30 protein-coding genes are annotated in these 50,850 nt (G+C 34.1%); 19 read left to right on the forward strand and 11 right to left on the reverse strand.

What is annotated here, in order from left to right:
• The 3 genes from B8T70_RS14405 to B8T70_RS14415 form a co-directional block, all read left to right on the forward strand.
• On the forward strand, positions 1-749 hold a 749-nt coding region (locus B8T70_RS14405), incomplete at its 5' end, for a gliding motility-associated C-terminal domain-containing protein (protein WP_133059415.1).
• A 60-nt stretch (positions 750-809) separates the two neighbouring features.
• Entirely contained in the window at positions 810-1,709 is a 900-nt protein-coding gene (locus B8T70_RS14410; protein WP_052250147.1) for a PorP/SprF family type IX secretion system membrane protein, read from the forward strand.
• Positions 1,710-2,369: 660 nt separating this feature from the next.
• Entirely contained in the window at positions 2,370-3,188 is an 819-nt protein-coding gene (locus tag B8T70_RS14415) for a hypothetical protein (protein WP_086895284.1), read from the forward strand.
• A gap of 179 nt (positions 3,189-3,367) precedes the next feature.
• On the opposite strand, the gene B8T70_RS14420 is transcribed toward B8T70_RS14415, so the two are convergent.
• Together B8T70_RS14420 and B8T70_RS24125 are read right to left on the reverse strand one after the other, a co-directional pair.
• The gene (locus tag B8T70_RS14420; RefSeq protein ID WP_039119799.1) at positions 3,368-3,877 is read right to left on the reverse strand and encodes a hypothetical protein; all 510 of its coding nucleotides are present in this window, start codon (positions 3,875-3,877) and stop codon (positions 3,368-3,370) included.
• A 160-nt stretch (positions 3,878-4,037) separates the two neighbouring features.
• Positions 4,038-8,318, reverse strand: a complete 4,281-nt coding sequence (locus B8T70_RS24125) for a glucoamylase family protein (protein WP_207621539.1) — start codon at positions 8,316-8,318, stop codon at positions 4,038-4,040.
• A 524-nt stretch (positions 8,319-8,842) separates the two neighbouring features.
• On the opposite strand from B8T70_RS24125, the gene B8T70_RS14430 reads away from it, so the two are divergent.
• The 6 genes from B8T70_RS14430 to B8T70_RS14455 all read left to right on the forward strand — a co-directional run bounded on the left by B8T70_RS14430 (position 8,843) and on the right by B8T70_RS14455 (position 11,645).
• Positions 8,843-9,412 (forward strand): hypothetical protein, encoded by a 570-nt coding sequence (locus B8T70_RS14430; RefSeq protein WP_165763219.1) that lies wholly within the window; start codon positions 8,843-8,845, stop codon positions 9,410-9,412.
• 200 nt (positions 9,413-9,612) lie between these two features.
• Complete coding sequence (locus B8T70_RS14435) at positions 9,613-9,999, forward strand: hypothetical protein (RefSeq protein ID WP_086895286.1); 387 nt, start codon at positions 9,613-9,615, stop codon at positions 9,997-9,999.
• A gap of 22 nt (positions 10,000-10,021) precedes the next feature.
• Entirely contained in the window at positions 10,022-10,324 is a 303-nt protein-coding gene (locus tag B8T70_RS14440; RefSeq protein WP_086895287.1) for a hypothetical protein, read from the forward strand.
• Positions 10,325-10,477: 153 nt separating this feature from the next.
• Complete coding sequence (locus tag B8T70_RS14445) at positions 10,478-10,891, forward strand: DUF4279 domain-containing protein (RefSeq protein WP_086895288.1); 414 nt, start codon at positions 10,478-10,480, stop codon at positions 10,889-10,891.
• 97 nt (positions 10,892-10,988) lie between these two features.
• Positions 10,989-11,189 carry a hypothetical protein gene (locus B8T70_RS14450; protein ID WP_039119806.1) on the forward strand — a complete coding sequence of 67 codons (201 nt, stop codon included), beginning with the start codon at positions 10,989-10,991 and terminating at the stop codon, positions 11,187-11,189.
• 51 nt (positions 11,190-11,240) lie between these two features.
• A complete protein-coding gene (locus tag B8T70_RS14455; protein WP_039119808.1) occupies positions 11,241-11,645 on the forward strand; it encodes a hypothetical protein in 405 nt (134 codons plus the stop codon).
• A gap of 7 nt (positions 11,646-11,652) precedes the next feature.
• Here B8T70_RS14455 and B8T70_RS14460 read toward each other — a convergent pair whose 3' ends face one another.
• The 9 genes from B8T70_RS14460 to B8T70_RS14500 form a co-directional block, all read right to left on the reverse strand.
• On the reverse strand, positions 11,653-12,516 hold the full coding sequence (locus B8T70_RS14460; RefSeq protein ID WP_086895289.1) for a penicillin-binding transpeptidase domain-containing protein: 864 nt from the start codon (positions 12,514-12,516) through the stop codon (positions 11,653-11,655).
• A 204-nt stretch (positions 12,517-12,720) separates the two neighbouring features.
• Positions 12,721-13,992, reverse strand: a complete 1,272-nt coding sequence (locus tag B8T70_RS14465) for an acyltransferase family protein (RefSeq protein WP_086895290.1) — start codon at positions 13,990-13,992, stop codon at positions 12,721-12,723.
• A 65-nt stretch (positions 13,993-14,057) separates the two neighbouring features.
• The gene (locus B8T70_RS14470; protein WP_086895303.1) at positions 14,058-15,266 is read right to left on the reverse strand and encodes an anhydro-N-acetylmuramic acid kinase; all 1,209 of its coding nucleotides are present in this window, start codon (positions 15,264-15,266) and stop codon (positions 14,058-14,060) included.
• A gap of 169 nt (positions 15,267-15,435) precedes the next feature.
• Positions 15,436-18,435: a glycoside hydrolase family 3 N-terminal domain-containing protein gene (locus tag B8T70_RS14475; protein ID WP_086895291.1), complete on the reverse strand. Its 3,000-nt coding sequence runs from the start codon at positions 18,433-18,435 to the stop codon at positions 15,436-15,438.
• A gap of 84 nt (positions 18,436-18,519) precedes the next feature.
• A complete protein-coding gene (locus B8T70_RS14480) occupies positions 18,520-20,028 on the reverse strand; it encodes a sodium:solute symporter (RefSeq protein ID WP_039111542.1) in 1,509 nt (502 codons plus the stop codon).
• A gap of 258 nt (positions 20,029-20,286) precedes the next feature.
• Complete coding sequence (gene murQ, locus B8T70_RS14485) at positions 20,287-21,114, reverse strand: N-acetylmuramic acid 6-phosphate etherase (RefSeq protein ID WP_086895292.1); 828 nt, start codon at positions 21,112-21,114, stop codon at positions 20,287-20,289.
• Positions 21,115-21,230: 116 nt separating this feature from the next.
• Complete coding sequence (locus tag B8T70_RS14490; RefSeq protein WP_165763220.1) at positions 21,231-22,430, reverse strand: exo-beta-N-acetylmuramidase NamZ domain-containing protein; 1,200 nt, start codon at positions 22,428-22,430, stop codon at positions 21,231-21,233.
• A gap of 271 nt (positions 22,431-22,701) precedes the next feature.
• Complete coding sequence (locus B8T70_RS14495) at positions 22,702-24,435, reverse strand: RagB/SusD family nutrient uptake outer membrane protein (protein WP_086895293.1); 1,734 nt, start codon at positions 24,433-24,435, stop codon at positions 22,702-22,704.
• A 24-nt stretch (positions 24,436-24,459) separates the two neighbouring features.
• Positions 24,460-27,753 carry a TonB-dependent receptor gene (locus tag B8T70_RS14500; RefSeq protein WP_039119815.1) on the reverse strand — a complete coding sequence of 1,098 codons (3,294 nt, stop codon included), beginning with the start codon at positions 27,751-27,753 and terminating at the stop codon, positions 24,460-24,462.
• A gap of 245 nt (positions 27,754-27,998) precedes the next feature.
• Between B8T70_RS14500 and B8T70_RS14505 the strand changes: the two genes are divergently transcribed.
• The 10 genes from B8T70_RS14505 to B8T70_RS14550 all read left to right on the forward strand — a co-directional run bounded on the left by B8T70_RS14505 (position 27,999) and on the right by B8T70_RS14550 (position 50,067).
• Entirely contained in the window at positions 27,999-28,748 is a 750-nt protein-coding gene (locus B8T70_RS14505; RefSeq protein WP_039119817.1) for a DeoR/GlpR family DNA-binding transcription regulator, read from the forward strand.
• Between the two features lie 135 nt (positions 28,749-28,883).
• Positions 28,884-30,809 carry a glucosamine-6-phosphate deaminase gene (gene nagB, locus B8T70_RS14510; protein ID WP_086895294.1) on the forward strand — a complete coding sequence of 642 codons (1,926 nt, stop codon included), beginning with the start codon at positions 28,884-28,886 and terminating at the stop codon, positions 30,807-30,809.
• A gap of 178 nt (positions 30,810-30,987) precedes the next feature.
• Positions 30,988-33,903 carry an FAD-binding and (Fe-S)-binding domain-containing protein gene (locus tag B8T70_RS14515; RefSeq protein WP_086895295.1) on the forward strand — a complete coding sequence of 972 codons (2,916 nt, stop codon included), beginning with the start codon at positions 30,988-30,990 and terminating at the stop codon, positions 33,901-33,903.
• A 340-nt stretch (positions 33,904-34,243) separates the two neighbouring features.
• Entirely contained in the window at positions 34,244-35,056 is an 813-nt protein-coding gene (locus B8T70_RS14520) for an alpha/beta hydrolase family protein (RefSeq protein WP_086895296.1), read from the forward strand.
• Positions 35,057-35,409: 353 nt separating this feature from the next.
• Complete coding sequence (locus tag B8T70_RS14525; RefSeq protein WP_086895297.1) at positions 35,410-37,248, forward strand: PQQ-binding-like beta-propeller repeat protein; 1,839 nt, start codon at positions 35,410-35,412, stop codon at positions 37,246-37,248.
• A gap of 195 nt (positions 37,249-37,443) precedes the next feature.
• Positions 37,444-38,916 (forward strand): glycoside hydrolase family 10 protein, encoded by a 1,473-nt coding sequence (locus tag B8T70_RS14530; protein ID WP_086895298.1) that lies wholly within the window; start codon positions 37,444-37,446, stop codon positions 38,914-38,916.
• A 21-nt stretch (positions 38,917-38,937) separates the two neighbouring features.
• Entirely contained in the window at positions 38,938-41,442 is a 2,505-nt protein-coding gene (locus B8T70_RS14535; protein ID WP_086895299.1) for a beta-N-acetylhexosaminidase, read from the forward strand.
• A 5-nt stretch (positions 41,443-41,447) separates the two neighbouring features.
• The gene (locus tag B8T70_RS14540) at positions 41,448-42,752 is read left to right on the forward strand and encodes a serine hydrolase (protein WP_086895300.1); all 1,305 of its coding nucleotides are present in this window, start codon (positions 41,448-41,450) and stop codon (positions 42,750-42,752) included.
• Positions 42,753-43,062: 310 nt separating this feature from the next.
• Positions 43,063-44,205: an exo-beta-N-acetylmuramidase NamZ domain-containing protein gene (locus tag B8T70_RS14545; RefSeq protein WP_086895301.1), complete on the forward strand. Its 1,143-nt coding sequence runs from the start codon at positions 43,063-43,065 to the stop codon at positions 44,203-44,205.
• A 714-nt stretch (positions 44,206-44,919) separates the two neighbouring features.
• A complete protein-coding gene (locus tag B8T70_RS14550) occupies positions 44,920-50,067 on the forward strand; it encodes a hypothetical protein (protein ID WP_086895302.1) in 5,148 nt (1,715 codons plus the stop codon).
• Positions 50,068-50,850 lie beyond the last annotated feature (783 nt).

Here is a 50,850-nt window from a genome sequence, read left to right on the forward strand (position 1 = left end):
CGGATGCAAAGGTTGAAATGATTGTTGACGGAAAAACGATTACAGATGTTACAGCCCCAATAGATTTAAAAGTTGGTGATAACGAAGTTACAGTAGTGGTTACTGCTCCTGACGGTACACAAGAAACTTACACTGTAATTGTTACAAGAGAAGATGCTAATGTTAAGCCTTCTGATAATGCTGGTTTATCTGATATTGTTGTAAGTGATGGGACATTAAGTCCTGCTTTTAATACAGATACAAAAGATTATAGTGTAGATGTACCAAATGAAACTGACTCAATTGTAATTACACCTAAATCAATCGATCCGGATGCAAAGGTTGAAATGATTGTTGACGGAAAAACGATTACAGATGTTACAGCCCCAATAGATTTAAAAGTTGGTGATAACGAAGTTACAGTAGTGGTTACAGCGCCAGATGGTACACAAGAAACATATACTGTTATTGTAAATAGAGCAGATGCTGTACCACAAGAAATTATACCAACAAACATTGTTACTCCAAACGGAGATGGTAAAAATGATTTTTGGATAGTTCCAGGTCTTGATAAATATCCAAACAATTCGGTTAAAGTTTTTGATAGAGCAGCAAGATTAGTGTATTCTAAAAATAATTATAACAATGAGTGGGATGGTACTTATAAAGGATCTCCACTTAATGAGGATACTTATTACTATTTAATTGATCTAGGAAATGGTTCACCTAAAATGAAAGGGTTCATTTCAATTATTAGAGATAACAATTAAGAATAAAATAAATAAGAATAGTAAAAATGGTTAGAAGATAGCCACACAGAAATGAATACAATGAAAATAAAATCAATGAGAGCAATCTATATACAGGTAATTATGTTCCTGATTATATTAGGGACAAACTCCGCAAATGCGCAGTTAACAGAATTCGAGTCTATGTATTTTCAAAACCAATATTTAAACAACCCTGCAATGGCAGGGTTAGATAAAGGGATGAAGTTTAATGTAGGTTACCAAAGACAATGGGATGAAGTTCCGGGAAATCCGATATTAATGAATGCTACTTTCGAATACAATTCCGGAAACAGAACTGGACTAGGGTTAAATGTTAATAGCGACAGAGCAGGTTTAATCAATAGAACAAGGATAATGGGAACTTATGCTTATCATTTACCAACAGGAGTTGACCAAAAGATACATTTCGGCTTGTCTGCGGGTGCAAAATTTTCTGCTATAGATTATAATAAAGTGGAAGGAAGTCTGGATGATGTTGCACTACAGAATTATAACGAGGGTGCCATTTTTGATGGAGATTTGGGTATTGCTTATACTAGCAGATTATTAACAGTTCAGGCATCATTGCCAAAACTTCATAATCTTTTCTATGAAAATGATAATGGTATTAAAAATTATGCAGATCGTTCTACTTTTTATTCGGCTATAAGTTACAAGATATTACTATCAAATGGAGATGAAAACTTAAATATTGAGCCATTGTTAGCTTATAGAGGTGTTAAAGGGCACAAAGATATTTTGGATATGGGGGGAAGGTTTAATTTTCCAGATTATAAAATAAACATTTCTGCGTTTTACCATACTAATAAAACTGTTTCTACAGCATTTGGAATTTCGCTTGATGATTTGGGTGTTTTCCTGGCTTACTCTAAATATTTTGGAGCATTGGGTGCTTATGCAAACAATACTTTTGAATGTGGACTTAGTTATAAAATGTAATAAAAGAGTTTGTTAGAATTCAAATAAGAAGCTCTGCTCTTCACACGATTTTTTTATAAAAAAGAGTTTTATTTTAGGAACGAATTTGAAAATGAATTGGTTATGACTGTTGAGTGATTTAGAGGTGCCTGATGTTTTTTGGATTTAAAAATGGAAAGCTAATGCTAGAGTAAGTTTTGATATTTTTAATCATGTTTCATAAACTTAGGGAATCAAATGCTTTTCTTTTCAGACCTCTGTCAAGTTTCACAAAATCTGGAAATCTCTAAGTAAAAGGCTCTAATTTTGTATCAAGATTCTTCATAAAAAAAGGTAAAATACATTATGTATTTTACCTTTTTTTTTATTTCTATAATTACGAAGTCAGTGTTAAAAGAAATATGTAATCATGTTCAAAAGTTGAATATGAAGTGAATATAGTTCCTCTTTAAAATTGTTTTATTCGTATATTCAACGTTCACGTATAAAATCAGAGTATCTTTACCCATGATTGCGATAAAGAATATGCAGATGATTGATCATCTCTCCTTTTCATAACTTCAAATTCTAGTTTCAAGTCATAATAACAAAGTTCCCAAATACACATTAACTTATTGCTAATTCCATTCCTTTTAGGTTTTTTATTAGTTTTTTGCATTCAACCTTAATTAGCTATAATATATGACATTGATCTCCAAAGAAAAATTTTCTGAAGCTGCTGGCCTTTCTAAAATTCCTATCCCGGGATTACCCTCTTATTTAATGAAAGTAATGAAAATTAACAATTTAAATACTGTTGTAAAAGAAGCAGGTAATCTTGAGGGTGCAGATTTTGCTAATTATGTTTTAATGAAAATTGGTGTAAAAGTCCAATATGATGCTACCGAATTACTAAATATTCCTCGTGAGGGAGCTTTTATTGTTGTTGCAAATCATCCTTATGGAGGTATCGAATCATTAGCTTTGTTAAGTACAATTGCAAAAATACGTCCTGATACAATGTATATGGGGAATTTTTTATTAAAGGAAATACCAAATCTTGAAAAATGCATTATCGCAGTAAATCCATTTGAAAATCTGCAAAATTCTGCGAGTATCACGGGATTAAAAATGACGCTAAAAGCTTTATCAGAAGGTATTCCTGTTGCAATATTTCCTGCTGGAGAAGTTTCATCTTATAATTTTAAGACGAGTGAAATCACAGATCCTGAGTGGCATCCTGTGGTTGGGAAAATTATCTGTAAAGCAGATGTTCCTATTCTACCTATATATTTTCATGGAAATAATGGTTTTTTCTTCAGTATGTTAAAATCAATTCACCCGATGTTGCAAACTTCAAAACTGATTTCGGAACTTTTTAATAAACAAGGACATGCTCTAAAGATGACTATCGGAGAAGTTATTTTTTTAACCAGGGTTAAAGGTAAAGTTTCCGATCCTCTAATGTTAAAAAATCTTAGAAGCAAGTTGTACGCTCTCAAAAATCAATTACATAATTAAGGAGATTAAAGCTTGTAATTAACTTTAAAAATTAAATGCTTTCTTTTCATACCTCTGGCAAGTTGCTTAAAGTTTGAAAACCTTTAAGTAAAAGGTTTAAATTTTGAACCGAGGAGTTTATAAAATAAAAAACCTATTTCGTAATGAAATAGGTTTTTTTATGTCTTTGAAACTTCATTTCATTTGTTAGTAGAAACAACTCTGGAATCAGTTAAGAAATTGTTCCAAACAGTTAAAGGAATTATATACGATGTTTGATAACTTGTATCAAAAATAAATGCTTTACCTTTTACTTTTAAAGTATCAACATTAAACCTTTTTAGTCTTTTTTGCTGCTTATATAAATCGATTCTATAATGAGTTTTAGGACAGCAGCAGTAGCCTTCATTTTTTGTTGAATCAAATAAAGAATCAAATTCTTTTATTTTCTTTTTATCAAGTATTCTGTCTAACCCAACAAGTTTTGTTGTGTCCTGCCGAGTATCGTCTTTAATTTTATAGAGAGAAATTTCTATTCTATCCATTTCATTTCGTAGCTTTTTGAAATAATTTTTGTGATAGTCTAAAACTAAATGCTTTTGGTCTTTAACGTCTTGTTCTATCTTTGGTTTTACAACTTCATTTTTTTTATTGCAACTACTACAAAGTATTACAATCCCAATAATAATCAGCTTTTTAAGTTTAATCATATTTACAATCAATGTGTTACAGATGTATTTTTTGTTTCAAGTAGTAGCTATCTTTAGATGTAATAAAATAGTTTCTGTATCTCTATCAAATAGAGATACAGTTATTAGCTCATTTCTGTCATTACTAATATATAACTATTTTTATTAGATCAATTACCTACTAAAGCAGATCTTGGTAAAAGGTAATGTTACGCACATTAACAGGATCCCAGCCTCCGTTGGAAATACGATGCAATTCGATATAATAAATTCCTTCGTCAAGATAAACATCACCTAATTGCTTGATATGATAGTTTGTAAAACTATTGTTAGTTGTTGTAAACGGATAAATAATACTTGAAATATCTTTTATCACCAATTGAAACTTACCGGAAAAACCTGCCAGTTCACATTGCCAGTGATAAATGCCTGCCTCATTCACTTTCACTCTCCAAGCCGGATAAGAAGCTGGATTTGTCCATCCGCCAATGTTATAATTAGGAGCATGTTCTATCATAATACCAGTTCCATGCAATATGGCATTTTGTGCAGGAAGAACAAGAGTTCTGTCTGCATTTTGATTGATAATAGGAGTTTTATCAATGAAGGGATGAATGGATATTTGACGCACATTTACAGGATCCCATCCTCCGTTTGATATACGGTGCAGCTCGATATTATAAATACCAACCGGTAAATTAATAGTTCCGATGGATAAGACTTGATAGTTCTCAAAACCTTTTGTTGTAATTGTAAATGGATAAGGCCCTTGATCTACTCCATTTACTTTTAGCACAAACTGTCCCGAATAGCCTGATACAACTGCGTCTAAAATGAAATTTCCAGATTGAATAACTTCAACATGCCAGGTGGCAAAGTTAGCATCATTAGCCCATGCCCCAATTTCATAAAGTGGTCCATTTTGAATGCTTAATCCAGGAGCAACAGCATCGATTGCATTTAAATTGAGTGTACCATCTTTGAATTGTTTAGCAAAGGTGAAAAGAATATCTACAATTCCTGACATTTCCAGAACAATGGTTGTACTGATATTATCCAGAGGAGCTGCAGGTACCGAAATCGTATACCCGGAAAACCCATCATTGGGGGTTATATCCAATGTTGTTTTATGAACATCTGCAAGGAAATACGCTTTTACAACACTTCCATCACGCAGATTAGGAACATTTAATTTTCCATTTTGAGGCCAATTATCAGCAAATACATGCAGGTATAGGTATTGTGTTCCGTCTACAATTTTGCGGGTAGCTCGTCCCCAAAGTAATTGTGTGGTATACGGACTGGATTGAGTTTTATCGATAGCCATTTTATTTATACTCATCCAATAGGCAAATCCATTAAGTCTATCGATTGCTTCTGGTGGGAATATTCCGTCCCCTTCAGGACCCACATTAAGAAGGAAATTTCCTCCTTTGCTTACAATATCAATCAGCTTTTGAATTAAATCTTTTTGGGTTTTCCAACGCGTATCGTGAGCAGCATATCCCCAATTGTCATTCATAGTCATACAAGTTTCCCAATCTGTTCCATCTCCATTTGGCGGTATATTAGGAATACTTTGTTCAGGAGTTTTAAAGTCTCCGGTCAAACCATCTGACATTCTGTTATTGAATATCAAACGGTCTGTCCCAGGAATGTTTTTAATTGCTTTCATCATTCGATAACGGAATTCAGGTGTGCTGGAATTTCCCATATCCCACCAAATCAGGTCAATATTATAGTCATTTATCATGGTTTGAATATGAGGCACCACAATAGTATCCGTATATTGTGCACTATCCTGATAAGAAGCTATATGATCGGGTGTTGTATTCTGCGGAGTCCATGCCATTCCTCCTGGATTCATCCAGTCCAGACATTGAGAATAATAAAATCCTATTTTCAATCCTGCTGCATGCGCTTCAATCACCAAGGCTTTTAAAACATCGGCTGCAATATTGGTATCATCTTCAATATTATATCCAACATGATGTGTGCGGATCAAAGCCAAACCTTCGTGGTGTTTAGCAGTAACAACAATGTATTTCATGCCGGCATCTTTTGCCATTCTTACCCATTCGGAAGCATTGAAATTTTGTGCCGTAAAATTTTGCGGCCAACGTGTTTTGTATTCGTTTCTCGGAATCTGGGCTGCAAACATAATCCATTCAGCATATGCACCACGGTTGTAAGGTTCGCCTGTAGTGGGATCTATTTTAATAGTTCCATCCGGATTGATCCATTCGGGACGATAAGTTGAATAGTAATCCTGCATCCAATAATCAGGACCAATGCCTGAACCTGATTTCTTTAAAGTTGGCCCTGTATAATGTCCTGCCAATCCCGAATAGCCGCCCCAATGCACAAACAGACCAAAACCTGCCTCACGCCACCAAGCCATTCGCTCATCTTTATGCTCTTTTGTCTCAAGAGTCGTTATATAAAGGGTGTTACTCATCTTAGTTAAAATACCTTGATTATCATCCCTGCCTCTTACCGCGAAATAGTAAATATCAAATGAATTCAAATTATGTACAGTTATTGCGTTGGCAGTAACATTTTGATAAAAAACACCTTCTATAAATACATCATATGAAGTTACTGCGGGAAGCACATCCCACGATAAAGAAATAGAATTAGTCTTTACATCAGTTGCTTTTAACTCTTTAGGATTGTTATTGTAGAAAGGATTAATATCAATTTCTGTATCGCTAAAAATTAACTCATCAATATAAACAGTATCTCCAATTGCAGCATTAGCTGTATAATCAGGCTGAATACCAAACACAGAAATATTTTTTACTTTGTTCGTTAATAAATCAAACACCGCTACGCCCCATTCGTTTTGTTTATCCAATGGGCTTTGAGATAAGAATTCATTGTTTCCTCCGTCTGAAATATTAACTCTGATCTGAGAATTCGGATTATTGCGATAATACTTCATGTACAAATACTTATACTCAGAAAGAGGAACATTTGGAGTACAGTAAAATCCTGCCCATTTAGCAGTATTTCCAATCCGTTTAAATTTCAGGACTTTATTACTTATGTTTGATCCAGTTTTGTCCGGATTATCTACCACCTTGATTTCCATATCGTTTGGCGGGTTGATCGTTATTTTATTTGTAAAGTTGATTTGTCCGTTTTCGAAATTATCAAGTATCAGTGGTTCTCTAATTATTGGACGAGGATAAAAATCCGGTTTAAAATTCAGTTTACCTAAAGCTGTTTGAATTTCAGGAGCCGACATAAAATAATCCCATAACAGACCTGTACGGTAATTTTCGATCATACAAATAATCGGACCTTGATCAATGGCCAAATAACTACTATCAACCCAATTGGCTGTTTCATTAAAAGAGTCTACAAATCCTGCTCTTTCATTCCAGATCTTCGTTCCCAACTTTTCGTAAAAATATCTCAGAGCAGCTAATGATTCCTTGGGCGTATAAGGCATTGCCGAGAGAGCTGCTGTTGGAGCAATCACCCCTTTGTCATTTCCCGGCGAATGGGCACCGTAACCCTTATCTCCATCAGAAGCAGTCAGTCCCCAGGCATTGTTTTCACCATATCCTTTATATACCAGCGGATTTTGTTCGCAATAAGCCCTGTTTATCAATGTGTGAGCCTGATTTTGCTGGAAATAATTTACATCATTAATGCTGTCTCTCAAATTTTTTGGATTAAATCCTAAAAATGAATAATGAGAAAAAAATAAAGGACCGCCTTTTTCTCCTCCGTTCCCAATAGGAAGGGTAATATCATAAAATTTTTGATTCTTAGTATGATAACTACCACCGGATGACCAACCGTCTTTCCATAAACTGGGATCTATGGCATGAGTTGGTGAAGCAACAGCCAAGAGATAAGTAATCATACACTCGTTCCAGCCAATGATTTGCAATGGGAGAATGTTTTGCAGCTCATTATTACAATGCCAGTACAACTTGTTTGATCCAAATCGAAAATAATCCCAATCTACATTGTTCCAAAGTACATTGATCTTAACAACCAGATTCTGTTCTGTCAAAATTGGCTGGTTGAAATACTGGCGTGCCGTAAGCAACCCCTCCATTAGAAAAGAGGTCTCGACCAGATCACCTCCATTATCATCTTTAGTAAACGGAATGGTTTCACCTGTACTTCCATTAATCCAATGGGCAAAAACCCCTTTATAATTTGTTGCCGAGTTAGTTAAGAAATTAACAATTTTATCAATACGCTGGCATCCTTGTTCTCTGGTAATAAATCCCCTCTCGATGCCAACTAAAATTGCCATTACTCCAAATCCCGAACCGCCAGAGGTAACGGTATTTCCGGCTGTTCCCGAAACAGGAATACGCTCGTATGCCATTCCTGAACTTGATGCATAATCCCAAAAGTATTTAAATGTGTATCGTTGCGTTATAGTAAGCAACTCTTCATCCGTAAGCGTAGGTGTTAATGGAGTAGATTCTCTCATAAGATTAATTAGATTATTAAGTAAATATTAGGGAAAGGGGGCGTGGTATTGATATTTTAAACAACTCATATATCCTATTGTAGATAATACTGCCAATAACAAACTTTGAGAGTCTGTCGGAAATGAGGATTTGGATGCTTTGTTGTTTTATGTAATTGAAAATCAATGTTATACGAATGTATTAATTATTATTGAATAACACAACACGAAAAAATATTATTTATTTAATTTATTCTCCAATGATAAATTTATCTTTAAATCGTTTTCTTTTTTTATTTCAAGAACTTGTTCTAATAAATCTATTATCGTTAATTAAAAGTATGTCTTATCTTATCATAAATAAAACTACAGACAAATTCGCTATTATCTGCTTTTCTATAAGTTCGTGTATGATTAAATTGTTGATTATGAGTTGTGTATATTCTTTGTGGAATAGATGAAGTATTAACTTGGGAAGATTAATTTAAAAAAATAAAATTTATGAAAGCTAATGAAAAAGTAAAATGATATATAGAAAATTATTAATGCTAATCTTTTCGGTGCTTATAATTAGCTGTAAAGACAATTGTAAAAACATTGAGAATATATGTTTCTCAACAGGTATAGAGAAAATGACGGAATCTAAGCAAATATGCGATGCTGATGTGTCGTCTGGTAAATGGGGATTGAATTTAAAACTAGAATATGATGATAGTAATTTTTCATTATTTGGATTTGATGAAAAAATAAAAATTCTTTCTGACAAAAAAAGAAATATTATACTATGTATTAAGACCAATGAAGCTTATAATTTTGGTGTGGGTTATAATCCCAATGAAAAAATTATGTATGGTATATATGAAATTATTTTTTTAGACAAAGATTTAGTACCTCTGTATTCTATGGGAGAATATGGTTCTTATAAATATGAAGATGATTTAAAAAATCAACAAATAAAATATTATATGATTAATAAAGATGAAACATTTTTTCTCAATCTTGATTACAATAATGTTTTAGATATGTATGATAAGTTAAAGAAAAGTCCAATTAAAAGTGATGGAGGAGGGATCAGTCCTTATTATAAAAAGCCTTATTCTTGGGAAATACCATGATGTAAAAGAAAAAAAATATGAAACAAAGGATTCTAAAAGGCACTTTATTGAGCTTTGTCGTTATAATATTTTTGGTAGGGGCATATTTATTTTATAATGTTAAGATTAAATCTTCTAATTGGTATAAAGAAAAAGTTTGGAACGAACGTATTAAAGAAACAAATTTAAAGCCTATTTAAGTTTTTAAAACTAAGGAATAAATGAAAAGAAGTTTTATTGTACTGCTATTGATTTTAATTAATTTACTTGTCATTTTTTATATAGACTATAAGATAAATTTACCCGATTTAGATTATTATCATGGGAAAGACGGAGGGATAATTGTACGATTTCATGTAACTATTGTTATGAGTGTTATCTATTTTTTTATAATGAGTAAAAAGAATAAAATTAGATATTCTATTTATGGATTTATTATCGGAATAGTATCAATGGTCATTTGTTATTTGGCTCTAGCGGAGTTTACAAAATTGAGTGATATCTTTTATCAAATAGTAGCAACCATAGTTTTTATGTCAGCATTTCATTTGATTGAAAAAAGAGGTAAAGTTTATAAGGATAGAAGTAAGGTGTTTGATATTGAATAATTTAAAGAAATAATTTAAGATAATGGAGAATAATACAATACTAGAAAATATTGATTTAATTCAATTTGTTTCAAAAAGACCAGCAATGTTTTCAATTCATAATGTAGAATCTTTCTTTATCTTTTTTAAAGGATATTCAATTGGCAAAAGTGATTCCGTAGTTCACGATTTTTTTGACTCTTTTAGAGATTTTATTCATGAAAAATATGCTGAGGATGGGTTAAAAGATATTGATCCTGAAAGAATTATTAGACTTTATAGTGCTAATGATGGTCACTCTTTAGAACTTTTAAGGATTTTGATAGAAGAATTTATGGAGAGATAATATATTATAAAACAATAAAAAATTAAAGAGAATAATTAATGAAAATCATAATTAATATTGCGTTGGTATTGTTTTACATTTAATATTATAAAATTCTTTTTAGATTATCACATTTCATAAAAATTACTTTAAAAATCTATAAAATTTAAATACATGGTTGCCAAAACACATATAAAATTAATTTTTTCAATCTATGGAGATGTATTTAATTCAAATGAATTTACTGAACTTGTTGGAATATCACCGACAGCTTGCTGGAACAAAGGAGATTTAATAAAAAACAATAAGAAAGAAAAGAAAAGATTAGAGTCAGCTTGGGAGTATTCTATCAACAATATTGACACTATATACTTTGAAGAAATATCAGACGAATATGTTAAGTTATTTATTGATAAAGTTGATAAAATACTAGTATTTAGAGAAAATAATAAATTGACAATAAAGTTTGATATTGTATTAGAAATAGTAAAAGATAATGGAGTTGTGATGTCTTTTAATAGAAATTTCTTAGCGATAGTAAATAAGCTAGACGCCGAAATAGAGGTAGATACTTATGTTTTGGATTAGGGTAACCTATGATATATGAGTGACGTGAGTATTCAAGGGAAAAATATAAAATGTTTTTTGCGAATAATTTAAAATTTAAAAATAAAGAGAATAATTAATGAAAATCATAATTAATATTGCGTTGGTATTGCTTTACATCTTACTTGTGTTTTTTGCCGTAATTTGGTTTCTTGCCCATGGTTCAGGTCACAAAATACCACTCGAAACAGATTTAAGTATAGCAGGATCTATAGTATTAGATATTCTAGTAATAGTAGTTTTGAGATTTGCTAAAAAACGGATAACAAAAGAGGAATAGGTTTAATGATTTTGTATTCAGTTAACCAATGAAATACACCAACTGGAATTCATGAAAACAATTAAAAATATGAAGAATTTATATGTAATTATTTTGTTAGGAATTATAACAGGTTGTTCTTCTAAAATTGATGAAAATCAAATAATAGGAAAGTACGAAATAGATAAATTTGTAATAAGAGATTCATTAGTTAAAGTTAAAGAATATAGATTGTTATTATTAAATCCAGACAAAACTTTTGAGCTAAAGAATTATGATAAAAAAGAAAATTCTAAAGGTACTTGGAAAGCTGAAAAAACTATGAATGATGACGGAATTATCATAGCGTTTAGTTTCTTAAATCGAAAAATAGAAGGAAAATTAAATGGTAGCGGTAACATAATTACTTTTAATTATCCAAATGATTTGTACTTAGGAAAGTATAGTCATTTACTATATGTAAAATTAAATAAGTAGGAATAGGTTAGGGGTTTATAATCCCCAAATCCCTAAACACAGACTTCGTGATATCTTTTCGGCAAGGACCGAAATTAGTACTATTTAGCTTTCTGTCTTGTATAAGGCGTGTTGCAAAAAAGTAAACCCCACTTTTATTTTCGATGTAGCCAACCCACCAACCCGTATTGATTTCATTTTCTCTAGTCCAGCCAGTTTTGGAGTGAATAGTATATTCTGGATTTTGTTCGGTTATCATGACCTTTTTTACTATTTCGATGTTTCGCTTAGAAAAAGGAAGGTTTCCTTCGTAGAATCTTTTGATAAATTCCACTTGATTGATTGGCGAAATTCCAAAAGCACCAAAATTCCAAAAGTCAGCATCTGTTTGTGAGAGGTCAAGATTACCGTAATGACAAAGGGATAAATATTTTTTGTAATTGGCTTTGCCAATTTTTTTAGCTAATTCTATAAACGCCCAACCAGCCGAAACTTCAAAAGCTTCTTTTACCGTTATATCATGATAAATAGTAGGGCGATAATCATATTTTATAGTATCGGTACTTCCTGGCCATTTCACTATCTCATTCTCACTAGCAATAGTTTCTGTTTCTAATGCAATAAGCAGATTAATGATTTTAAATGTCGATGCTGGTAACGTTTCCTTTTTTGTATTGATAGTGTCGGATAAAATCCATTTATGATTGTTATTGTCATAAATCGAAATCGAGCCATCGACATTACAATTATCAAAATATTTTTTAAAATCCTCACGTATTAAAACTTTATCGCTACTTGATGTAATTGAGGAATTGTCTTTTTTCTTGTTCGATGAACAGGAGAAAAGAAGTCCAATAAATAGCAATCCAAATAACAATCGTTTCAATTTCATTTTGGTGTTTTAAAATGTATTCTTGACTATATTTTTAGCCACAGATTAAAATGATTTTATAGATTTCTTTATGAAAAGGATTGCCACGAAGTGCACTAATTTTTTATGCTAATTGAACATAGTGAATGTTCTGATTCGTGAAAATTCGTGCAATTCGTGGCAATCCAAGAAAACAAAAAACTAAAAAAAACTTTACTATATGTTTTATACTTTAAAAATCAGTTTCTTTTTATAGAAAACCCAAAGTATAAGTGACCAAAAAATGGCGTATGATATTGCATAGGCTAATGATGCGTTCAATGGATTTTCAAAACAAGGTGTAATTCCAAATTTGTAAATCAAGGCTTGAAGATTGATTTCTTCTGCAGCTATATCTGGACTTTGAACTTTAATAGAACTCAAAACTCTAGGAATTATCCCCGAAAAGTAAAAAACAATCATTGGATTTACTCCCCAAATTAAAAATAGTTTAGTCCATTTTTTATAGTTTGCTACATCTATTATATAGTATAATATGGTTAAGCATATTGTAGCTATACCAGCGGTATATAAAACATAAGAACTTGACCAGAGTGATTTGTTTATTGGAAATATTATGTTCCAAAGCATACCGATAACTAAGAGTACAATTCCTGAGATTGCTAATTTTTTTAGAATTTCGGTTTTTGTAATCTGTAAGTTTAGTATTTGTCCTATGAACATTCCGAGAATTCCTGTGCCAATAGCTGGTAAAGTACTTAAAATTCCTTCAGGATCCCAAGTTTTAGAGAAGCTCCATAAATGCCCGTTTAAAAGTAAATTGTCTAACCAAGCAGCCAGATTGGTTCCTTTATCAAAATTGGCAGCGCCAAATCCTGGAACGGGAACAAAAGCCATCAAAATCCAATACCCCAATAAAATTGAAGCCGTAACGAGAAGTTGCGTTTTTAAATTTGTTTTTAGATATAAAAGTGAAGTGAAGAAATATACAATTCCGATACGTTGTAAAACACCAGGGATTCTTACGTCTTCAAAGGCTTCTATTTTGCTATATGCTAAGAATAATAATAACGCAAAGATTCCAAAAACGAGGTATGTTTTAATTTTTAAAGTAAAGTTTCCTAAAAGGGCATAGGCTACAGCAAATGTTATACTTAATCTAAGAAGTAACAAAGGGATTCCTTCTAGTCCAAACAATTGAATTCGGCTGAAATAGTTTAAAGATAATCCTAAGCAGAATATACGTAACGAACGAACCAAGATTTTATTAAAAACACCTGAATCAAGATGTTTTGTAGGCATTGCAAACGGGATTGCTGTTCCCATTATAAAAATGAAAAAAGGAAAAACTAAATCGGTAGGAGTACAGCCGTGCCATTCTGCATGTTCTAAAGGCGGATATATAGAAGCCCAGCTTCCTGGGTTATTAACAATAGTCATTAATAAAATCGTAAATCCTCTAAATACATCTAGTGAAATTAAACGTTCTTTTGTCATTGGTTTAGTTTATTTTTTGGTTTCATTAATTATATAAAAGCGTAAACTTTTAATAGTTCTTTATTTTAACTAGGAAAAGAAATTTTACCCATTGATACAGACGGAATTCCTTTGCGTGTTCCAAAATCTGAAGTTCCACCAGAAACAGTTTCGTTTGCTAAAATGGCAAATAATATGGCTTCTTTTGCATCTCCTGAAATTCCTAAAACATCGGTATTTAAAAAAGTACAAGGCAATAGTTCTTTTAGCCAACTTACTAATAATGGATTATGTGCGCCTCCGCCTGACATATAAATCGTAAAACTTTCAACAGGATATGTTGTGTTGTTTATAGCTGTATGTATAGCATTGGCTATAGTTTCGGCACTAAATCGGGTTAGGGTTGCCAATAAATCTTCAACAGAAATATCGTTTGTATTGCTTTGGGTTTGAGCTTTTCTAACATATTCTATATTAAAAAGTTCTGGACCTGTAGTCTTCGGGAAAGATCCAAGGAAGAACTCATCGGCTTTTAAAGCTTCTAAAAGTGAATTGTTTACTTTGCCTTGTTTTGCGATTTCGGCATCTTTATCATAGGCTTTATCAGGAAACGAAAGTCTGGTAAAAGCATCGATTAGTGTATTTCCTGTTCCTGTATCGGTAACAAAAACTTCTTCGGGATTACTGCTTGATGGCAAATAGGTAAAATTTGCAATTCCGCCCATATTAAGCATAATACGATTTTCTCCTTTTTTTCCAAAGAGGAAATAATCGCCATAAACGGCAAGTGGTGCTCCTTCTCCTCCTGCAGCAAGATGCTTTTGACGAAAGTCTGACAGTGTTATAATTCCAGTTTTTAGAGCAATATGGTCTCCGTCGCCAATTTGTAAAGTAGCGTTTGGGAATTTTTCTTGTTGGTGTAAAATCTTAGGTGCATGAAAAACAGTTTGACCATGCGAGGCTACCAAATCTACTTTATCGGTTGGAACTCCCCAACGTTCTAAACATTCCAAAATCATGTTGGCATGAAGAACCCCAATCCATTCATTTAATAAAACCAGTTTCTGAAAATCAATGGTTTGTTTAGCAAATACGGTTCTGATTTCTGATTTTATTTCTTCAGAATAATCAATGGTATCGAATTGTACTAATTGAACTTCGGTGTTTTCACCAGAACCAGAGATTTCGCATAGAGCCACATCAAGACCATCCAAAGAAGTACCAGACATTAATCCGATAATAGTTCGGGAAGGTTTTTGAGCAATTTTATACAGTGATTCCAGATTTGTGTTCATAGTTTTGGTTTTAAAAAGGTCATTTAACATACTTTTTAAACCATGTAAGAAATGTAAGTTCATGTTAGCGTCTTCTCAAAATACTACTTAAATGGACTTATATTTCTTATATGGTTAAATTTAATACAGGTTTTATTTAACCTTTGATTGATATAAATAGAACTGTTTTTTATTTTACAATAGCCTCCTGAATTATTCTCTGAATATCTTCTCGGATTTTTCCTCTAGCTAATTTATTCTCATCATTAATAACTTCGGGATAGGTTCTATTGGATAAAAATACATAAACAATTTCTGTTTCTGGGTCAACCCAAGCTATGTTTCCAGTAAATCCGGTATGTCCAAAACTAGATGGAGAAACGCAGGCACACGTAGGACTTATTCCGTTTATTCTTTTATCAAAACCTAAACCTCTTTGTACTCCTTTGTCGGCGTAATAACAAGTATTAAAGGCATCAAATGTTTGTTCTGAGAAATATTGTTTATTACCATAATTTCCTTTTTGTAAAAACAGCTGCATCATTTTAGCAACATCCATAGCGTTGGAGAAAATCCCAGCATGACCAGCAACTCCGCCTTCCATCGCTGCTGCCATATCGTGTACATATCCCTGAATAACTTGGTGTCTGAAATAATTATCAATTTCGGTAGGAGCAATGTTACTTCTATCAAATTTGTCTAAAGGATTGTAAAGCGTATTGTTCATTCCGAGTGTGTTGTAGAAATTTTGCTGACTCAGTACTTCTAATTTCTTATGCGTTTTTCTTTCTAAATATTCTTTCAGGATAATAAAGGTAAAATCGCTATATCTGTATTCTTTTTTTAAGGATAAAGGACTATCGGCAATGATTTTCATGATGGTGTCATGATAGTCATTTCTAATAAAAAGATTGTCTGCAACTTTTGTAGAAAAATCAGATTCGGCTACTCTGCGATAGTATTTAGCCGAAGGTTTCCCTTCGCTATCCAGCGTTGCTTTATAAAACGGAATCCAAGCCTGAAGCCCTGCATAATGAGTTAGTAAATCCTTGAAGCTGATATTTTTTTTATTTGTTTTCGCGAAAAGCGGTACCATATCTTTTAATTTGGTATCCAGGTTTACTTTTTCATTATCATACAATTGCATTACGTTAGGCAATGTCGAAATCATTTTTGAAATCGAAGCAACATCGTATAAATCTGAGTTTGTAACTTTTCGGGTATTATCATAGGTTTGACTACCGTATGATTTCTGGAAAATAACACTTCCTTTTCTAGCTACAAGTACTTGCATTCCCGGAGTCATTTTTCCATCAATTGCTTTTTGTGCGACAGCATCAATTTTAGATAAAATAAGCGGATTCATGCCTACATTTTCTGGCTTTGTAAAACCCAAACGATTTATTTTTTCGGTAGTTAAACCATCATTTACATTAAAAGATGAATTGATAGACACAGGTAGTTTTCCTTTGGCAGGGATGGCTCCAAATAATAATTCTGCCGAAACTATCTGGCTGATATCTGAGTTTTGATAAGAAACTACTAATCCTTCAATATCATCAAAATTAGTGATTGGCAATAGTGAATAGGGTTTTGTGAAAATATCCAAAATCACTTTGTTGTGTTTTGCAATTTCTTGTAACCAAATCAGTTCAGTATCTGTGAAATTTTGTTTTTCCCAAGTTTTATTTACTTTGTGAAAACCAATAATAACAAGGTCGTATTTTTTTAATTCTTTATTTAAGCTATCTATGTTCGTGTTGGCAACTTCGGTAACTTCTGTGTATTTTTTTAAAGTAGTAACAAAATCACTGTTAACATCTTCTCCTAGTTTTACATACGCTATCTTTTGTTCTAAATCTTTGATAGGAAGTATTTCCTTTTCATTTTTTAAAACGGTAATAGCGTTTTCGTATAATTTATAGTGCAAAGCATCATTTTGCGGCGGATTAAGCTCGTCGTATATGTTTGCCATATCGATAGGTTTGTATTTGTTTAATCCTGCTTTAAATTTATAATGCAATATTTTTTTTACCGAATGTGCCAAACGTTCCTCGGTAATAACACCTTCGTTATAGGCAACTTCAAGTTTCTGGAATGCTACAGGAACATTTTCTGAACAAAGCAAAATGTCATTTCCTGCAAGTAGTACGGCAATTTCCAGATCCCCAGGACCTTTAAAATTACTTGCGCCTTTCATCGCTAAACCGTCTGTAAAAATTAAACCTTCAAAGCCTAATTCTTTTTGAAGCAGATTAGTTACTACATTATAAGAAGCTGAAGATGGAAGATTTGGTGTTGGTTCCAGACTTGGAATATTAAGATGTGCAACCATAACCGATACTAAACCTTCATCAAAGATTCGTTTGTACGGATATAATTCGATTAATTCAAGTCTGTCTTTTGAGAAATTAACCAAAGGCAATGCATGATGAGAATCTGTTGAGGTGTCTCCATGTCCAGGGAAGTGTTTTCCGGTACTAAAAACACCTTGACTTTGTACCCCTTTCATTAAGGCAATGGCTTTGTCGCTTACATTAACTTTGTCTTCGCCAAATGAACGGTTTCCGATAATAGGATTTTTAGGATTGGTGTTGATGTCAAGAACTGGAGCGAAATTAAAATGGATTCCGATTCGTTTGTTTTCATTGGCCATGTTTCTTCCAACATTTTCAATTAAACTTAAATCCTGAATTGCTCCTAAAGTCATATTCCAAGGGTAACGATAAGTTGAGTCTAATCGCATACCCAATCCCCATTCGGCATCAATCCCTACGAACAAAGGAACTTTTGCTTTAGATTGGTACTGGTTGGTTAATTTAGCCTGACGAACAGGACCTCCTTGAAAAAATATAACTCCACCTACTTTATAGTCTTGAACTAATTTATTGATTTGATTGGTATGAACAGAATCTTTATTAGAATAGGCCGAAATCATAAATAGTTGACCTATTTTTTCCTGAACCGACATTTTATTGTAAATACTATCAACCCAAGCTGTTTCTCTGTCTGAATCTTTAAAGAATGTTTTCTTTTCGGATTTACTTGGAGCAATGTAAACTACTGTATCTGCTGGGGAGGTATCATTTTTTGAATCTGTAACTGTATTGTTTTTTCTGGAAACGCCACAATTGGTGATTAAAAATAAAAATGTGGCACAAAGGCTAATTTTTATAAAGTAATCTTTCATATCATTATTTTTTGGCAATTGAAAGCTAAGCTTATTTAAAAGCGTTCAATTGATTAGTTAATTAGTTTTGTTTTTAAGGTGGTTTTAAAAACTTATTTTTTCGCTACTGCGTGAGCTTGTCAGGAATAATCCTAAGTAAGTTATTAAACCATTTAGCACGATTAATTCATTATCAAATACATATCCTGCAAACAATACTTTTGAATTTTCATTTATTAAATACGTGAAGAAAGGAGATAATAAACAGATAAATGGAACGAGTTTATCATTTACATTTCTTGATTTTTGGAACAATCCAAATGCATATAATCCTAATAATGGACCATAAGTGTAGGATGCGACCTTAAATATCATCCCAACTACTGAACTATCATTGATGGAATTAAAGATGATTATTACGAAGAAAATCAATGCTGAGAAGCTGATATGAACCAAGTGTCTTGTACGTACTGAGTTTTTCTTATTGCTATTTTCGGCTTTGTCCATGCCTAAGAAATCGACACAAAAAGAAGTTGTTAATGCTGTTAATGCTGAATCTGTCGTAGCAAATGTTGCAGCAATAATTCCTAATAAGAATACTATTGCCGGAATTGTTGCTAAATGATTTAAGGCTATTTCTGGGAAAAGTAAATCGGTTCTTGGTTTACCTGTAATTAAATCTGTTGGGATTGCAATTCCGTTTTTGTTAGCATAAATGTATAGTAAAGCTCCAACACTTAAAAAGAAGATATTGATTATAACGAAGATTCCTGTAAAGGTAAACATGTTTTTTTGTGCTTCGCCAATGTTTTTACAGCTCAGGTTTTTTTGCATTAAATCTTGATCAAGTCCTGTCATTGCTATAGTAACAAACATTCCTCCTAATATTTGTTTTATAAAATGGAATTTGCTTCCCAGAAAATCATCAAAGAAAAATATTTTAGAGTAATTACTATTCTTAACTTCTTCAAAAGCACCAATAGCACTTAAATCCATACGATCACAAATAAAATAGATGGTAAGAAAAACTGAGGTAACTAAGAAAAACGTTTGTAAGGTATCTGTAATAATTATCGTTTTTAACCCTCCTCTGTAGGTATAAGAAAAAATAAGAATTAAGGACATTAATACGGTAAAGGCAAACGGAATACCATAAAAATCGAATACAAAACGCTGTAATACAATTACCACTAAGTATAGTCTGAATGCTGAACTAACGGTTCTACTAATCAGGAAAATAGAAGCTGCGGTCTTATAGCTGTAAAACCCCATTCGTTGTTCTATATATCCATAAATAGAGGTTAAGTTCATTCGGTAATAAAGCGGCAATAATAACTTTGTAATTATTATAAACCCGATTGCGTTACCCAATACAAACTGAAAATATTTGAATTGTTCACCACTCGCAGCACCAACTTCTCCAGGAACAGAGATAAAAGTTACTCCAGAAAGAGCCGTTCCTATCATCCCAAAAGCAACTAAATACCATTTTGAGTTTTTATTGGCTGTAAAAAAAGCATCATTTCCATCATCCTTTCGGCTCACTCTATGCGAGATATAGAATAGTGTTCCGAAATAAATGATAATAAGAAGAAGGATAGTACTTGGTGTCATTTTATCTTTTGTGGTTTAGTATTTTATAAATTTACTTGTTGGGCGTAATTAATTTTTAACACATAGAAACATAGATTTTGTAATCTTAAAAAAGGCGTTTGACTTGTTTAAAACACACAGGGTTTGCTATGTGAAAGAAATGTATTTCTCTTTGTATTTTTTTACACATAAAATCTATGTTTCTATGTGTTAAATGAAATTTTCATGAGTTATATCCAACGTGTATAAATCTATAAAAGATTTTGATTAGTTTGGTTATTAAATTTCCAGATCTTTATTTTCTGCCAATAAAACGGCTCTTACGCTTTTGTGTTTTTTTAATAATTCTGAAGCTAGTTTCTCATCAATATGAAGTTCTTCTACAATCATTTCTACACCTCTTTGTACTAGTTTTTTGTTAGACAATTGCATGTCTATCATTTTGTTACCGTAAATTCTTCCTAGTTTAATCATAACAGATGTTGAAATCATGTTTAAGACTAGTTTTTGAGATGTTCCCGCTTTCATTCTTGTACTACCTGTAAGGAATTCTGGCCCTACAATTAGCTCTATAGGATGGTCGGCTTCTTTAGAAATAAGACTTGCGCTATTACAAGAAATACTCCCTGTAATGATATTATTTTCTCTTGCTTTTTTTAATCCACCAATCACATAAGGAGTGTTTCCTGAAGCTGCGATTCCTAAAACGACATCTAAACTCGAAATATCATAGGCAGATAAATCTCTCCAAGCCTGATCAATATCGTCTTCGGCATTTTCTACCGCTTTTCTAATGGCCGAATCACCTCCAGCTATAATACCAATAATCCAATTGTCTGGAACTCCAAAAGTAGGAGGACATTCAGAAGCATCAAGGATCCCGATTCTTCCAGATGTACCTGCGCCGATATAAAATAGTCTTCCGCCAAGTTTCATTTTAGAAACGATAGCATCTACTAATTTCTCAATATTAGGAATTTGTTTTTCGACAATATCGGCTACTTTTTTATCTTCATTATTTATATTGGTAAGCAACTCATTAGTGCTCATTTTATCTAAGTTAGAGTAAAGTGATTCACGTTCTGTATCGGGATTTATTTTTGCCATTTTATTTTGTTTTTAGCTAATTTTTTTAATTTTTTAATTTTGTTTGGAACATATTTTATGATTGGGCATCATAAAAAACAGTCCAGAATTTATTTGACAATAAATAAGGGTATGATTTAATAGATTAGGTATTTTGTGCGCATTTTTTTAAATGCTTCTAAATCCTTTTGCCAGGTCTTTCTAATTTTATCTTCAGAAATTCCGCTTTCAATTTGCTGTTGCAATTTTTTTGTTCCGGCAAGTTTTGTAAAAAAAGGATTGAAGAATTTAGTTTTATCACTAGTGTTTTGGTATGCTTTAATCAACCATTTTAATTCTAAACGTGTTAGTTTAGGATAAGATGTTAAATCCTCACCAAAGCATTCTTTCCCATTATAAAGTGGGTCTTTGGCTCCAGAATTTGGTTTAGGAGTAAAGCTAAAATTAGTTTTTGTTAAAAAAGGAGAACCATAAATCTGGAATTGTTTCTCGGTTCCACGCCCCATACTTACATTAGTTCCTTCAAAAAGACATAAACTGGCGTATAAGTTTATAGATTGATCATTTGGTAAGTTTGGTGATGGTTTTGCAAGCAAGCTATATTCCATTTTTCGGTTATAATCAACACAAGGAATAACGGTTAGCTTACATTGTACTTCATTTTTAAGCCATTTTTCGCCATTAATCATTTGAGCATATTCGCCGATAGTCATCCCGTGAAGCAGTGGGATAGGGTGCATACCCACAAAACTTGTAAATTCTTTTTCTAAAAGTGGCCCATCGACAATACCTCCATTAGGATTTGGTCTGTCAAGAATAATAAGCGGAATCCCATTTTCTGCGCAAGCTTCCATTACATAATGCAAAGAAGATATATAGGTGTAAAAACGTGCTCCAACATCTTGTAAATCGAATATCATTACATCGATTCCTGCTAATTGTGCTGCTTTTGGCTTTTTATTATCTCCGTAAAGAGAAATGATTGATAGTCCGGTTTTTGGATCTTTTCCGTCTACAACATGTTCGCCGGCATCGGCAGTTCCTCTAAACCCATGCTCAGGAGCAAAAATGGTTTGAACAGCAATTTTTTTCTCTAATAAAAAATCTACCAAGTGAGTTTTGTTAGTCAAAATCCCTGTTTGATTTGTAACGATTCCTATTTTTTTATCTTTTAATAATGGTAGGTATTTTTCATAATTATCGGCTCCGGTTTTAATTGCCGGTGCGTTTAATTCCTGAGTGTTGTTTTTTGCAATTGTTTGTAATGAACTGGAATATGATGTTGTGTAAAACATTGATGCTACAATAAGAACACATTTAGCTATGAATTTTATCATTTTAAATTACAGTTTAATAGTTAGAAGGCAGAAATTGACTAAATAAAGTTAGATTATTATTTGATTGATATTCTGTATTTTTTTGATTGTGTTGTGTGGTTTATTGTAGTAGAGTTTATCTGAGTTTTCAGATTAGGGATTTTATTTTCGTCGGTTTATTAATCGATGTCTTCGTTGTACGAAATAATAATTTTAAAATACTACCTCTGGAGTTTTCCATGACCAGAGGTAGTTTATTATTTTGTTAGTATTCAGTTTTTGAGATTCTGAATTACCAACCAGGGTTTTGTTTTAATTCTACCCCTTGAGCTTTATATAAATCAATATCGTTTGTTGGGATATTCATTAAATAATGTTTGGCTTCAAAAGTTCTTGTACTTGCAGGGTATATTTTTATATATCCGTTACCATCTACTACAACTTGTGTTCCTACAGGTGTACCTATTCTTGCTCCAAGATTTACATCTATATTTTTTGAAGTATCAAGGTAATCTCCTTTTTTCCAACGGTAAATATCCATTTGTCTAAGCGTTGTCCAACTCATAAATTCAATTTGACGCTCACGACGTACTTCCCATATAAGAGGGTTAACAGAACCTGAGATTTGCTCTAAAGTTGCCGTTCTTCTTGGATCATTAATTTGTATTCCTCCTGCAGAAGCATTAGTTCCGTCTGTAGTTAAAGGCGCAATTCCTGCACGAGCACGTACTTTATTGATAGACATATCAAGATCAGTATTTGTAGCAGTACCAAGTTCAGCACAAGCTTCAGCATAATTTAAATATACTTCGCTTAAAGTAAATACAGGAGCATCAGTATAATTACGTCCTCCTGTAGTAACATCGGGACCTGTTGTTGCAGGGTTGTTGTATAATTCAAACACATATCCAGACATTGAAACTAACGTAGCTGCACTAAAAGGTTTTCCTTTATAACCATAACTAGTAGGATTTACAGTTTTACCAAAACGAGGATCTCTGTTAGCAAAAGTTTTTGTAATGTCATCATCACCTGTGTATTGGCTGTTTCCTGCTTGTTGTATTGGTAATCCATTTGTAGTTACATAACTATCTGCCGCCCATTTTGTTAAACCATATTGTATAGTTGACGTATTGGTATAGTTTTGAAGAGAATGCATCAATACGTTTGATAAATAACGTTTTGTAAGTATCACCTCTGTATTACCAGCCAATTCAACAGAGTTGTAAAGAGATTTCCAATCTGAGTTTAATTGATAGCCACCATTATTCATCACAGCAAGTGAAGCAGTTTTTGCTTTGTTAAGATAAGCGCTTCCATCTTGACCTAAATGATATTTTCTGTACGTTCCTTCGTAGATACAGATGTTACTTAAAGCAGCGTAAGCGGTATATTTATTTACAGTTGTATTTTTATCATCTACCGGAAGTAACAAGTCTATAGCTTCTTCCATATCTTTAATGGCCTTGTCGATAACTTCTGCTCTTTGCATTGAAGGCGAATATACAGCATCATCATTTTGAGCTAAATATTTATCGGTGTATGGAACATCTCCCATTTTTTGTACTAAACGGAAATAAGTATAGGCTCTGAAAAATTTAGCAACTCCTATGTAATGATTCTTTTTTACCTCGGCCATAGGAACGCCAGGTATTTTTTCTAGCATTAAATTACAACGACGGATCAGTGTGTAATATTCATTCCAGGAATAAAGGTTAGTAGTACTTGCTGTAACTGGCATTTGATAAAAAGTAAAAGCTGATAGGTTATCATCTACTTTAAAATCACTTCCGTGATAATAAAAAGATGAAAGTCCAATTGTTGTACCGTTCCCATAGCCATAAAAAGTATCATAATTAAGCCATGAAAAAGTTTTTACGTTGTCTTCAGATTGCCAGAAGTTCTCGTTTGTAAATTTATCTGCAGGCTCATCAGTCAAGTAGTCCGAACAACCAACGACGCTCATTGCCATTATAGTTGCTGCAAACATCAGCTGTAATTTGGATTTTATATTTGATTTTTTCATTTTAAAAATTTTGAATTGTTAGTATTAGAAAGATAGCTCAACACCAAAAGACCATGTTTTGGTAAAAGGATAAGCTCTTCCCCAGAAGATTTCTGATTCGTCAAGTTCAGGATCTACAGGAAGACGGCTATCTGCCCAAGTCACTAAGTTTTCACCCGAAGCATATATTCTTAATTTTTCTAATCCTGCTTTTTTGATGAATTCTTTTGGTAAAGAATAACCAAGAGTAACATTTTTAAGGCGTAAATAAGACATATTAAGTAAGTATCTTGTTTGAGTTACGAAGTTATTCATACCATTAGTAGCACCACCAAAAGCTGTCGATTCGTTACCATAATAAGGATTTGGCCAGTAAGCTTCAGTATTATCAGGTGTCCAATAGTCAGATTGGTTTGCATACATTTGTTGAGGTGCACGATAGAAAGGTAAAACAGCATCTGAGGCAGCCCAATAATCACGTTTAGCTACCCCTTGGAAGAAACCAGAAATATCAAGTCCATAGAGTTTTCCGCCTAAAGTTACTCCGTATTTGTAACGAGGAGTTGAGTTACCAATTTTACTTAAATCTCCATGATCGTCTGCAGTTCCTGCTCCACGTGATATTACACCATCACCATTTGTATCTACATAATGTACATCACCAGGTCCGTATTTAAAATTACCAAGCATAGTTTTAGAATAATCAACACCATTTACCGTTTTACCATTATTAGTAAACACGTCACTAGATTGTAAAAGTCTATCACTTGTTAAACCCCAGATCTGACCAATTTCGTAACCATCATAATAAGGATATACACCAGGTGAAACTAAGCCTAGTAGTTTAGAAGTATTATTCCATTTTGTAATCACCGATTTAAAATCTGATAAAGCCACATCAACAAATACCGAAGCATTTTCGCTAATATTTTTATTAAAGTTCAAAGACAATTCCCATCCTCTTGTTCTCATGTTTCCTGAGTTTGTTTGAGCAGAAGTTTGACCAAATGAACCTGGAAGCGTAATACCTGGAGCAAGCATTCCTTTTGTATCACGTTGGTACCAGTCAAACGAAGCGCCAAGCATATCAAATATTCTAATATCTATACCTACATCCTTAGTATATACTTTTTCCCAAGTTAATGCTGGGTCAACGTTAGTTGGCAAATCTGTAGAAGGAGGTAATACGGCTCCACCATTTATCCACGAAGGATTTTTAGTTTTCATTATAGATAAGAAAGCATTGTTACCAATGTTTTGGTTTCCAATAGATCCCATAGATGCACGTAATTTAAGGTCGTTTAACCATCCGCGTGTACCTTCCATAAAACTTTCATTAGCAATTTTGTATCCTATAGATGCCGAAGGGAAGAATCCCCATTGTTGGTCTGTAGGGAATTTAGAAGAACCATCATAACGAGCATTTAATTCTAATAAGTAAATTCCGTTATAATCATAATTTACACGACCAAAGAAACCTGCAATAGAATAGCTTGTTACATTTGGATTCAAATCAGTATTTGTAGCTCCAGAAACAAATTGTTCTCCTACAGCAAGGTTAAATTCTGGTTTTGTTTTGTCTAAAAGTGTATTTCTTCTTGCATACGTACGAGAGAAATCTTGCCACTCTGAGTTAAAACCTCCTAAGAATTTTAAATTATGTTTGTTAAATTGCTTTTTATAGTTCGCATAAATATTAACAACATTTGTTCTTGTTTCTGCTTTTGATTGTGCTACAAAATCATTTCCTGCTTCAAGAGTTGCAGGTGTAGCTGTTTGTATTGTTGTAGCGTCGTATGGCATAGATGACCAGCTATCCCAAGCCTGAAATTTACCTCCGTTTTGTTTTCTGGAGTAATAATCAGTAACACTGCTTATCTCAGTAATTATATTAAGATCTTTTATAACTTCGGCTGTAAATTTTGCACTTAACCTGTTATTGTATTGATCATTTTCGTTCATAGACGCATTAGATAAATACCCTCCGGCAGTACGGAAATTATATCCTCTATAGGTTCCGAAGTTTGGAGTATATTGTCCCCAACGAAGTGCATAACCAAAATAACCTCCATATTTTGTATCATCAGTACCAGAACCACCATAATAGTTAAATGGCTGATCGTAAGTACTGCGAATAGTCATTACTTTGAAATCTGCTGTAAGCCAATCCGTTAATTTTGTAGTAAATCCTAAATTGATATTTGTTCTCTTTCTAGTTTCCTGATTTACTCTTAACATACCTTGTTGGTCTGTAATTGCAAACGAAGCAAAGAATGAACTTTTATCTCCCAGATTACCTTGAGCAGAGAAATTATGAGAAGTTTGAAGCGCATCTTTTGCATACATTTCTTTATTAGCATCCCAAACTCTATAGAAATAAGGTGTACCATTTTTAATTTCCCAATCTTCACCATAAACCATTTCATTGCTAGTACGATTGTTTGCGTATTTCTCTTTCCAGGTTTTAATTCCGGCAAGTAAAGTGTTGTAATTTGCTCCAAAAAATTCTGGTGTAGAACCATCAGTACGCGTTCCTGCAGCAATTAGTCCAGGAATTTCGTCTGTAGGGTCTAAGAATTGTAATGTAGAAATCGGGTTGGTAAAAGCAGTGTTTCCGCTATAAGAAAATCTAACTTTTCCTTCTCCTGTTTTTCCTCCTTTTGTTGTAATAAGTACTACCCCAAAAGCGGCACGAGCACCATAGATAGAAGCCGAAGCTGCATCTTTAAGTACTGTCATCGTTGCTACATCATTAGGGTTGATAAGAGATAAATCTGTAGGAACTCCATCAACCAATATTAAAGGATCGTCAGAGCCGTTATCATTTACAGTTCCAGATCCACGTATGTTTATTTTTGCCATACGATTAATATTTCCTGAGTTAAAACTAACATTTACACCAGGTGTAGTACCCTGTAATGCCTTGCTTATATCAGTTAAAGGTCTGCTGCCAATAGTTTTAGCAACATCTATAGACGCAACAGCACCAGTTACGTTGGTTTTTTTCTGAGAAGAAAACCCTACGACAACTACTTCGTCTAATTTTGAAGCGGTTTCAGAAAGATCAACATTAACCTTTTGTTGTCCCTCTATTTTTACCACCTTAGTTTCAAAACCCATGTAGCTAAAGCTAAGGCTTTCTCCTGGTGATATTGCGATACTGTAGTTACCATCAAAATCAGTAGAGCTACCTTTTGCAGTTCCCTGAATAAGGACACTCACTCCAGGAATAGGAATCCCATCCGCTTTGTTTTTTACAGTTCCGGTTATTGTTTTTGTTTGCCCAAATGTTACTTGAATGAACAAAACCAACAATGAAATAAGGAATAATTTTTTCATGATAATTTGGTTTTTTTAATGGTTGTTGAGCAAATATATTTATTTATTGCATATAAATGCGGTATTTTATATTTATTTTCAAAAATTAACTAAAATAACGCAAAACAATGCAGTTTTTACGTAGTAATACCCTATAAGGTCTATAGGAGAATCAAAATATGCAAACTATTGCATATACTAAGGAGTCCTCAGCTTTTGAATTGAATTATTTGATATATTTGCCCTGAATTTTTAATTTTTAAAAAATGCTGAAAGCCGAAAGACATAAATACATAATGACTAAACTCCTTGAAGAACAAAAGGTTGTTACGACGGATTTGGCTTTAGCTCTAGATCTGTCAGAAGACACTATAAGGAGAGATTTGAATGAATTAGACAGTAAGAATCTTCTTGAGAAAGTTTATGGAGGTGCTATACAGCCTACAGAAAAATCTGTTGATGTTTTTGATATTGTCATATCGGCAGAAGAAGAAAAGAAAAAAATTGTCACAAAAGCGTTGTCATTATTGCATGATGGACAGGTCATTATAATGAGCGGAGGTAGCACCAATCTTGTGTTTGCGAAGCTAATCCCTTCCGATTTAAAGGCTACAATCTATACTTATAGCTTACCAATAGCGATGCAATTATCACAGCATCCTAATATAGATTTAATATTTATAGGTGGAAAAATGCAAAAAAACGCAATGGTTACTATTGGCATGGATGTAATCCAGGTTTTGTCTAAGATTAAAGCCGATATCTGTTTTATTGGAGCCAGTAGTATTAATGTAAAACAAGGATTAACAGAGATAGGGTATGAAGTGTCTATTGTTAAAAAAGCAATGATAGAGTCTTCTGACAGAGTAGTTTCGATGTTTTCTTCGAATAAATTAAATACTAAAATGCCTCATGTTGTTTGCGAACTTAGCCAGCTCGATACTATTGTTACAAACCTTGATCCAGAAGATCCAACGCTGGAAGAATATAGAAAATCAGGGGTTTTTGTGTTGTAATTTGAGATTCAATCAGTAATTTCTGCGTTATTTTACGGTATTTTAATTTAATTTTGTTAAATAACGCAAAATAATGTATTCGTTTTGTTTTTTGTATATATTTGTTAAACTAATTTTTTAACTAAGAGATATATTATGAAAACCAATACTTCTTTGGCTTACGACATACCTGGCAAATTTGAAGAAACCCGATTTGAGAAAAATCATAATGTGATTTTTGACAATTCAATTGTAGGTTCAAAAGCAGTTGCTCAGGAAATAGCCGAATTAATACGTTCAAAACAAGCCAAGAATAAAACTTGTGTACTTGGTCTGGCAACAGGCTCATCCCCTATAAAAGTATACGAAGAGTTAGTTCGAATGCACAAAGAAGAGGGTCTTAGTTTTTACAATGTAGTTACTTTTAATCTGGATGAATATTATCCAATGACTAAAGAGAACCGTCAGAGCTATCATTATTTTATGCATCAGTATCTGTTTAACCACATAGATATTAAACCAGAAAATGTAAATGTTCCAGACGGAACAGTTGTTTTAGAAGAACTTAATCAATATTGTGTTGATTATGAAATGAAAATAAAAGAAGCCGGAGGGCTTGATTTTCAGCTTCTGGGAATTGGTCGTACAGGACACGTAGGATTTAATGAGCCAGGATCACACATTAATTCAGGAACCAGAATTATAACCCTAGATCATATTACCAGAGTCGATGCTTCATCAGACTTTAATGGTATCGATAATGTTCCTAAAAGAGCAATCACAATGGGAGTTTCTACGATTCTTAGATCTAAAAGAATTGTTTTGATGGCTTGGGGACAAAATAAAGCCGAAATTATTAAGAGAACTATTCAAGGAGATATAAGCTCAGAAGTTCCTGCTACATTCTTGCAAAATCATTCTAATGCTACTTTTGTATTAGATAAATCTTCAGCATCTGCATTAACACGATTTGAAACCCCTTGGTTAGTAGGCGGATGTACCTGGACACAAGAATTAAAAAGTAAAGCAATCGTTTGGCTTTGTAGAGAAACCAAACAATCTATATTAAAACTTACCGACAGAGATTATAATAATAATGGTATGTCAGATCTTTTGGCACAAGAAGGTTCTGCTTACGATTTGAATATTAATATGTTCAATGTTTTGCAGCATACTATCACGGGTTGGCCAGGAGGTAAACCAAATACAGATGATTCACATCGCCCAGAGAGAGCCAATCCGGCTAAGAAAAGAGTAATCCTTTTTAGTCCACATCCAGATGATGATGTTATCTCGATGGGAGGAACATTTTCTAAATTAATAAAACAAGGACATGATGTACATGTAGTATATCAAACTTCCGGAAATATTGCTGTTACAGATGATGAGGCATTAAAGTTTGCCGAAGTATGTAGCGATTTTGTTGGAAAAGAGATCGAAGGAGTTAATTTTTCATCAGTTATTAATTTTCTAAATAATAAGACAGAAAATCAAATTGATTCTTTGGAAGTTCGAAAATTAAAAGGACTTATAAGAAGGCGTGAGTCGTATGCAGCCACAAGATATATTGGTTTAAAAGATGAAAACACTCATTTCCTTGATCTTCCTTTTTATGAAACAGGTCAAGTAAAGAAAAATCCGTTAGGTACTGAAGATATTGCTATCGTTAAGGATATTATTGCCAAAATAAAACCACATCAAGTATTTGCAGCAGGAGATTTAGCAGACCCACACGGGACGCACGAAGTATGTTTGAATGCGATATTTGCAGCAATGAAAGAATTAAAGTCAGAACTTTATATGAATGATTGCTGGTTATGGTTATATAGAGGAGCTTGGCATGAATGGGATATTCACGAAATAGATATGGCAGTACCCTTAAGCCCATCAGAAGTATTATTGAAACGTCATGCAATTTTATACCACCAATCTCAGAAAGACAGAGTAATGTTTCAAGGGAATGACTCAAGAGAATTCTGGGTTAGAGCCGAAGATCGTAATAAAAACACAGCCATTTTATATGATGAATTAGGACTTGCCGAATACGAAGCAATCGAAGCTTTTAAACGTTTTGATTACTAATAATTTGTGTTAGTTTAATAAATTATAATATAGATTTCCAACAAATGATTATAATCCTGCAAGATTTTGTACCGCAGACCTGACGTTTTTTAAAAGAAGTTAGGTCTAATCTTGCTAACTTGCAAAGTGAAAAAACACTTTGAAATACAATAATAAAATAATAGCAATATCATATTAAATGTCTGATACTCTTCAATTACAGCAATTATCCGATTCATTAGAAGGAACTCTTTTTTATGACGAGCTTCATAAAAAATTATATGCCACTGATGCATCTGCTTATAGAATTATACCACAAGCAGTAGCAGTTCCAAAAACAGAAGAAGATATTGTTAAAATTATTCGCTTTGCAGCAAAAAATAAAATTTCAATAACGCCCAGAACGGCAGGAACTTCTTTGGCAGGGCAAACGGTAGGAAACGGAATAATTGTAGATGTATCGAAACATTTTACTAAGATTGTTGCTTTTGATGCTGCTAAGAAAACCATAACAGTTCAGCCCGGAGTAATTCGCGATGAACTGAATTTGTATTTAAAACAACACGGATTATTTTTCGGACCTAATACTTCGACCACAAATCGATGTATGATTGGCGGAATGGTAGGAAATAATTCATCGGGAACAACATCAATACGTTATGGAGTAACCCGTGATAAAATAGTTGAAATAAAAGCTGTTTTAAGCGACGGAAGCATTGTTGTATTTAAGGAAATGACTTCGGAGGAATTTATAGAAAAGACAAAAGGAGATTCGCTGGAAAGTAAAATCTACAAAGCGATTTATGAAGAACTTTCGAATAAAGAAAACCAGGAAGAAATTGTAAAAGAATTTCCAAAACCTGAAATTCATAGAAGAAATACAGGATATGCCATTGATTTATTATTAAAATCAGACTTGTTTTCGGGTACAGAAAACACAATAAATCTAGGAAAGTTACTTTGCGGAAGTGAAGGAACTCTGGCATTTACCACAGAAATCACACTGAAAGTAGATGATTTACCACCAACAAATAATGTTATGGTTGTGGCACATTTCCATACCATTCAGGAAAGTTTAGAGGCCGTAGTTACTGCAATGAAACATCATTTGTACACTTGCGAAATGATGGATGATACAATATTAGATTGTACTAAAACCAATAGGGAACAAGCTAAAAACAGGTTTTTTATCGTGGGAGAACCAAAGGCAGTTATTATGCTCGAAGTAGGATCACACGATAGTATGGAAGATGCCGAACGACAAGCAGATGCTTTAATTAAAGATCTTGAAGAAAATAATTTTGGGTATGCTTTGCCTAAAATTTATGGAACCGATATTGATAAAATAAATGACTTACGAAAAGCAGGACTTGGACTTTTAGGAAGTATTGTTGGTGATGATAAAGCTGCCGATTCTATAGAAGATACAGCGGTTGAACTAAGTGATTTGCCTAATTATATAGCCGATTTTTCTGCTATGATGGAAAGACATGGGCAAAGTGCTATTTATTACGCACATGCAGGAGCGGGAGAAATACACTTGCGTCCCGTTTTAAATTTAAAAACAAAAGAAGGATTACACCAATTTAGAAACATTGCTACCGAAGTGGCTGTTTTGGTAAAAAAATATAGAGGTTCGCTAAGTGGAGAACACGGTGACGGAATTGTTCGTGGGGAGTTTTTGCCATTTATGATAGGCGAAAAGAATTACGAATTATTAAAAAGAATTAAAAGTGCTTTTGATCCACATACAATTCTGAATGTTGGAAAAATTGTGAACGCTTTTAAAATGGACGAAAACCTGCGGGTAGAATCAGGAAGAGTAGAACCAGATATTAAAACAATTCAGGATTTCTCGGACAGTATGGGGATTTTGCGTGCAGCCGAGAAATGTAACGGTTCAGGCGATTGCAGAAAGTTACCTTCGGCAGGAGGAACTTTATGCCCTAGTTATCGAGCTACGAGAAATGAAAAAGATACGACTCGCGCCAGAGCCAACGCACTGAGAGAATATTTAACCCATTCAGAGAAAGACAATAAATTTGACCACGAAGAATTATATAAAGTATTTGAGTTGTGTGTGAGCTGTAAAGCCTGCGCAAGCGAATGCCCAAGCAATGTAGATGTAGCGACTTTAAAATCGGAGTTTTTATATCAATACCAAAAAGCAAACGGATTTTCTGTTCGCAATAAAATATTTGCTTTCAATTCTAAACTTAACAAACTAGGAAGTATAGCACCTTCCATGACAAATTTTGTTGCCAATTTGGGCTTGGTTAAAAAAAGTATGGGAATTGCTTCTCAAAGACAAGTTCCATTATTAGCACCAACAACTTTTAGAAAGTGGTACGAAAAAAATAAAAAATCAACAGTAAATAGTCCTTTTGCAAATGGAGCAGTCTATCTTTTTTGTGATGAGTTTACCAATTATTATGATGTTCCAGTTGGGATAGATGCCTATGAATTGCTGACAGGATTAGGCTATGAAGTAATAATTGTGGACCACGAAGAAAGCGGAAGAGCATTTATATCTAAAGGATTCTTGGAAGAAGCACAAGAAATCGCTAATAAAAACGTAGGTATTTTTAAAGATTTAATTTCAGAAAATATACCCCTTATAGGAATCGAACCATCTGCTATTTTAACTTTTAGAGATGAATACATTCGATTGGCAAAAGACAAAGAAAGTGCCGAGAAATTATCGAAAAATACATTTACAGTCGAAGAGTTCTTTAAGAGAGAAATAACAGCAGGAAAAATTCATTCTGGACAATTTTCGAATGTAGAGAAAACAATAAAAATTCACGGACACTGTCATCAAAAATCATTAAGTACTGTCGAAGCTTCTTTTGCAATGCTCAATGTGCCTAAAAATAGTTCGGTTACCATTTATAATTCAGGTTGTTGTGGTATGGCAGGTTCATTTGGATATGAAAAAGAGCATTACGAAATCAGTATGCAAATGGGTGAGGATACTTTGTTCCCAAAAATTCGTTCAACCGAAGCAACAACTGCAATTGCAGCTGCAGGAACGAGTTGCCGTCACCAGATTTTTGACGGAACCAATAGAAAAGCAATGCACCCAGTGACGATTTTGAGGGATTGTTTGAAGTAAATTTCTCGAATCTAAATTTTATATTTTTTGAGTTTTATTAAAGAAATAAAATTGTAACAAAAAAAGTTAACCATGTAAGTGATGTAAGAAAATATAAGCATGACTAATCAGCATAAAACTTAAATGGACTTATATCACTTACATGGTTAAAATAGTTTTATTTAATTGTGAGTTACCTTTTAGCTCAAGCTTTAAAGTCAGTGAAATAAGAACTTAAAAGAAAGAAAGTTAATCATTTAACCCGTTATATTTTTTTGTCAAAATGTATCAGAAATAAAAAATCTCATACATTTTGAAGAAAAGTTATTGCCTCTTTTTAACCAAAAGAAACCATAATTCTATGAAAAAAACAATCTACACATTACTCTTAGTATTTCTATTTTTTTCTGCCAAAGCAGCTAAGATTGACACGATACAAGTGTTTAGCGCTTCGATGAATAAAAACATAAAGACGTGTGTAATAGTTCCTGATAATTATAAAAAAAGCAAGAAAAAATTCCCCGTAGTTTATCTGCTTCATGGGTATAGCGGAAATTATGCAACTTGGGTAAAAAGTTTTAAAAACGTTGGAGAACAGGTTGATAAATATGGTTTTATAGCAATTGGTGTTGATGGGAATTATTCAAGCTGGTATTTTGATAGTCCAATAGATTCCACTTTAAAATATGAAACTTATGTTGTAAATGAGTTAGTTCCCTTTATAGATAAAAATTACAAAACGATTGCAAGTCGTGAAGGCAGAGCTATATCAGGTCTTAGTATGGGCGGACATGGAGCATTGTATCTCTCGTTTAAACATCAGGATGTTTTTGGAGCAGCTGGGAGTATGAGTGGAGGAGTAGATTTTCGTCCGTTTCCTGAAAAGTGGGATATAAAAAAACGTTTAGGTTCTATAACTGAATTCCCTGAAAATTGGGAGAAAAACACAGTAGTAAATATGCTTGGATTAGTAGAAAACAACAATCTAAAGCTTATTATCGATTGTGGAGTAGATGATTTTTTTATTGATGTAAACAGAGAACTTCACACGAAGATGCTCGGTCTAAAAATAAATCATGATTATATAGAACGTCCAGGAAAACATAATATTGAATATTGGGAGAATTCCTTAAAATTTCAATTGCTGTTTTTCTATAATTTTTTTAATAATTGAGAGAGGTTCAAAGGGACAGAGGTTCAAAGGTTCAAAGGTTTTCTGTAGAGACGCACCGCAGTACGTCTAACACAACGATTGCACATAATATAGGAACATACCGTAGTGCATATAAGACAATATTAATCTGTTGAGTGTATTATGGAAATTTAATTTAACACATAGAAACATAGATTTTATGTGTAAAAAAGAATATAAAAAGAAATACATTTCTTTCACATAGCTAGCTATGTGCATTTAAAATAAGTGAAACGCCTTTTATGAGAGTCAAAAGTCTATGTTTCTATGTGTTAAAATAATTAAAACCAACAGATTAAGATAATAATTACAACCAATAGATTTATAATTGTTTTATGAAACATTCATTTTCCATAATATTATTGATTTTTATAATTGCATCAGGGTTTTCTCAAAAGGCAGAAAAATCAGGAAATATCAAGTTTGTGCAACTTACAGATTTGCATGTTTCTGTGGGAAACGAAAATGATTTTTTGTTGCAAGATATTATAAAAGAAATCAATAATTCGGATAATGAATTTGTTGTAGTAACAGGAGATTTAACGAATCGTGGAGCAGATGATGAACTAAAACAAGTGCATTCTATTCTGGCTAAATTGAAAATTCCGTATTATGTAATCTCAGGAAATCACGAAACTAATTGGAGTGAAAGCGCAGGTTTGACTTATAAAAAAATATGGGGTAACGATCGATTTGTTTTTTCAAAAGGCGACTATCTTTTTATCGGATTTCCGTGTGGACCTTATATGAAAATGGGTGATGGTTTTGTAAAGCATGAAGACGTTCTTTGGCTTGACCAAACATTAAAAGACAGTCTTAAAAATAGCAATAAAAAAGTATTGAACTTTGCGCATTATCCATTAGATAATAGTGTGAGTAATTATAAAGAAGTACTTTCTGTTTTAGAAAAATACCCTACAGTTGTTAGTTTTTGTGGTCACGGACACACCTTAAAAAAATATGATTTCTCTGGTCTAAGCGGTATTATGGGAGCATCGATTACCTCTCGCGATGGAAAAACCAGAAGCTATAACGAGGTTGTAATCAGTAATGATAGCATTAGTGTTTATCAGAAAATGATAGACAAACCAGGTATTTTTAATTTCTCAGTTCCAACAAAACCTTCAAAAATTGAAATTCCAAAAGATAATCTAGAAACTAATTTTCCTCCATTTGTAAAAGACATTGCATCAATTTATAGTGTTCCTTGTTTTGATAAAAGAAGCCTCTATTTTACCAATTCTATTGGCGAGATACAATCGGTTAATTTGAAAAACAAAACGCTGAATTGGAAAACAGAAACAGGAAATGCTATTTATTTCTCCCCAATTATTGTAAAAAACAATCTTGTTATTGGCACGATAGAAGGAAATCTGTTAGGATTTAATACAGAATCAGGCAAACAAAAATGGAAGATTCCTGTAGGTGGAGTTTTGGTAGGTTCGCCAATTGTCGAAAATAATAAAATTTATACAGCAAGCTCTACAGCGTTTATATGCATTGATGCCGTTAGTGGACAGGTAATCTGGAAGAATAATTTACCACAATCGTATTCGCAAGGAACTCCATTGATACAAGGGGATAAAATTATTTTTGGTTCGTGGGATGCCAATGTTTATTGCTTAAATAAAAACACAGGATCACTTATTTGGCGATGGAATAATGGCAATATAAATCAGCTTTTGTATTCGGCTGGAAATGTAAATGTAGTGTCGTCAAAAAGCAGACTTTACTTTGTTACACCAGAACGTTTTTTGACTATTCTGGATATCGAAACAGGTAAAACTCTTTTAAGAACCTCTAAGTGGAAAGTCAGAGAATCGATGGGAAAAAGTCAAGACGGAAAATGGTTTTATGCAAAAACAATGAATGGAGAATTGTTAAGATTACCATTAAGCGATAATCTAGAATTAACCGAAGAAAATTTGATTAGTCAAAGTAAGATTTTAGATTTAAAACTAGGGTACGAACATAATCCAGCGCCAATAGTAGAAAACAATAATAAAATATATATAGGAAGCCGAAAAGGAGAAGTCGTTATTGTTGATGCAGAGAAATTTGAGATTATAAAACAAATCAATTTAGGAAGCTCGAGCGTAAACGGATTTTCAGTTGATGATCAGGGAAAAGTTTGGACATCACTTATAGAAGGTGGAGTTTATTTGTTAGAGTAAGTTTATGTTGTAAAGGTTTTCGCCTCGAATTACATAAATTGAATCTGCTAAATCTGCCAAATCTGCGAGAGAAACAATAAAAGATTATATAGATTAAATGAAAACTTTGCGAACCTTGCGTAAATCTTTGTGAGCTTTGCGTTTAAAGTTTCAACACGAATACAAAACCAAAATAACTAACCAAAAATAGAATTTATGAAAATCTTAAAAATTTTAATTCTAGTGCTGTTGTTTCAAGCCAATCTTTTTGGACAGCAACCAGCAAAAAGAGAAATGCGGGCAGCTTGGATTTCTACTGTAGATAATATCGATTGGCCTTCAAAACCAGGTTTATCAGACAAAGTGATGAAAGCCGAAATGATAACAATTCTGGATAATTTACGGTCGTATAATCTGAATACCGTAATCTTTCAAATTCGCCCTACGGCAGATGCCTATTACAAATCGACCAAAGAACCTGCATCACATTGGATAACCGGAACTCAGGGCGTTGCTCCCGGTTTTGACCCATTGCAATTAATGATTGACGAAGCGGGAAAAAGAGGAATGAGTGTACATGTCTGGCTAAATCCGTATCGTGTACAAAAAGATACGGCTAAGAATGTGCTAGCAAAAACGCATTTATATTTTAAGAAACCAGAGCTATTCCTTACTTACGGAAATACGAGATATTTTAATCCGGGTTACAAAGAGACCAGAGATTTTGTTGCTTCTGTGGTGGGCGAAATAGTTCGAAATTATGATATTCAGGCGATACACATGGACGATTATTTTTATCCATATAGAATTGCTGGACAAGAATTTCATGATCAGGTTGCATTTGCCAAAGAGCCTCGACAGTTTAAAGACAAAGACGATTGGAGAAGGGATAATGTCGATTTGATAATCAAACAAATACGAGATACTATAATTGCAAATAAACCAGAGGTCGAATTCGGAATTTCACCTTTTGGAGTATGGCGAAATATTGCCAAAGATTCAGAAGGGTCCCACACTATGGCGGGAGCTACAAATTATGATGATTTGTATGCCAATGTTTTAAAATGGCAAAAAGAAAACTGGATAGATTATGTAACACCTCAAATATACTGGCACATTGGTTTTGACAGAGCTAATTTTGAAGTTTTGGCAAAATGGTGGGCAAAACATAAATACGGGGCAAATGTATATGTAGGTCACGGAGTTTATAAGCTTTCGAAAACAGCAAACGAAGTAGAGTGGAGAAGTCCAGACCAGATTGTGAAGCAAATAGAAATGGTTCGGTCTCTGCCTTTACTAGATGGTTCCATGTATTTTACAGCAAATAATTTTCTAAAAAAAGGAGATACGCTTAGAAAACCGATTATCGAAAAACAATATAAATATATCGCGTTAACACCCGAAGCAAACAGAATTACAAGAATAACACCACAGCCGCCAATAAACGCTACGATTGCTAAAAGCGGAGATAAAGGACTGCTTACCTGGAAAGCTGGATTGAACAATAAAAAATATGTGATATATAGATTTGCTAAAGGAAAAATAACCGATTTCTCTAATCCTGAGAATATTTACTATGTAACCACAGCCACAAAATTAGAAGTGTCAAATGCTAATTTTGAAAAATATATTTATGCCATTACCGCTTTGAGTACCACACAAACGGAAAGTATTCCAATACAATTTTAACAAAACAAAAAACCAGAAAAGATGAAAAAAAGTATGCTACTAATCGCAGTTTTCCTGAGTTCCCTGAATGTATTACAGGCTCAGAAACTCGATATAATTCCGCAACCAGTAAAAACAGAACAGAAAGAAGGAACATTTGTAATTCCTTCATCAGTACAAATTGTTGTAGACAAAAAGTTGCAAAAAAGTGCCCATTATATAGGGAGTGATTTTTTTGCAACTACAGGAATTAAACCGATTGTTTCTATTGGAAAAGGAAATAAAAAAGATGGAATATCATTTTTAGTAGATGAAAAATTAAATCTTCCTAATGATGGTTACGAATTGAGCGTAACTAAAAAAGGAGTGGTTATAAAAGGAAAATCTTCAAACGGAGTCTTAAACGGACTTCAAAGCTTATTACAAATTTGCACTGCCAAAGAGGTGAAAAAAGGAACAATTCCGTTTGTGAAAATAGAAGATTATCCTCGTTTTGAATGGCGCGGAATGATGCTTGATTGTTCAAGACAGTTTTTTGATAAGCAAACGGTTAAGAATTATATCGACTGGTTAGCAGCACACAAGATGAATGTTTTTCATTGGCATCTTACCGATGATAACGGTTGGAGAGCCGAGATTAAATCAATGCCAGATTTAACCTTAAAAGGAGCCTGGAGAGGACCAGGAGAAGTATTGTTGCCATCTTATGGTTCAGGAAACAAACGTTACGGCGGTTATTATACCCAAGCTGATATGAAAGAAGTTGTGGCTTATGCAGCAGCACGTGGAATCTCAATCATGCCTGAAATCGAAATTCCGGGACATTCTCGTGCTGTAACGGCAGCATATCCAGAAATAGGATGTGTTACGACTCAGGAAACAAAAAGTGTTCAGGGAGAAGTAAAAAATGTATGGTGTGTGGGGCGTGAAGAAAACTATCAAATTTTAGATTCTATAATTAGAGAAGTTTCAGAAATGTTTCCTTTTGAATATATTCATGTTGCAGGAGATGAGGTAAATAGAGCCAATTGGGAACATTGCCCAAAATGTAAAGCGCTGATGGAAAAAGAAGGTTACACAGATACTTTCCAACTTCAGAATTATTTCTTTAGACGTGTAGAAAAAATCGTAGAAAAATACAATAAAAAAACAGCCGGCTGGAATGAAATTTTAAAAGGAGGAGAGATAAATCCAAACACTTTAATTAGTGCTTGGCAGGGAATAAGCTACGGAATTGAATCGGCTAAAAAAGGATATGAAACTGTTATGATGCCAGGGCAATTTACTTATTTTGACATGGCACAGTCCGAAAATGAGCGTGGTCATCGTTGGGCAGCTATTACAGATACAAAAAGAGCTTATTCGTTTGAGCCAATTCCAGACAACGATTTAACACCCGAACAACAAAAATTGATAAAAGGAGTTCAAGGTGCTTTGTGGAGTGAATATCTTGATCGTCCGACACGATTTGTAGAATACCAAAGTTACCCAAGAATTAGTGCTTTGTCGGAGATTGGATGGTCTAAAAAAGAAGATAAAAATTGGGATAATTTTTATGGAAGACTTACCAATAGTCATTTGCAACGTTTGGCTAATATGGGAATTGCTTTTAGAGATTTTCCGCCAACGGCAATTTACAAAAGCGGAACGATTACAGTAACACCACCTTATGAAGGAGCTGTTGTACGTTATGATGCGCAAGGAAACGAGCCTACGAGACAGTCCCCTTTATATACTGGACCAATCCAGACTAAGAATTACGAGCAATACCTGTTCCGTACCTTCTTTAATGAAGATTCAGCAAGTCCTGCGGTAAAAGTTGAGAAATTACCAGTTGCAAATTGGAATACATCAAAAGTTGAGGTTTTAAATATTTCAGAGAATATTACGGAGCATGTTGATAAAAGCGGGATTTGGTATCTAACTTTTAATCCAACTGCAGATGAGGCTAGTAATGGAGTTATTAAATCGGTTTCACTTTATGAAAATGATAAATTAATCCAAACTTATTCAGAAGAAAAAACGCTGAAATCCAAACCTCGTTTGCGATTTGTGATTGATAATTATAATGATAAAAACACTTATCGTTTAGATTTTACTGTAGATAATAAAGAGGCTACAGCATCTTCGGCTAAGGTAAAATTCAATTGTTCACCTTATCTGGAACCAGAGGTAAAAGTGACCTCATCAATGGCTGAAAATCCTAAATTCCCAATTTCAAGATTAGAAGATTATAATGAAGAGACTTATTTGCGTACCGATGTTCCGTGTGTAAGTGGTGACTGGATTTTATACACTTTTACCAATCCTGTTGTTTCTTCAAAAATTGATGTGCTGACAGGAATTCCACATCACCCAAGATTTATTGTAAATGATGGTTATGTAGAATATTCGTATAACGGAATTGATTTTGAAAAAGGAGATATTTTTGATTATGGGAATGCTTCCATCTACCCAAAGAAACCTGTAAAAGCAGTTAGAATAATGATCACAGGAACCAACAACGAGCCTCTTATGGCAGGTCAGGACTTGAGAGTTAATCCATAAAGAACATGAAGAAAATAGGAGTTAAAATTGTACTTGTTTTTTTGATACTTCTAGAGATTAGTTGCCATTCTCTAAAAAGTTCAATAAAATCTTTCGATACAAAGCAAAATGAAGTTTACATCGATTCGATGATGAATAATGCGCTCGAAAAAGGATTTTTCCCTGGAGCACAAATTATTGTAGGTAGCAAAGATTCTGTTTTCATTTTGAAAAATTATGGATATCACGATTATTCAAAAAAAGAGTTAGTAAAAACAGGCGACGTGTACGATTTAGCTTCTATGTCTAAAGTTTTGGGAGCTACGCTCGTTGCAATGCGTTTGGTTGGAGAAAACAGAATGAATTTAGATGATAAGTTGGGAGAAGTAGTTCCTATGTATAAAAACACGGCTATTGCCGATTTAACCCTTTTTGAGTTACTTACGCATACATCAGGACTAACGCCTAGTATTACTTTTTATCAAAGTTTGCTGTCTACACCAGATGGATCTCCTTTGTTAAGCAAAGAAAAGTCTGAGAACTATCCTGATTTATTCGATAATATGTATGTAAACAAGAATATTGTTTATGATGCAAATTATCTCTCTTTTGAACCTAAAGAGAATTATGTACAAGTCTATAAAAATATGTGGATAAATCCAGAGTTTTATAAAACGGTTTATGCAAAAATTGCTGTTGCCAATACCAATCCTCGTGGTAAGTATTTGTACAGCGATTTAAACCTGATCCTTGTGCAACAAATGATGGAGACAAATACAGGTAAAAAATTAGATCAACTGGCGAATAAAATTTATGCTGAATTAGGAATCTCAAAAATTGGATATAATCCTTTAAAATGGACTTCGGAGCAAAATGTAATGCCAACCGAAATTGATAATTTTTTCAGAAAAGATACCATCAAAGGATATGTTCACGATGAAGCTGCGGCTATTTTAGGTGGAGTTTCCGGGAATGCAGGTTTGTTTGCCAATGCACAATCGATCTCGGTAATTTGCCAGATGTTGCTTAACAATGGGAAGTATCAAGGAAAGCAAATTCTAAAAGCAAAGGAGGTTACCACATTTACAAACTCACCACTCGCCAAAGAAGGAATTTATCGCGGACTTGGTTTTGATAAACGAAAACCTGATGCATTTTATAATAAAAATGATTTTGGACATACAGGCTTCACAGGAACATTTTTCTTTTTGAATCCCGATAATAATAGGTTCCTAATTATTCTTACCAATCGTGTAAACCCTACAAGAACTAATAGATTAATGTATAAAGATGATTTTTGCCCGAAGATTTGGAAACAAATAAATAATTAAAAAAAGTTAGTCACAGATTAAAAATGATTTTTGTTTTGTTGACGCTAAGTTTTTCACGCAGATTTTACAGATTTAAGCAGATCAACACAGATTATAAAATTTAAATTAAATCTGCCAGAATCTGTAAAATCTGCGTGAAACAATTTATTATAATGTAAATCTCCTAAATCTGCAGAATCTGCGAGAAACAAAAATTAGTGGCAAAATACAATCTGTGTTAATCGGCTTAAATCTACTAAATCTGCGTGAAACATTTTTTTTAATCCTTTAATCTGTGGCATAAAAAAATATTATAAAACAAATAAACCCTATGAAAAAACTAACCATAATATGCGTATTAATTACAACAGTTTCTTTTGCGCAAAAAATAAAAACAGGCGCAGAAAACTATACTGAATATTTGCCTTTACTGAAAGGGAAAACTATTGGTATTGTAACCAATCAAACAGGAATTATTGATGAGAAAACCCATCTGGTAGATTTTTTGGTTGAAAAGAAAGTAAAGATAAAAACCATTTTTGCACCAGAACATGGTTTTCGTGGTACTGCCGATGCTGGCGAACACGTATCTGATGAAATCGATACCAAAACAGGATTGTCGATTGCTTCCCTTTACGGGAAAAATAACAAACCAAATGCTGAGCAATTAAAAGGAATTGACATCATGGTTTTTGATTTGCAAGATGTAGGAACACGATTATATACGTATGTTTCTACAATGCATAGAATAATGGAAGCATGTGCCGAGAATAATATTCCGTTAATTGTATTAGATCGCCCGAATCCGAATATTGGTATTGTAGATGGTCCTGTTTTGGACATTGCGTTTCAAAGCGGAATTGGAATGCACCGAACTCCTTTGCTACACGGAATGACTTTAGGCGAAGAAGCTAAAATGATTAATGGAGAAAAATGGCTTAAAGACGGAATTCAATGTAAACTGACTGTTATCCCGTGTCTGAATTATAATAGAACCATGAGTTATAGTCTGCCAGTGCGACCTTCGCCTAATTTACCTAATGATCAGTCTATCAATTTATATGTTAGTTTATGCCTTTTTGAAGGAACTAATATAAGTATGGGACGTGGGACTGAGAAACAATTTCAGATATACGGTTCTCCTTATTTGCCAAAAAGCGATTTTGCATTTACTCCAAAACCAAATTTTGGAGATAAAGACCCTTTATATAATGGTGTAGAATGTAATGGGGAGGATTTGTCGGCAATTCCTAGAATTAATAAACTAGAAATTAAATGGCTGATTAAGGCATATCAAACAACTGCTGATAAGTCTAAATTCTTCGATAAAAGAAAATTCTCTATACGAGCTGGAAATGAAAAATTGCAACAACAAATAGAAGCTGGAACCTCCGAAGAAGAAATTAGAAACAGTTGGAAAGATGGTTTGCGAGATTTCAAAAAAATGAGAGCAAAATATCTGATTTACAAATAAAAATAATAAATAGAAAGGCATAGCCCTAACAAGATTTTAAAACTTGTTAGGGCTTTTTTTATTATGAAAAGAAAGTAACGGTTTATACGCGGGCTTCGACTCCACTCAGCCTGACAAGATTATGGTTGTTTTACGCGTAATCCAAGCCTTTGCACCTTTGTCTCTCAGCCCCTTTGTCCCTTCTTCAAACAATCTTGTCACCCCGAGGAACGAGGGGGCTCCACAAGAAACTCCACAATAATTGCCGAGCTACTCGTGGAGAATGCTTCTCCAGGTTGTTATCGCTCGTGTCTTCCTGCTTCAGGATAGACAATGTTACGGTTAGTTTATGGGCAAAGTTAGCCTTTGCGCCTTTGTCACTTAAAACTTCAACAACTTAATACCTTACGCTGAAGCAGCTTTTTTTGTAACAAAATGATATTTTTAATGTATTGATATTTAACGTGTTAAATATTTAGTAAAAAAAATATTTATTCGTTGAACGACACAATAATTTGCATAATAATATAATTATTTACAGAAATATTATGTTAATTTTACCAATGTATTATTGCAATAGCCTGTATGTCAAGTCATTGTGATTGATTCAAGAAAAGAAAATACTGTAGATTAATCTTCAATCTAATTATGTTATTTCTTTTAATACCACCTTCTTATAAATACCCTTTATCCCAAATAATTAACTGATTTTTTTCATTATTAAAACCTACTATTATGAAATTAAAATTATTTTTATTACTCGTCTTTATTAGTTCTTATTCGTGGTCCCAAGCAGGATCGACGAAAACGTACACCAACAATGGGATATTTCCTGTTCCTAATGGTGTAACCACTATTGATGTTACTGCATGGGGCGGAGGCGGATCTGGTGGTGGTGCAAGTGGTGCCGGATTGCTTTTTGGAAGAGGTGCTGCTGGTGGAGGCGGAGGTGCTTTTGCAAGTGCTGCACTTACAGTTACTCCCGGAGCAAACTTAAATGTGGTAGTGGCTGGTCAGACTTCCGGAACTTCCGGAGCCAATGGTTCAGCAGGAGGCAACTCTACTATTACAGGTTATGAATCTTTATTTTTAGCCGCTGGTGGTTCAGGTGGTGGAGCAAACAATGCAGGTGGAACACCTGCAGGGGGAATTGGAGGAACAATTGCTAATTCTAAAGGAGCAATTCGTTTACCTGGTTCATCGGGTGGTAATGGTAATTCATCACTATTATCATTGCTGCTTTCTTCGGGACCTGGAGGTATGGGAGCTAACGCAGGAGGTGCGGGAGGCGCGGCGTTATCGAGTATAATTTTGAGTACTGCACCCGGGAAAGCTGGTTCATCTCCAGGTGGCGGTGGCGGTGGGGCAATAAATTCTGCATTAGGTGCATCTCAAGTTGGTGGATCTGGTGCCGCAGGTCAGCTAACTATTTCTTATACGTGCCCCACTTATAATGTTACCAGTACAACAGCCACTAATGTGTGTACTTCTAATGGTACAACATCAACAGTAACGTTAACTTCTGGCGCATCATCATTACCGGTTGGTAATTACATAGTGACTTATAACAGAAGTAATCCCAGTGCTATAGCATTAACAGCAAATTTAACAGTAAGTACAGCAGGAACCGGGGTCTTTACGGCAGTAGGATTAAATACTGTAGGTTCTAGTACCATAACAGTAAACAAAATCACTTCTCAGTCTTGTTCTTCAACTATTAATGCTAATAATACAGCCACAGTAATTATTTCGCCTGCAACAGTTGCGGGAACAGTAACTGGCGGAACAACAATTAATGCAGGAAGTACAAGTAGCTTGCTAACATTATCAGGCCATACAGGATCTGTTGTTAAGTGGCAGTCAGCTGTAAGTCCGTTTACGACATGGGTTGATATTGCAAATACAAATACAACTTATACTTCAGGAACATTAACAGCAACTACGCAATTTAGAGCAGTTGTTCTGAGTGGTGCTTGTGCTGCAGCAAATTCTGCTGCAACAACGGTTACAGTAGTGCCTTTACCCACTATAACGGGATTAGCTGCAAATAGTGTATGTACGAGTGATGATGCACAAAGTACAGCTCTAAGTTACAGTGCAACAACGGGAGCTCCAATTACCTATAGTATAGTTTGGAATTCTTCTCCTGCAAATAGCTTTGCAGCTGTTACAGATGAAGTGTTGCCATCTAGTCCAATTACGATTGCAGTTCCTGCCGAAGCTGCCGCCGGAACTTATACCGGAACATTAACGGTAAAAAATGCAAGCGGTGGTATAAGTACAGGTTCAGTTTTTACTGTAACTATAAATGAAACTCCTACAATTATATCAGATGGAGTACTTTCTCTAATTTGTGCAAACGGCAATTCACAAACATCAACTTTATTTTATGTTGCTTCTTTTGGTAATCCAACAAGTTATGCCCTTGATTGGAATAACGCAGCAAATGCAGCTTTGTTAGCGGATATCCCTGATACTTCATATAATTTTGCTTCAAGTGGAGGAATCCCAATTCAAATACCTGCAAATGCTTTACCGGGAACCTATAACGGATCATTTATAGTGAAAAGTGGATCTTGCAGTTCTGCATCTACGGTAACGATAACAATAATTGGGCAAGCTATTGGTGGAACAGTAACTGGCGGAACAACAATTAATTCCGGAGAGACAAGTGGTTTGCTGACTTTATCAGGTCATACAGGATCTGTTGTTAAGTGGCAGTCATCAGTAAGTCCGTTTACGGCTTGGGTTGATATTGACAATACAAATACAACTTACACTTCAGGAGTACTAACAGAAACTACACAATTTAGAGCAGTTGTACGAACAGGATTTTGTCCGGTTGTAAATTCTGCTGCAACAACTGTAACGGTAGAGGCTTTACCTACTATAACAGCGTCAGCTTCGGCTGGATCTCGATGTTCAATTGTGGGTGCGCAAAATACACCGTTAAGTTATAGTGAAACAACGGGATCTCCAATTAGTTATAGTATTGTTTGGGATTCTTCTCCAGCAAATAGTTTTGCAGCAGTTACAGATGCAGCATTACCGTCTAGTCCAATTACGATTGCAGTTCCTGCCGGAACAGCTGTGGGAACTTATACGGGAACATTGACTGTGAAAAATGCAAATGGTGGTGTTAGTACGGGTTCAATTTTTACTGTAACTATAAATGAAATTCCTAAAATTACATCAACTCGAATATTCTCTGCGATTTGTGCAGGCTCGCAAATATCAGATTTAGCTTATAGTGCTACTACTGGAAGTCCTACAAGCTATGCAGTTAATTGGGATAACGAAGCAAATGCAGCTTTCTTAGTAGATATTCCTGATACTCCACATCTTTTTACTTCAACTCCTAATACATTTCAAATCGAAGTATCAGCAAATGCTTTACCAGGAACCTATCAAGGATCATTGATATTAAAAAATGGATCTTGCGGTTCTGTATATCCCGTGTCTATAACAATATATCCGCCAACAGTTGGTGGAACAGTAACTGGCGGAACAACAATTACTTATGGAAACACAAGTGGTTTACTGACTTTATCCGGTCATACAGGATCGGTTGTTAACTGGCAGTCATCTGTAAATCCGTTTACGACATGGGTTGATATCGCAAATACAAATACTACGTACACTTCAGGCGTATTAACAGAAACTACACAGTTTAGAGCTGTTGTACAAAGTGGGGATTGTGCAGTAGTAAATTCTGTGGCAACAACTGTAACAGTAGAGGATTTACCTACTATAACCATATCAGACGGAACCTTTCCTATTTGTCCAGCTGATGAAGAGCGAATAACAAATTTATATTATAGTGAAACAACGGGTTCTCCAGTTACTTATAGTATTGTTTGGGATTCTTCTCCAGCAAATAGTTTTGCAGCAGTTACTGATGCAGCATTACCTGAAAGCCGTATCGATATTCATGTTCCTGCGGGAACTGTTGGAGGATCTTATACGGGAACATTGACTGTGAAAAATGCAAGTGGCGTAGTTAGTACAGGCTCATCTTTTACTGTGCCTATAAATGAAAAACCTACAATTACAACTAATGGAACAATTTCTCCAGTTTTTACAAGTACGAACTCGCAAACTGCATCATTAACATATACTGCAGTTACAGGAGATCCTATAGGATATTATATTGAGTGGGACGTTTTTTCAGGTAATAGTCCAATGCAAAATCAAGGTACAACTTCATTCACTTTTGCTCCCGGCGGAGGTGTAATAAATACAATTGAAGTATCTCCTAATGTTCCGCCTGGAACCTATATTGGAAGTTTGGTTATTTACAATGGAACTTGTATCTCAGCAGCTCAGGAAGTATCAATAGTAATTAACCCTGAAGCACCCACTATAACAGCAGCAGAATCAACAAATGCTGTTTGTTCAAGAGTTTCTGCGCAAGGAGCAGCATTAAGTTATAGTGCAACAACAGGATCTCCTGTCTCTTATAGTATTGTTTGGGATTCTTCTCCAACAAATAGTTTTGCAGCCGTTACAGATGCAGCATTACCTGCCAGTCCAATTAAGATTAATGTGCCTGGGGGAACTGCTGAGGGAACTTATACCGGAACATTGACTGTTAAAAATGCGAGTGGTGTTAGTAGTGCAGGCTCACTTTTTACAGTAACTGTAAACTCACTTCCTACAATTACAACAAACGGAGAAATTACACCAGTTTTTACAAGTACCAGCTCGCAAACAGCATCATTAGCATATACTGCAATTACAGGAAACCCTACAGAGTATTCTATTAATTGGAAAATTTTTTCAAGTAATAGTCCAATGCAAAATCAAGATTTAACTGCATTCACTTCTGCTCCGGGCGGAGGTGTAATAAATACAATTCAAGTATCTCCAAATGTTCCGCCGGGAACCTATATTGGAAGAATGGATATTTATAGCGGATCTTGTATGGTATCTCAGGGAGTATCATTAGTAGTTAATGCTGTAGCATCACCAACAATAACAGTAGCAGAATCAACAAATGCTGTTTGTTCAAGAGTTTCTGCGCAAGGAGCAGCGTTAAGTTATAGTGCAACAACAGGATCTCCTGTCTCTTATAGTATTGTTTGGGATTCTTCTCCTGTAAATAGTTTTGCAGCCGTTACAGATGCAGCATTACCTGCCAGTCCAATTAAGATTAATGTGCCTGGGGGAACTGCTGAGGGAACTTATACCGGAACATTGACTGTTAAAAATGCGAGTGGTGTTAGTAGTGCAGGCTCACTTTTTACAGTAACTGTAAATCCACTTCCTACAATTACAACAAATGGAGAAATTACACCAGTTTTTACAAGTACCAGTTCGCAAACAACATCATTAGCATATACTGCAGTTACAGGAAACCCTACAGAGTATTCTGTTAAATGGAATGTTATTTCCACTAACAGTCCAATACAAAACCAAGGTTTAACTCCATTCACTGCAGCTCCAGGCGGAGGCGTGATAAATACAATTGAAATATCTCCAAATGTCCCGTCAGGAACCTATGTTGGACTACTGACTATTTATAGCGGAACTTGTAAAACGGATCTAGCAGTAACAATACAAGTGAATGATGTAGTACTACCACCAACAATAACAGCAGCAGAATCAACAAATGCTGTTTGTTCAAGAGTTTCTGCGCAAGGAGCAGCATTAAGTTATAGTGCAACAACAGGATCTCCTGTCTCTTATAGTATTGTTTGGGATTCTTCTCCAACAAATAGTTTTGCAGCCGTTACAGATGCAGCATTACCTGCCAGTCCAATTAAGATTAATGTGCCTGGGGGAACTGCTGAGGGAACTTATACCGGAACATTGACTGTTAAAAATGCGAGTGGTGTTAGTAGTGTGCTAAGAGGCAAAGTTTCAAAGGTGCTGAGGTTCTAAGTTACAATGAGACAAAGGGACAAAGGCTTGACCACAACATAACCCCAATCTTGTCACCCTGATGAAAGAAGGGTCTCCGCGAGAAACTCGATAATTAAGAGATGCAAAGGTTTTCTATCGATGCGCTAAGAAAGGTTTAAAGTTGCAAAGTTTCAAAGGGACAAAGACTTGATCACAACATAACCCCAATCTTGTCATTCCGAAGAATTGAGGAATCTCCGCGAGTGGCTCCGCAATTTAAGAAAAACTTTATGTTAGTTACTTGCGGGGCTTCGACTCCGCGCAGCCTGACATTCGCAAACCTAATTTTTGCACTTTTGACTCTCAGTTTCAAAGGGATAAAGGCGCTGAGGTTCTGAGCTGCAAAGAAACTAAGACTAAGGCAATTTTGCGGTTAATTTTTCAGCTACAAATTTCACGAATTTAAACTTTTAAAATCCGTTTTTATCTGTGTTTTCGCTTTAGCGAATCTGTTTTATCTGCGTTCCTTTTCATCCACAGATTATCCCGATGCTTTGGGATTGCGTGCTTTGCGTAATTCTTTGCAAACTTTTCGGTTAATTTTTTCTACCACAAATTGCACAAATTTTCACAAATTTAAACTTTTAAAATCTGCTTTTATCTGTGTTTTCGCTTTAGCGAATCTGTTTTATCCGCGTTCCTTTTCATCCACAGACTTAAAAAAAAGCTCCGAAATTAAATTTCAGAGCTTTTAGAATGGTATTATATAATTACATTTTTATTTGTCTATTCTAAGGAAATTTCCAAGAGTGTCAAAAATTA

The organism is Flavobacterium sp. AJR (genome assembly GCF_002156885.1).
GTDB lineage: Bacteria > Bacteroidota > Bacteroidia > Flavobacteriales > Flavobacteriaceae > Flavobacterium.

Bases quoted from the DNA above. Each gene is read 5' to 3' on its own strand.
- B8T70_RS14410 (WP_052250147.1), top strand. From the start codon at position 810: ATGAAAATAAAATCAATGAGAGCAATCTATATACAGGTAATTATGTTC.
- B8T70_RS14525 (WP_086895297.1), top strand. From the start codon at position 35,410: ATGAAACATTCATTTTCCATAATATTATTGATTTTTATAATTGCATCA.
- B8T70_RS14490 (WP_165763220.1), bottom strand. From the start codon at position 22,430: ATGATAAAATTCATAGCTAAATGTGTTCTTATTGTAGCATCAATGTTT.
- B8T70_RS14530 (WP_086895298.1), top strand. From the start codon at position 37,444: ATGAAAATCTTAAAAATTTTAATTCTAGTGCTGTTGTTTCAAGCCAAT.
- B8T70_RS14460 (WP_086895289.1), bottom strand. From the start codon at position 12,516: ATGAAATTGAAACGATTGTTATTTGGATTGCTATTTATTGGACTTCTT.
- B8T70_RS14500 (WP_039119815.1), bottom strand. From the start codon at position 27,753: ATGAAAAAATTATTCCTTATTTCATTGTTGGTTTTGTTCATTCAAGTA.
- B8T70_RS14505 (WP_039119817.1), top strand. From the start codon at position 27,999: ATGCTGAAAGCCGAAAGACATAAATACATAATGACTAAACTCCTTGAA.
- B8T70_RS24125 (WP_207621539.1), bottom strand. From the start codon at position 8,318: ATGAGAGAATCTACTCCATTAACACCTACGCTTACGGATGAAGAGTTG.
- nagB (WP_086895294.1), top strand. From the start codon at position 28,884: ATGAAAACCAATACTTCTTTGGCTTACGACATACCTGGCAAATTTGAA.
- B8T70_RS14550 (WP_086895302.1), top strand. From the start codon at position 44,920: ATGAAATTAAAATTATTTTTATTACTCGTCTTTATTAGTTCTTATTCG.
- B8T70_RS14445 (WP_086895288.1), top strand. From the start codon at position 10,478: ATGGTTGCCAAAACACATATAAAATTAATTTTTTCAATCTATGGAGAT.
- B8T70_RS14415 (WP_086895284.1), top strand. From the start codon at position 2,370: ATGACATTGATCTCCAAAGAAAAATTTTCTGAAGCTGCTGGCCTTTCT.
- B8T70_RS14535 (WP_086895299.1), top strand. From the start codon at position 38,938: ATGAAAAAAAGTATGCTACTAATCGCAGTTTTCCTGAGTTCCCTGAAT.
- B8T70_RS14475 (WP_086895291.1), bottom strand. From the start codon at position 18,435: ATGAAAGATTACTTTATAAAAATTAGCCTTTGTGCCACATTTTTATTT.
- B8T70_RS14540 (WP_086895300.1), top strand. From the start codon at position 41,448: ATGAAGAAAATAGGAGTTAAAATTGTACTTGTTTTTTTGATACTTCTA.
- B8T70_RS14450 (WP_039119806.1), top strand. From the start codon at position 10,989: ATGAAAATCATAATTAATATTGCGTTGGTATTGCTTTACATCTTACTT.
- B8T70_RS14465 (WP_086895290.1), bottom strand. From the start codon at position 13,992: ATGACAAAAGAACGTTTAATTTCACTAGATGTATTTAGAGGATTTACG.
- B8T70_RS14545 (WP_086895301.1), top strand. From the start codon at position 43,063: ATGAAAAAACTAACCATAATATGCGTATTAATTACAACAGTTTCTTTT.
- B8T70_RS14440 (WP_086895287.1), top strand. From the start codon at position 10,022: ATGGAGAATAATACAATACTAGAAAATATTGATTTAATTCAATTTGTT.
- B8T70_RS14430 (WP_165763219.1), top strand. From the start codon at position 8,843: ATGCTAATCTTTTCGGTGCTTATAATTAGCTGTAAAGACAATTGTAAA.
- B8T70_RS14420 (WP_039119799.1), bottom strand. From the start codon at position 3,877: ATGATTAAACTTAAAAAGCTGATTATTATTGGGATTGTAATACTTTGT.
- B8T70_RS14435 (WP_086895286.1), top strand. From the start codon at position 9,613: ATGAAAAGAAGTTTTATTGTACTGCTATTGATTTTAATTAATTTACTT.
- B8T70_RS14480 (WP_039111542.1), bottom strand. From the start codon at position 20,028: ATGACACCAAGTACTATCCTTCTTCTTATTATCATTTATTTCGGAACA.
- B8T70_RS14515 (WP_086895295.1), top strand. From the start codon at position 30,988: ATGTCTGATACTCTTCAATTACAGCAATTATCCGATTCATTAGAAGGA.
- B8T70_RS14495 (WP_086895293.1), bottom strand. From the start codon at position 24,435: ATGAAAAAATCAAATATAAAATCCAAATTACAGCTGATGTTTGCAGCA.
- B8T70_RS14455 (WP_039119808.1), top strand. From the start codon at position 11,241: ATGAAAACAATTAAAAATATGAAGAATTTATATGTAATTATTTTGTTA.
- B8T70_RS14520 (WP_086895296.1), top strand. From the start codon at position 34,244: ATGAAAAAAACAATCTACACATTACTCTTAGTATTTCTATTTTTTTCT.
- murQ (WP_086895292.1), bottom strand. From the start codon at position 21,114: ATGGCAAAAATAAATCCCGATACAGAACGTGAATCACTTTACTCTAAC.
- B8T70_RS14470 (WP_086895303.1), bottom strand. From the start codon at position 15,266: ATGAACACAAATCTGGAATCACTGTATAAAATTGCTCAAAAACCTTCC.